We start from the raw sequence: 57,648 nt of genomic DNA on the forward strand, positions 1-57,648 counted from the left end.
GCGCAGCGGCGCCAGACGCGCGGTCTGCGGAATCGGCACGTACAGTTCGCGGTTCTTGGTGATGATCATCGCGTCCGGCCCCCACAGACGATCGTCTTCGGCCAGCGTGCGCAGCGCGCCGTCGGGCGACAGCACGGTGATGCGCGGCTTGCCCAGCTCGGCCATGTAGAGGTTGCCGGCGCTGTCCATCGCGGTGCCGACCAGCGGCGGCGTGTCGTAGACGAATTGCACATGCTTGGACAGCTCGGCCTCCGACATCTTCTCGTCGCGCAGCAGCTTCGTTTCGACGCGATACATCGGGCCGGTCAGCGCCTGGTAGTACAACCATTTGCCGTCCGGGCTGATCTCGATCGGGTCCGAGTTGACGCCGAGCACGGTGCCGTCGGCTTTCATCAGCGGCTTGCCGCTTTCGGTGATCGGCGGCCGCGCCGGATCGGCCTTGACCGAAACGTCGCCGGCCAGGCGGCGGATCGCCTTGCCCGTCTTGAGGTTGACGATGACGATCGCGCCGGCGCCGGAGTCGGTGAAATAGGCGTAGTTGGCGTCGATGCGAATGTCGTTCAGCGCCGCACCCGGCGGCAGGACGTCGGGCGACAGCGTGATCTTGCGCAGCAGCTTGCCGGTGTGCGAATCGAACTGCAGGATCTTGTGCGCGTCGCGATCGACGATGCCGCCGAAGAACGGCGCGCCCTGGTCGACCACCCAGATCGTGTCGTCATCGAAAATGTGAATGGTGTTGACGTCGACCAACGCGTTGGCGGTCGGCTTGCCGGGCGCCCAGTCGTTCCAGGTGCCGCCCGGGAACGGCTTGAGCGTGCCGTCCGGCATCAGCTGCGCGAGCGACGGCGTCTTCTCGTAACCGGGCCAGCGCGGCAGGCCGACGAAAACACGACCGTCGCTGGTGATCGCCAAGGCGTTGCAGAGCCACGGCAGTGTCGCGAATTGCTGGATCGGCTGGCCGGCCGCCAAGTCGTAGTGGGTCGCAGCACTGGCCGGGCCATCGGCCAGAAGGCTCGCGGCGCCCATCAGCAGCGCCGCGCAAAATTGACGTCGGTGCATCATCGTTCTCCTCATCGAAATCGTTCTGTGCTTTAAAAGGCGCGATGGTCTCTGGTGGCCACCGCGCGCGGACATCAGTAGCGCGGCTTGACGGTCTCCCAATCGGGCCGATACCGCTGCATCTGGCGGACATCGTTGCGGGCGCGAATGCCGCAGCTCAGGAATTGCTCGTGGAGCTTGCCGAGCTGCTCGTGATCCAGCTCGACACCGAGGCCCGGCGCTTCGGTAATGCGCACGCAGCCATCGACGATCGGCAGCTTGCCGCCCTTGATGACTTCCTCGTCCTCCTCCTGCCACGGATAGTGGGTATCGCAGGCATAGGAGAGATTCGGCACCGACGCCGCCACATGCGTCATCGCCATCAGGCTGATGCCGAGATGCGAATTGGAGTGCATGGACACGCCGAGACCGAAGGTCGCGCACATCGCCGCCAGGGTCTGCGTATCGCGCAAGCCACCCCAGTAGTGATGGTCGGCCAGCACGATCTGCACGCTGTTGAGCGCAACGCTGCGGCGGAATTCGTCGAAGTCCGTGACCACCATATTGGTCGCCAGCGGCAGGCCGGTCTGTCGATGCAGCTCGGACATGCCTTCGAGGCCCGGCGTCGGGTCTTCGTAATACTCCAGGCAACCGTCGAGCAGCTTGGCCATGCGCAGCGAGGTCGCCAGCGACCAGTTGCCGTTGGGGTCGATGCGCAACTGGTGCTGCGGGAATGCGCGCTTCAGCGCCTTGACGCAGCTGACTTCGTGCTCCGGCTCCAGCGCACCGGCCTTGAGCTTGATGCTCTTGAAGCCGTAGCGGTCGATCATCGACTTCGCCTGCGCGACGATCTGTTCCTCGCTGATCGCCTCGCCCCAGGCATCGGGCGGGTACGGCGAGTCGATGTGCTCGGCGTACTTGAAGAACAGGTAGGCGCTGAACGGAACCTCGGTGCGCAGCGCGCCGCCGAGCATGTCGACCAGCGGTCGGTTCAGCGAGCGCGCCTGCAGATCGAGGAACGCGACCTCGAACGCCGAATAGGCATTCGACAGCGCCTTGCTTGCATGCGAACCGGGCGCCAGCTCGGCGCCGGCAGCCGAAGCCGGCGTGACGCGGGCGACGACACGCGCGACGGTCTCGCGCAGGATGTTGAGCTTGAACGGATCGAGGCCGATCAGCTCCTGCTGCAACTGCTGCTGGATCGCCAGCGCCGGCGCATCGCCATAGCTTTCGCCGAGGCCGACGTAGCCGTTGTCGCTCTCGACCTCGATGATCGAACGCAGCGCGTACGGCTCATGAATGCCGCTGGCATTGAGCAGCGGCGGATCGCGAAACGCGATCGGGGTGACGGTGACACGAACAACTTTCAATTCACTCTCCTGCCTGTGACCGATCCACTCAGCGAGATGCGCACGGCGAAGCCGTGCAATTCAGTTTGTTGACGCCGCCGCCACCGCGTCCGTGACGGCGCGTCAGCAGCACGGCGAAGCCGGCGATCAGCGAGACCGCACCGAGCACGATCAGGCCGCCCTCGATCGATCCGGTCTTCTGTTCGAGGACACCGAGCACGGTCGGCGCGACGAAGCCGCCGAGCCCGCCGACCGAATTGATCAGGGCGATGGCCGGCGCCGCCACGCGACTGTCCAGATAGCTCTGCGGAATGGGCCAGAACAGCGACGATGCGGCCTTGAAGCCGACGGCGGCGAAGCAGACCGCGATGAATGCGAAGACCGGGCCGCCGCTGGTCGACGCGAACAGGCCGATCGACGCGATGACGAACGCGCTGCACGCCCAGGCCTGCTGGTTGGGCCAGCGCGCCGCGCAACTGGCGAAGATGTACATCGCCACGACCGAAATGATCCACGGCACGCTGTTGAGCAGACCGACATGAAAGCTGCCGATGTTGCCCATCTTCATGATGATGCTCGGCATCCAGAACGTCGCGCCGTAGATCGTCAGCGAGATCGAGAAGTACAGGAAGCAGAACAGCGCGATCATCGGGTCACGCAGCAGGCGCAGGCCGCTGCGATGTCCGGGCGCGCCACGCTCGCGCGCCGACTGCTCGCCGTCCAGCGAGGTCTTGAGCACCTGCTTTTCGTCGTCGGACAGCCACTGCGCGTCCTCGGGGCGCGAATCGAGGCGGCGCCAGACGACGAAGGCCAGCAGCACCGAGAACAGTCCTTCGATCAGAAACATCCACTGCCAGCCGCTCAGGCCCAGACCGCTGAGCTGCATCAGCGAGCCGGACACCGGCCCCGACAGGATCGAGGCGATCGCCGAGCCGCTGAGGAAGATCGCCATCGCCTTGCCGCGCGCGGACGCCGGAAACCATTGCGTGAAATACAGCACTGCGCCAGGGAAGAAGCCGGCCTCGGCGACGCCGAGCAGGAAACGCAGCACGTAGAACTGCGTCTCGGTGTGAACGAAGACCATCGCCGACGCGACCAGCCCCCAGGTCAGCATGATGCGCGTCAACCAGACGCGCGCACCGAAGCGCTGCATGAGGATGTTCGACGGCACTTCGCACAGTGCATAGCCGATGAAGAACAGGCCGGCACCGAGACCATAGGCGGCGGCGCCGAAGCCGAGATCGGACTCCAGCTGCTGCCGCGCGAAGCCGATGTTGACGCGGTCGATGTAGTTGACGATGAACATCACCACGAACAACGGCATCACGCGCCGCTGCACCTTCAGCACCACCGATGCCAGCGTTACCGCGGAGCTGGCACCGGACGTCTGCGCGGCCGGCATCAGACGGCTCCGCCGATGGCGGAACACACGGACGCGCACGCGCGCTTCAGAGCTGCACACATACACCATCTCCTTCCAGTCACGTCGCACGGCGGCCGTTCGGCCGGTCGTGTCGGAGCGAAGCAGCGCCGCGTTCGCGTGCGCTGCGTCTTTTTAAGTTTTGGTACCGCGAACTACTGCTGCAGCACGCCGTCCACGCGGCGCCAGATGTTCAAGGGGTTACCATCAGCCAGTGCCGTCGGCAGCAAGGCGGCCGGCAGATCCTGGTAGCAGACCGGCCGCAGAAAGCGCCGAATCGCCAGCGTGCCGACCGAGGTCGTACGGCCGTCGGACGTCGAAGGATACGGCCCGCCGTGCACCATCGCATGGCAAACCTCGACACCGGTCGGCCAACCGTTGGCGAGAATGCGGCCAACCTTGCGCTCCAAGGTCGGCAGCAGCTCGCGCGCCAGCGCGAGATCGCCGTCGTCGAGTTGCAGCGTCGCCGTCAACTGACCGTCGAGCGCCTCGCTGAGCGCGCGCAACTGCGCCGCGTCGCGGCAGCGGATCAGCACCGACGACGCGCCGAACACTTCCTCACGCAGATGTTCGTCGGCGATGAAGGCCTCGGCATCGGTTTCGAACCACGCGGCCCGACCGCAATACGCCGAACCCACCTGCCCCTGCGCCAACGTCTGCACCCGATCATGCGCCGCCAGGCGCTCGGTGCCGTTGACGAACGCTTCGTAAATGCCCGGCGTCAGCATGGTTTGCGCGCTCGCGGCGGCCAGCGCCTCGGCGGCCGCGGCGACGAAGGCGTCGAGGCCCGGGCCGTCGATGGCCAGCACCAGGCCGGGATTGGTGCAGAACTGGCCGGCGCCCATCGTCAGCGACGCGACGAAGGCCTTGCCGAGCGCCGCGCCGCGTGCCGCCAGCGCCGCCGGCAGCAGATAAACCGGGTTGATCGCACTCATTTCCGCGTAGACCGGAATCGGCTCCGGACGCGCGGCGGCCGCCTTCATCAAGGCCGTGCCGCCACCACGCGAGCCGGTGAAGCCGACCGCCTTGATGCGCGGATCGCTGACCAGCGCGGTGCCGATCGCATTGCCGGCGCCGAACAGCAGCGAGAACACGCCTTCCGGCAGGCCACATTTGGCAACGGCGCGCTGCACGGCGGCACCAACCAGCTCGGAAACGCCGGGATGTGCGTTATGCGCCTTGACCACGACCGGGCAGCCGGCGGCCAATGCCGAAGCCGTATCGCCGCCGGCGACCGAAAACGCGAACGGAAAATTGCTGGCGCCGAATACGGCGACCGGACCCAGCGCGATATGCCGCTGACGCAGATCGGCACGCGGCAGCGGCTGGCGCTCCGGCAACGCCGGGTCGAGACGCGCCTCGATCCAACTGCCCTCGCGCACGACACTGGCGAACAGGCGCAACTGACCGGTGGTGCGGCCACGCTCGCCTTCGAGGCGGCCGCGCGGCAGGCCGGTTTCAGCCATCGCACGTTCGATCAGCACGTCGCCGAGCGCCATGATCTCGTCGGCAATCGTTTCGAGGAATGCCGCGCGCGCGTCGAGCGAGGTCTCGCGATAGGCGTCGAACGCCGCCGCCGCCAGCGCACACGCGCGATCGACATCGGCCGTCGAGCCCATGCCGAACACCGGCTCCAACATCGCGCCGGTGGACGGGTCGATCGCACGCAATTCACCTTCGGCGCCGAGTATGGCCTCGGCACCGATGCGCATGCGCCCCGTCAGCAGGTCGGCGCCCATTACTCGCGCCCCTTGATCAAGGCCGCCAGGCTTTCGGTTTCCTCCGCCGTGAGATCCGACAGCGGGCTGCGCACGCGACCGGCCGGACGACCGATGACGTTCATGCCGGCCTTGACGATCGACACGGCATAGCCGCGGCGCCGATTGCGGATGGCGATGTACGGCAAGACGAACTCGTTGAGCTCACGGTAGACCGCGGCATGATCGCGCGCGCGCACCGCGGCGTAGAACGACAGCGCCCACTTCGGCAGGAAGTTGAAGATGGCCGACGAATACGTCGTCACGCCCATTTCCAGATACGGCAGCGCAAAGGTCTCGGCCGTCGGCAAGCCGCCGACATAAGTGAGGCGGTCACCGAGGCGTGCGTAGATGCGCGTCATCATTTCGATGTCGCCGACGCCGTCCTTGAAACCGACCAGGTTCGGGCACTTTTCCGCCAGGCGCGCGACCGAAATGTCGTCGAGCTTGCCATTGGCACGGCTATAGAAGATCACGCCGAGCTTGGTCGACGCGCAGACCTTCTCGACGTGCGCGGCAATACCGGCGGCATCACATTCGGTCAGATACGGCGGCAGCAACAGAATGCCGTCGGCACCGTTGCGCTCGGCCGCCTGCGCCAGTTCGCACGCCAGCGCCGTGCCGTAGCCGGCCGGCGCGATGACCGGAATGCGGCTCTTGGTTTCTTCGACGGCCGCACGCACGACCTTCGAGACTTCATCCAGGGTCAGCGAAAAGAACTCGCCGGTGCCGCCGGCGGCGAACAGGCCCGCGGCATCGTGGCTGAACAGCCAGCCGAGATTGTTCCGGTACGCCGCTTCGTCAAAGGCCATGGCCTCATCGAAGTGCGTCACGGGGAAGGACAGCAGGCCGGCGCCCAGCGCCTCGGCCATCTCCTTGGGGGTGTAGCGGCTCATATCGTTCGTTCAGTCGGGCGATGAAGATGAGTGCATCGTAGGCAGCGTGTATATTCACGTCCAAGCCAATTTAGGCATGCATTGATACACGGATTGAATACATGCTCGATCTGAACCAATTGCGCTGCTTCGTCACCGTCGCCGAGGAATTGCACTTCAGCCGCGCCGCCGAACGCCTGCACATGACACAGCCACCGCTGAGCCGGCAAATCCAGTTGCTGGAGCACGCGATCGGCGCGGCGCTGTTCGTCCGCAACAATCGCGTCGTACGGCTGACGCCGGCCGGCCGCACTCTGTTACCGGAAGCACGCACCATCCTGCGCTTGGCGGAAAACGCCAGCCTGTCGGCACGGCGTGTCAGTCGCGGCGAGGCCGGCGTCGTCTCGGTCGGCTTCACCGCTGCCGCCGGCTACGAATTCCTGCCCGGCGCCATCGCCCGCTGGCGCGAGGAGGCGCCAGACATCGAGCTGCGACTCAAGGAAATGGTGAGTGGCCAGCAGCTCGAAGCACTGGACGCCGGTCGTCTCGATTTCGGCCTGCTGCGGCCTCCGGTCACGCGCGACGGCATGCGCTCGAAACGCGTCGTGCGTGAAACCCTGGTCGCGGCGTTTCCGGCCAATCATCCCTTGGCCAGCAGCGAGTCGCTGACGCTGAAAAGCTTCGATCGCCAGCCGTTCGTGATGTACGCGCCCGACGAGGCGCGCTACTTCTACGATCTGGTGGCGCGCATCTTCAGCCGCGTCGATGTCAATCCGCTGTATGGCCAGCACGTCAGCCAGGTGCATTCGGTGCTGGCCCTGGTCCGTGCGGGTCTTGGCGTCGCGCTGGTGCCACATGCAGCCACCAGCCTGCGTTATGAAGGCATCATTTTTCGCGACGTCGCCGGCCTGTCGCCGGCACGCCCAGTCGAGTTGTATCTAGTGTGGAAGGAAGACAATGACAACCCTGCCCTGCCGCACTTTCTGGCCGGCATCGGCGGCGACTGAATCCGCTTATTTCGCCCGTTTGGGCGGCGGCACCGGCTTACCTGCCTGCAAGTCGTGAATCATCGCCGCGCAATCATTGTCCGGGCCCAGGCCGAGCTGGATGGTCGGCAGCAAGGCCGCCAGCGGCGTCAGCAGTACGCCCAGTGCAACCGCCGCGCCGCCGCGCACGGCCAGCGCACCGGGGTTGGGCATGATGTGTGGCGCGCGCAGCGAGCCGGTGATGTCGATCGGCGCGGCCAGCGAGCCAATGTTCATGCGCTTGGGTTGTGTGCGCAGCGTGTAGTCGAGCTTTTCCTTGCCGAGGTCGATAGTGCCATCGCCGAGGATATTGGCTTCCGTGGTGTCGAACAGCAGGGTCTTGGTGTCGACCACGCCGCCCTGCATGCCTAGATCGGCAACCATGCAACGCATCTGCGCGCGACGCGGCAGCCCCAGCGCCGAGATCAGCGAGTTGCCGAGATCGAGCCCGGCCAGATTGACGAGTAGCGCGCTGACGTCGCCGCCGGTCATGAACAGCTTGAGACTGCCGTCGCCATCGCCGAGCAGCGCCGCCAGGGAATTGCCGTGCGCGTCGAAAGTCATCGAGCCACCGATCTTGCCCGTGCCCCGAAATACCGACAGCTTGTTCATGACCTTGCTGAAATCGAGCTCGCGAAAATCGACGTCGGCCTGTGCATGCAGCGGGTCATGTCGCCCGTCGAGTTCGATGTTGGCAAGCGCACTGCCCTTGCCGACACCTAGGCGCAGCGGCTTGACGGTGATGTCGCCGTCGGTGATCACCAGATGGCCGTCGAGCGAGTCGAGCGGCATGGTGTCACTGACGACTTTTGCCACCTTGTAGCGCACGTCGAGATCGGCGGCACGGATACGCGGCAGCGCGATCGGCGTGTCCGGCAGCAGCTTGCCGGTCTTGGCCTGCGCCTTGCGCTGCGACTTCTGCGCAGCACTGTCGTTCGGTGCATCGGCAGCGCCGGGCGTGGCGCCAATGAAGCCACCCAGATCGCTCCAGACGACTTGCTTCGAGTGCGCGTCTATCGTCACCCGGCGCCGCACGTCGCCATGCGCCGGCATCACGCTGACATCTCCGGCGATGTCGCTCTGCCCGTAGTGACCGTCGACGTTGCGAAAGCGGATCGCGCCGCTGCCACGGTCGTAGTCCAGATCGCCGGCGATTTCGTAGGGCGGTGACGGCGGCAACGGCACGCCGGTCAGCGGATACAGGTCGGCAATATTCTGCCCGCGAAAGTCGAGCTTGAGCTTGGCGCCGCCGAAGCGCAGCGGATCGAGTAGCGTGCCTTTCAACGTCACCTGTGTGGCGCCGTTCTTGACCAGCAGATCGACTGGATACGGATGCGCGGCGTCGCGCAGCGTCAGCACCGAACCGCCGATGAAGCGGCCACTGATCGGTGCGTCGGCATAGCGGCCGTCTATGTCGACATGAATCGTCGGCTCGGTACTGCCCGCACGGCCTTGGGCGTTGTCTTCGGTGTGAATTTTCAGACGAAAGTCCGATTTGAAGTTCGGCTCGACGATGTGCACGTCGCCGTCATGGACCACCAGCCGGCCGATGTCGATCGCCAGCGGCTTGCCGGTCGGCTTTTGGTCCTTGGACTGCAACGCATCGAACTGATAGTTCGGCTTGCCCGACGGGCCAGGCCCGAGATCACCCATCGGCTTGTCGATCTCGATGTCGAGTAGCGACACACGTCCGTGAAACCATGCCCAGGGGTCGACATGAATGGCCAGTCGCTGCACGGTGGCAAGCTCGCTACCTTTCGGGAATTCAGGCGGATTGGCGATGGCAATGCCGTCGGCGATGATCCACGGATGCCAGCGCAGCTTGATGTCGAAATGCTGCAGCGTGATCGGCCGACCGAGCGCCGCCGACGCCTGACGCTCGACCAGCGGCCGAAACCAGTTCCAGTCCCAGAAAACGACCAGCAGGATCACCGCCAGCACGAGCACGGCAACGCCGTAGCGACCGAGATGCCGCGTGGCTGGCCGGGTCATCGTCTTCGCCTCCTGATCTGACGTTTCGGGATTCGGACTCGATCGTTCTACGCGGAGGCTGACCGCACGCTGACGACATGACGATGGATGGCTTGGGCGCGCATGATGGTGCACGCCATGGCCTGCTTATTGCGTCGCCGCGCACGATGAGCCACAACCCTGTCTCCACGCGTCCAGCCGAGCAATTCCTGCTCGCCGCCAAGCGCGCCGAAATCCAGGCGCTGAAGTCGCTTGCGGCCAATTGCGAGGTGGTTGCGCTCACTGGCGAACTGATACACAGCCTGCAGCGCGAGCGCGGCATCAGCAATGTCTTTCTTGCCTCTGGCGGCACCCGTTTTGCCGGCCAGCGACTGGTGCAGGCCAGCAACAGCCAGGCCAGCGCCGCGGCCCTGATCGCGCGTTTCGACGTGCACGCGCTGGAAGACAGCCGAGGCATCGCCGGCATGCGCCTGCTCAACGGCATCGCCTTCGTGCTGCAAGGGCTCGATGAACTCGACGGACTGCGTCAGCGCATCGCGCTGTTGCAGGTCTCGCCGCTCGACACCATGCATGCGATCAGCCGCCTGATCGCCGGCCTGCTGGCGATCATCTTCTCCGCCGCCGACATTTCGAACAATCCGGCGGTCACCGCGCTGCTGGTGGCGCTGTTCAATCTGCTGCAGGGCAAGGAATACGCCGGACAGGAGCGCGGACTCGGCAGCATGGGCTTTGCCGCCGGTCACTTCGACGAGACTCTGTGCGAACGGCTGCTGCATCTACAGCAAGGCCAGACGCGCAGCTTCGTCGAATTCCAGAAGTTCGCCGACGCAGAAATGCAACAGGACTGGCTACGACTCGAAAACAGCGCGCAGTTCGCCGAACTGAGCAAGCTGCGCGGCGTCATCGCGCGCCTTGCCGATGGCGCGCCGGTCACGCCGGAAATCAGCGAGGTCTGGTACGAACTGACCACCTGGCGCATCGATCGCATGCACGATCTGGAGCAGGCGCTGACCGATGCGCTGCTGGCCACCAGCCGCCAGCAGCTCGAAACCGCCAAGGCCAGCCAGCAGATCTACCAGACACATGTCAGCACGCTGAGCGGGAGCGTCGCCGACGACCGTTCGAGCAGCCTGTTCGACCCGCTGCCGATCCCGGGCGACGACGAGACGCAGACCGCGCCGACGGTGACACCGGAGCTGGCGCGTTCGGTGCACGAACTGGTGCGCGCGCAGGCCGACCACATCCGCCAACTCAGCGAGGAGCTGGCGTCGAGCCGCCGCGCCCTCGCCGACCGCAAGTGCATCGAGCGCGCCAAGGGCATCCTGATGAAGTCGCTGGGCATCAGCGAGGAACAGGCCCACGCGCGCCTGCAACGCCAGGCGATGACCCGCAACATGCGCCTCGTCGACCTCGCCAACGCCGTCATCGAAACCCACGAGGCGACACGCGGCGCCCTGCCCTGAGCGGCGGCTCGCACCGGCAGCAGATCCGGGCCATGCGCGTGCCTCGATACACCGCGCTACGCGCGGCACTCGGCATGAACGGTTCGGGGAATTCTCAAAGCGCCTGAGGAGCGTTGTAGCAGCGGCGCAAGCCGCGACCTGGGAGCGATCCCCAGCCTAGCGTCGCCGCTCGCGCCGCTCCTGCAGGACACGCGGTTGACGAACGCTCACGCCGTGACACCGCCCGCCGGCATCGCCGTCATGTCCATCCACATCGCGCCCCAGATATGCCCGTCGGGGTCGGCCATGTCACGGCCGTACATAAAGCCGTGCTCCTGGACCGGGTTGATGTCGGCAGTGCCGCCGTTCGCGGCGGCCGCGGCGTTCATCGCATCAACCGCCTCGCGGCTGTCGCAGGACACATTGAGGGCCACCTCGCTCGACGTCGACGGCGGAATCGGACGATCCGTGAACGTGCGCCACTTGTCGTGCGTCACCAGCATGACCTTGATTGCCTCGCTCCAGACCATGCAGGCCGCCGTGTCGTCGGTGAAGCGCGCATCGTTGGTAAAGCCGAGCGCCTGGTAGAAGCGCATCGAGACGCCGAGATCAGCGACCGGCAGGCTGATGAAAATCATCTTGGACATGGTGACTCCGATGAATTCGAGAATGGCGACAATAGCGCCGCCTCTGGTCCGACGAATGAGACGCCGCCATTTCGACATAGCTGGGCCGGCTCTCGCGGCCGCACCGCGCCTGCGGGACTATGCGGATCATCGAGATGAAGTCGCGATCACCGCCGGAGAATCGGCTCGGACGCCACATCGAACGTGGCGGCCGAAAACCATACGCGCCTTCCCGCGAACCATGCCCTCGGAGGAGTGGCGCAAGCCGCGACTCGCCGACGACCACCGCCGCGTGCCCACGCTCGTCGGCCCGCGCTCGTGCGGGCGACGGTATTCGACGATAATGGTCGGCCGCCGACGTATCGCTGCCGATGTCCACGAACTCCGTCATTCCCGAGCCGTCCAGCCCCTGGCGCTTCTGCGTGGCGCCGATGATCGACTGGACGGACCGTCACTGCCGCTATTTCATGCGGCAGCTGTCGGCGCATGTGCGGCTCTATACCGAAATGATCACGACCGGCGCGATCCTGCACGGCGACCGCGACCGGCATTTGCGCTTCGACGCCGCCGAGCACCCGGTGGCACTGCAGCTCGGCGGCAGCGATCCGGCGGCGCTGGCGGCCTGCGCCGAGATCGGCCAGCAATACGGCTATGACGAAATCAATCTGAACTGCGGCTGCCCGTCGGATCGCGTTCAGGGCGGCGGCTTCGGCGCCTGCCTGATGCGTGAGCCGGCGCTGGTAGCCGACGCGGTGCGGGCCATGCGCGGCGCCACGTCGCTGCCAGTCACGGTCAAGCACCGCATCGGCATCGACGATTCCGACGAGTACGACTTCATGCGCCGCTTCGTCGACACCGTCGCCAATGCCGGCTGCGAGGTCTTCATCGTCCATGCACGCAAGGCCTGGTTGCAGGGCCTGTCGCCGAAGGAAAACCGCGAGATCCCGCCGCTGCGCTATGAAGCGGTGCAGCGCCTCAAGCAGGAATTTCCGCAGCTGAGCATCGTCATCAACGGCGGCCTGCGCTCGCACGAAGTCTGCGCCGAACAGCTGCAGCACCTCGACGGCGTCATGGTCGGCCGCGAGGCCTACGAGAACCCCTACTTTCTCGCCGAGGTCGACGCACGTCTGTTCGGCACCACGACGCCGGCGATGACCCGCGATGCCGTGCTTGAACGAATGACGCAGTATGCGGCGCACCAGCTGGAACACGGCGTCGCGGTCAAGCACATCACCCGTCACATCCTCGGCCTGTATCGCGGCCAGCCCGGCGGGCGCGCGTTCCGCCGCCTGCTGTCGGAGCGCGCCAGCCGCCCCGACAGTGACGCCGACCTGCTGCGCGCGGCACGCGAAGCGATGGACGCGCTACCATCGGCGGCCGCGGCCTGAGGCTCGGCCGCCTCTCACCAACGAAAACAACGGAAAAAACCGATGACCACCGAAACCACTCGCGTCCGCATCGATACCACGCTCGGCCCGATCGAGCTCGAGCTCGACGCCGCCAAGGCGCCGAAGACGGTCGCCAACTTCGTGCAGTACGCCAACGACGGCCACTACGACGGCCTCGTTTTCCACCGCGTGATCAAGGGCTTCATGATCCAGGGCGGCGGCTACGACGGCGAGTACGACCAGCGCCGCACCCGTGCGCCGATCGCGATCGAATCGGCCAACGGCCTGAAGAACGACCGCGGCACGATCGCGATGGCGCGCACGTCCGATCCGAACTCGGCGACGTCGCAGTTCTTCATCAATCATGGCGACAACGATTTCCTCAACCATCCGGGCCAGGACGGCTACGGCTACGCGGTGTTCGGCAAGGTGACGGAAGGCCTCGACGTGGTCGACAAGATCGCCGATACGCCGACCGGCAACACCCGCCCGTTCGGCCGCGACGTGCCGGTCACGCAGGTCGTGATCGAAAAGGTGACGGTGCTCTAAAAGCCGATCCCGTGATATTGCTGTTATCGGATTTGCATCTGCCGAACGAGCCCTCGCCGCTGCGCGAGGGCTTTTTGCATTTCCTGGCAGGACCGGCGCGCAAGGCCGAGGCGGTCTACATTCTCGGCGACCTGTTCGAATACTGGGTCGGCGACGATGTCGGGCTGGTCGACTACGCGCCCGAGATCAAGGCGCTGCGCGACCTCACCGACCGCGGCGTACGCGTCCATTTCATGGCCGGCAATCGCGACTTCCTGGTCGGCCAGCGCTTTGCCGCGGCCACCGGCGTGACGCTGCTCGAAGATCCGCTGGTGGTCACGCTCGGCGGCGTGCCGACGCTGCTGTCGCACGGCGATCGTTACTGCACGGACGACCGTGGCTATCAGCGCTGGCGCCGCTTCTCGCGTAATCGCGTCGCACAGTGGCTGTTCCGACGCCTGCCACAGACGCGTCGGCATGCGATCGCCGGCGGGCTACGCCACCAGAGCGGGGCCGAGAAGCGCAACAAGCCGTCGGCGATCATGGACGTCAACGACGTGGCGATTCGTACGGCGCTGACCCGTCAGGTCGTGACGCGCATGATCCACGGCCACACGCACCGCCCCGCCGATCACCTGCTGCAGCTACGCGGCGGCATCCGCGCAACGCGCATCGTGCTCGCCGATTGGCGCGAGGCCGGCCCGAGCGGCGCACCGTTGATGGAGTATCTGAAGGTCGACGACGGCGGCGTCATGCGCGTACAGCTCGACCGGCCGATCCCGGACGCAGCGACCGCCGCGAACGCCTGAAGACTGCTAGGCGGCGCAGCCCTGCACCGGCGTCGCGCAGGGGCAATCCTCGATCTGGATGGTGCTGTGCTCGACACCGAAACGCTGGTGCAGCAACTCGTGGATCGCCACCAGCGTCGCATCGCGTTCAACGTCGCTGCGCAGCGTCGCATGCAAGGTGACGATCGGCTTGTCGTCGCTCAGCGACCAGGCATGCACATGATGGACGCTGTCGACCGCACCGATGTTGTCTTCGATGGCACTGACGATGGCCTGCTCGTCCAGCCCCGGCGGCGTGCCTTCGAGCAGAACATGCGCTGACTGTCGCGCGATCGCCCAGCCGGTGCGCAACATCAGCAGCGCGACGAACGCCGACAGCAGCGGATCGGCGATCATCCAGCCGCGCCACCAGATCAGCGCGCCGGCGACCAGTGCCGCGACGCTGCCGAGCAGATCGCCAAGCACGTGCGCCAGCGCGCCGCGGACATTGAGGTTCTGTTCGCCACCGGAGAGGATCGCGAATGCGGCGATGTTGACGATCAGGCCGATCGTGGCGATCAGCATCACCATGCCGCCGGCCACCGCTTCCGGCTGCCAGAGACGCAGCACCGCCTCGACGACGATCCACGCCGACAGCACCAGCAAGGCCAGGCCGTTGACGAAGGCGGCCAGCACCTGCCAGCGGTGGTGGCCATAGCTCATCGCCGGCGTCGCCGGACGGCGCGCGGCACGCACCGCGAAGAACGCCATCGCCAGCGACGCGGCATCGGTCAGCATGTGCGCGGCGTCGGCCAGCAGCGCCAGTGAATCGGCGAGCAGACCGCCGGTCACCTCGGCGATCATGAAGCCGCCCGTCAGCAGCAACGCCCAGAACAACGCGCTTTCGGACGCGTGCGCGCCGTGCGAATGGACATGGCCGGGGCCGTGATGATGGCCGTGCCCGTGGTCGCCGTGCGCATGGGCGTGGCCATGATCGTGCGCGTGATCGTGGCGATGGTCATGCGAGGGCGAATGGTCGTGCGGCATCGGTCAAAACAGTCGTCGGCTAACGCTCACAGTATGACGGGTTCCGGTCCCGCCGGTGACGACTTCAGCGGCGCTCGGCACTCGCCAGCGCCAGTTCCGATTCGGCAAACCCGGCGGCGCGGCGCGCCTCCAGGTTCAGCGGCGCGCGCAGGCGTACACCGTGCTCGGCGAGCAGCGTCGCAAACGTCGCATCCGGCGCCAGGCCGCGCTGCGCGCACAGGTGGCGGAACCAGCGCGTGCCGATTTCCACGTGGCCGACTTCCTCGCGCAGGATCACGTCGAGGATCGCCACCGTTTCGGTATCGCCGGCCTCGCGCAGGCGCTGCATCATGCCGGGCGTGACGTCGAGACCGCGCGCCTCCAGCACACGCGGCACCAGCGCCATACGCAACAGCGGATCGTGCGCGGTTTTCTCGGCCGCCTCCCACAAGCCGTTGTGCGCGGTGAAATCGCCGTAGTCGTAGCCGACCGACTGCAGGCGCGCGCGCAGCATCGCGAAGTGCCGAGCCTCGTCCTGCGCGACGCTGAGCCAGTCCGCGTAGTAGCGCGCCGGCATGCCAGTGAAGCGCCAGCCGGCGTCCAGCGCCAGGTTGATCGCGTTGAATTCGATATGCGCGATCGCATGCATCAGCGCCGCGCGGCCGTCGACCGTGCCGAGACCGCGATGCGGCACGTCGCGCGGATGCACCAGGGTCGGCCGCGCCGGCCGCCCCGGCAGCGGGCGCGGGTCGTCGGCATCGAGCGGCGCAGGATCGGCAAGGCTCAGCACGGCGACGCGCCGGCACTTCTCGCCGGGATCGGTTTCGACGAGCGCGGCGTGCCAGCGCCGGCGGTCGATGCCGTCGTTCACGACGCGACCGTCAGCACGACCTTGCCGGTATTGCGCCGCGCCTCGATATAGGCCTGCGCCTCGCCGACCTGTTCGAAGCCGAACGCACGGTCGACGTGGGGCCGCACCCAGCCGTCGTCGATACCGGCCAGCACGTCCTGCATCCACGCGCGAATCTTGTCGACCTCGTGCCACAGATGGCCGAGATTGACGCCGAACACGGCGCGGTTGTCGTTCATCAGGCTGATCGGATTGAACAGCGGCAGGCCGGCAACGACGTCGAGCAGACGCAGCGGCCCGATCAACCAGCTTTCGGTGACGCGGGAGATGCCGAACATGCCGAGCCGGCCGGTATGACGCAACGCGCGATAGCTGCGCTTCCAGTGCCGGCCGCCAAGCGGGTCGATGATCAGCTCGACACCGCGGTCGCCGCTGAGCCGCATCAGCTCGGGTCGCCAGTCCTTGCCGCGATAGTCGATGGCCGCATGCAGGCCGCGCTCGCGCAGGAATGCATGCTTGCCGGCGCTGGCGGTGCCGTAGATCGTCGCGCCGACATGGCGCGCCACGTCGATCGCCGCCAGGCCGACGCCGCCACCGGCGTTGTGGATCAGCACCGTCTCGCCGGCGCGCAGCGCGCCGACCACGACCAGCAACTGCCAGGCGGTCAGATAGTTCACCGGCACTGCTGCGGCCTGCTCGAAGCTCAGCGCTGCCGGCTTGGCGAAGACCTGCGCCGCCGGCACGACGACGCAGTCGGCATAGCCGCCGAAGCGCGTCAGCGCGAAGACCTCGCGGCCGATCCAGTGCGCGTCCTGATCGGCGCCGACCGCGTCGACCACGCCGGCGACCTCATAGCCGACCACGCACGGCAGCTTCGGCGCGTCCGGATACAGGCCCTGGCGCGCGAGGATGTCGGCGAAGTTGATGCCGATCGCCCGCACGCGAATGCGCAGTTCGCCGGCGGCCGACGACGGGTCGGCCGCCTCGCGTATCTGCAGTTTCTCCGGGCCGCCGCGCCCGGTGATGTAGATCTGCCGCATGCGCCGCGCTCCTTGGCCTGGCTACAGAGTCAGGCCCCGCGCCAGATCCGCCGTCAGGTCCTTGAGGTCTTCGAGGCCGACCGCAACACGCAGCAGGCCCTCGCCGATGCCGGCCTGCGCGCGCGCCTCGGCACTGATGCGGCCGTGCGTGGTCGTTGCCGGATGCGTGATCGTCGTGCGCGTATCGCCGAGGTTGGCGGTGATCGAAATCAGCCGCGTGCTGTCGACGACGCGCCACGCCGCGTCGCGGCCGCCTTCGACCTCGAACGCGACGACCGCGCCGAAGCCCGACTGCTGATGCCGCGCCAGCTCGTGCTGCGGATGCGTGACCAGCCCCGGGTAATGCACGCGGGCGACGGTCGGCTGCTCGCTGAGCCACTCGGCCAGGCCGTGCGCGTTCTCGCAGTGCGCCTTCATGCGCACCGCCAGCGTTTCCAGGCCCTTGAGGAACACCCAGGCATTGAACGGGCTCATGCACGGCCCGGCGGTGCGCATGAAGCCGAAGACGTTCTTACCGACGCGCTGTGCGTCGCCGACGATGGCGCCGCCGACGCAGCGGCCCTGGCCGTCGATGTACTTGGTCGCCGAATGAATCACCAGATCGGCACCGAGCTTCAGCGGCTGCTGCAAGACCGGCGTCAAAAAGCAGTTGTCGACCGCCAGCAAGGCACCGTGGCGATGTGCGATGTCGGCCAGCGCGGCGATGTCGACCAGCTCGACCAGCGGATTGGTCGGCGTCTCCGCGAACAGCAGCTTGGTGTTCGGCTGAACCGCCGCTTCCCACGCCGCAACGTCGGTCTGATCGACGAAGCTGATGGTGATGCCGAACTTGGTCAGGATGTTGCCGAACAGATTGATCGTCGAGCCGAACAGGCCGCGCGAGCTGACGATGTGATCGCCCTGTTTGAGCAGCGCCAGACACATCGTCATCACCGCCGCCATGCCGCTGGCGGTGGCCACGCAGCTCTCGCCGCCTTCCATCGCCGCCAGGCGCTTTTCGAAGGCTTCCGTGGTCGGGTTGGTAAAGCGCGAGTAGATGAAACCGGGTTCGTTGCCGGAAAACACCGCCGCCGCCTGCGCGGCGCTGCCGAACACATAGCTCGACGTCAGCGACACCGACGCCGAGTGTTCGCGGTTGCCGGTACGCGGTTCGGCAGCGCGCACGCCGAGCGTCGCGCTGCCCCACTCCGGATCGAAGAATTCGTTCACTGCCACCTTCCTGCGGGCAATGAAAAAGCCCGCCAGCATCCTTTGAAAATGCCAAACGGGCTCACGCCCCGTTTAGCGACATTTGTTGGTGTCCGAAGACACCGCGCCTGCAAGCTGGGAGCAAATCGGCGCCGCGTAAAGGTAAGTGCAATCGCAGCCTTGAGCAAGCCCTCGATCACCCCACCGAACCGTCCTCAGCGCGGAGCGGCGTCGCGCGCCGCGCTGCATCAAGCATTGGGCAGTTCGATGACGGTCTGCGCCTTACGCCGCGCGGCCTTCGCCGCATCCGAGCGGAACAGCTCCAGCTGGTTGAGGTATTCGGTCGTCACGTCCTGCGTGATGTATTCGCCGTTGAATACCGAGCAGTCGAAGCGCGTGATGTTCGGGTTGCCGAACTGCACCGCGTCGATCAGGTCCTCGAGATCCTGATAGATCAGGCGGTCGGCGCCCAGCATGGCCTCGAGTTCGGCGAGCGAGCGGCCGTGCGCGACCAGCTCGCTCGACGTCGGCATGTCGATGCCGTAGACGTTCGGGTAACGCACCGGCGGCGAGGCCGACGCGAAATAGACCTTCTTGGCGCCGGCGTCGCGCGCCATCTCGATGATCTCCTTCGACGTCGTGCCTCGGACGATGGAGTCGTCGACCAGCAGCACGTTCTTGCCGCGAAATTCGATGTCGACCGGATTGAGCTTCTGGCGCACCGACTTCTTGCGCTGCGCCTGCCCCGGCATGATGAACGTGCGGCCGATGTAGCGGTTCTTGATGAAGCCTTCGCGGTAGAGCACGCCGAGCCGCGCAGCGAGTTCGGCGCCGGCGACGCGCGAGGTATCCGGAATCGGGATGACCACGTCGATGTCATGGTCGGCCCAATCGCGCAGGATCTTTTCGGCCAGCTTCACGCCCATGCGCAGGCGCGCCTTGTAGACGTAGATGTCGTCCATCACCGAGTCCGGGCGCGCCAGATAAACGTGCTCGAAGATGCACGGCGAGTAGATCGGGTTGGCCGCGCACTGACGCTTGTGCAGCTTGCCGTCGAGCGTGATCAGCACCGCTTCGCCGGGCGCGATGTCGTCGACGAGCTCATAACCGAGCGCATCGAGCGCCACCGACTCCGACGCGATCAGGTAGTCGTAGCCGCCCTTGGCCGCTTCGCGGCGGCCGTAGACGATCGGGCGGATGCCGTAGGGATCGCGGAAGCCGACCACGCCGTAGCCGGTGATCATCGCCACGCAGGCGTAGGCGCCGCGGCAGCGCAGATGCACGCCGGACACGGCGGCGAAGATGTCTTCCGGCGTCAGGCGCAGCACGCCGCGCTGCAGCAGCTCGTGCGCGAAGACGTTGAGCAGCACCTCCGAATCGGATTCGGTGTTGAGGTGACGGCGGTCTTCGAGGAACAGCTCCTGCTTGAGCTCTTCGGCATTGGTCAGGTTGCCGTTGTGCGACAGCGAAATGCCGAACGGCGTGTTCGTGTAGAACGGCTGCGCTTCGGCCGAGGTCGAGGTGCCGGCGGTCGGATAGCGCACGTGCGCCACGCCCATGTTGCCGCGCAGCTTGGCCATCTGATCGTCGGCGTGGAAGACGTCGCGAACCAGCCCGTTTTCCTTGCGCAGATAAAGACGGTGACCTTCATTGGTGATGATGCCCGCGGCGTCCTGGCCGCGGTGCTGGAGCATGGTCAGCGCATCGAACAGGTCGGAGTTGACGGTTGCTTGTTGCGAGACGATGCCGGCGATTCCACACATGACTAATGATCCGGTGATGAGAGCGATTTGTCGGCCACGGCAGGCGCCGCCGACAGGAAGTTGAGCCAGCGCTGCGGGATCAGCGCTTCGACGCCGTGCGCAATGCCGACGAAATGAGGAACGATGCGGGACTTCTGCCACCAGCCGTCCTGCGCGGCGCCGAGACGGCTCGCGACGATGACGAACAGGACCAGGACGATGACCGCGCGCAGCACACCGACGCCGGCGCCGAGCGTGCGGTCGGACGCCGAGAAACGGCTGTCGCGAACGGCCTGGACAACGAAATGCGTGACGATGGTGCCGACCAGCAAGGCCAGGAAAAAGACGATGCCGCAGGACACGGCTTCGCGCAGCGCCGGATCGGCGATGTGACCTTCGAGCAGATACGCCGCACGGCCGCCGAACAACGCCGCCATCAGGAATGCGAACACCCAGGTGCAGAGACTGAGAATCTCGCGGGTGAACCCGCGCACCACGCCGACAAGTACGGAGATCAGCGCTAGGGCGACGATGCAGTAGTCAATCCAGGTCATGCGACGCGCGACGTGAAGTACGCGCAATTCTACCATCGCACCGTGGCGCGCATCAGGGCGCGCGCGATGCGCGGCGTGTCGGCCAACGATCGTGCAGCCTGCCTGAAGGAACATCGCCACGCCGCCTCGATGGCGGCGACTCCCGTCCTTTCAAGGGGCTTGGCAGACGCGGCCGGCGGCCGCCCGATGGGCGGCACACTCGGCTCCTTGAGGCACTCAGGGCGAGATCAGCTGCGCGCCGGGGTATGCGCCCTTGATCTTCGCCAATGCAGCCTGCGCCTGCGACTCGCTGGCGTACGGGCCGCCGCGCACGCGGTAGATCGTGCCCTTGCTCGTCCCGACCGGGGCGATGATGTTGGGCTGACCGAGGGCCTTGAGCTTGGCCTGCACGCGGCGCGCATTGTCGATATCGGCAAAGCCGCCAACCTGCACATACCAGGGTGCCGACGTGCTCGACGCTGCCGTACTCGGGGCCGGCGGCGGCGTCGACTTCGGCGGAGCTTTGACGTCAGGTTTCGGCGCGGGCTTCGGCTTGGGCTCCGGCGCTGGCTTGGGCGGCGGAGCCGGCTTGACGGCCAGCTCGGGCTGCGGCTCCGGTTTGCTGACCGGTTTGGGCGCAGGCGGTGCGGGCTCCGCCTTCGGTGCTGGCGCCTGCTTGAGCGGCTGCGGGGTGGGAGTCGAAGCCGCCGGCGACTCGTCGCCGGGACCGTCGTCGTCCCCACCGCTGCCGACGCTCTGCAAGCCCGGATCGGTACCGTCATCGGCATCGGCGGCCGGCTCGCCGGGCGCGGCCAGCGTTTGCGGCGCACCCTGCTCCGCCGCCGACGCGACAACCGGCGGCGCATCGGACTGCACTGCGTTGAGCGGAATCGTCACCACATCGCCGCCCTTTTGACGGGTGTCGTTCGGCGTCGGCAGCAGCGACACGACGATGAAGACCAGGGCCAGCAATACCGCGGCGCCGGCGAGGCGCCGCTTCATCTTGTCATTCATGTGCATCCAGTTCATTGATCGCGGCGGCCACCGTCAGGAACGAGCCGGTCACCGCCACGCATCCGGCGGACCCGACCGCCTGCCGGGCCTCGCGCAGGGCTGATTCCATATTGTCGCAGGCTTGCGCGGCAACGCCGGTGGCGGCGAGCCGTTCCTGCAGTGCTTCGGCCGTGAGACCACGCGGGCCGGACAGACCGACCGTGTAGAGCTGATCGACGACCGGCGCCAGCGTCGTCGCCACGGTTTCGGCCGGCTTGTCGGCCAGCATGCCGAGCACCAGCGCGCGTGGCGACGGCTGATCGGCGAGAAACGACGCGAACGCCTGCGCGGCCTCGGCATTGTGTGCGACATCGAGCAACACGCCGCGGTAGGACTCACAGCGGCCGCGAAGACGCATGCCCTGCAAGGCCCGCTCGAACGCGTCGCGGCGTACCGGCCGTTGCGCCTGGCCGGCATGAATCAAAGCAAAGACACCGGCGGCATTGCGATACTGCAGCGGCCCGGCCAGCGCCGGCGGCGGCAGCTGCGTCCACCACTCGTTGCCGCCGCGCCAACTCCAGCTGCGGCCCGGGCCGATGCGGTATTCAAAGTCGCGGCCCAGGCGCAGCGTCGGCGTTTCGAGCCGCTCGGCCACGTCGAGCACCGACGCCGGCGGCTCGGGGTCGACGATCACCGCCGGCCGCCGAGCGCGAAAGATGCCGGCCTTCTCGCGACCGATTTCGTCGCGCGTGTCGCCCAGCCAGTCCTGATGATCGAGGCCGACATTGGTCAGCAGCGCCAGATCGGCATTGACGATATTGACCGCATCGAGGCGCCCGCCGAGCCCGACTTCAAGCACCTGCACCTCGACGTGCGCAGCACGGAACAGCCACAGCGCGGCCAGCGTGCCGAACTCGAAATAGGTCAGCGTGTCGTCGCCGCGGGCCGCGTCGATCGCCTCGAAGGCCGCGCACAGCGCGCCGTCGGCGACCGCCTGCCCGTCGATCTGCACGCGCTCGTTGTAGCGCAGCACATGCGGCGAGGTGTAGAGCCCGACCCGGTAGCCGGCGGCGCGGTAGATGTCGGCGGTCAGTGTGGCGCTGGAACCCTTGCCGTTGGTGCCGGCGATGGTCACCGTGAACGGCACCGCGCGCAGCAGATCGAGGCGCGCCGCAACGCGACGAACCCGGTCCAGGCCGAGTTCGATCGATTTGGGGTGAATCGACTCCTGCAGCCGCAGCCAGTCGTCGAGGCTACGATCCGTTTGCAGCGTCACACAGATCCAGGGGCTGGGTTCAGTCGGCCTGGGCTTTGGCGTCGCCCGGCTTGGCTTCTGCCGGCGCGAAATGCGTCAGCATCGCCAACAGGCGGAACAGGCGCTCGCGCATGTCGCGGCGGTCAACGATCATGTCGATCGCGCCCTTTTCGAGCAGGAACTCGGCACGTTGGAAGCCTTCCGGCAACTTCTGCCGCACGGTCTGCTCGATGACGCGCGGACCGGCGAAGCCAATCAAGGCCTTCGGTTCGGCGATCTGGATGTCGCCGAGCTGCGCAAAGCTGGCGGACACGCCGCCCATGGTCGGATGCGTCAGCACCGACACGAACGGCAGGCCACGCTCGGCGAGCTTGGCCAGCGCCGCGGAGGTCTTGGCCATCTGCAGCAGCGAGAACAGCGACTCCTGCATGCGCGCGCCACCCGAGGCGCTGAAGCACACGTAGGGCACACCGTATTCGAGGCAGGCGTTGACGCCACGGACGAATTTCTCGCCGACGACGCTGCCCATTGAGCCGCCCATGAAGCTGAATTCAAAGGCCGACGCGACCAGCGGCATGCCCATCAGGCGGCCACGCATGACGATCAGGGCGTCCTTTTCGTCGGTGTCCGACTGCGCTTCCTTGATGCGATCGACGTACTTGCGGCTGTCCTTGAACTTCAGCGGGTCCTTGGGGCCGATGTTGGCGCCGATTTCCTCGCAATGGTCGGCATCGAGGAAGTGCTTGAGACGCGCCCGCGCCGAGATCGGCCGGTGGTCACCACACTTCGGACAGACCTCCAGGGTCCGCTCCAGCTCGGCGCGATACAGCACCGACTGGCAGCTCGCACATTTGGTCCAGAGTCCCTCCGGCACGTTGCGCTTGCGCGCACCGGCGGTCAGCAGCTTCGATCCCGCAACCTTGTCCAACCAGCTCATCGATTCGGTCATGCTTTCGGCGAAACGCTGATGTTAGCCTGAATGCCATTAGCGTGTGTTGGCGGCAAACTGTCAAGCGCTTCGCGTAAGTTGGCGAGTTTTTCCTGCAAAACACCGGGCAAGCTTTCCGCCCGGTCCTGGCCGCGCTCGATCTCCGCGACCAGCGCGCTGCCGACGATGACGCCATCGGCCACCTGCCCGACCGCCTTGGCCGACGCCGCGTCGCGAATACCGAAGCCCACCGCCAACGGCAGCGCCGTATGCCGACGGATCATGTCGAGCTGGCGCGCGACGCTGGCAATGTCGAGCGTTGCCGCGCCGGTCACGCCCTTGAGCGAGACGTAGTACAGATAGCCGCTGGCCTGGCGTGCAACGGCGGCGACCCGCGCCTCGGGGCTGGTCGGTGCCAGCAGGAAGATGCTGTCGAGACCGTAGCGGCGCAGCACCGGCAGATAACCGTCGGCCTCCTCGACCGTCAGGTCGACGATCAGCACGCCGTCGACGCCGGACTGCTCGGCGCGCACGGCGAAAGCCTCGACGCCGAGCATTTCGATCGGATTGAGATAGCCCATCAGCACCACCGGCGTGTCGGCGTCGGTGCGCCGGAACTCGGCGACCATGTCGAGGATCTGCCACAGGCCGGTGCCATGCTGGAGCGCGCGTTCACAGGCCAGCTGGATGGTCGGGCCGTCGGCCATCGGGTCGGAGAACGGTACGCCGAGTTCGATGATGTCGGCGCCACCGCGCACCAGCGCATGCATCAGCGCCACGGTGTGGTCCGGATGCGGGTCGCCAGCGGTGATGTACGGGATCAGCGCCTTGCGCCCGGCGGCCTTCAGATCGGCGAAGGTCTTTTCGATTCTGCTCATGACACTCCGTGCAGACTGCGGCACTGGTCGGCCGCAGGACGGCTCGCCCCTTGGGGCGAACGGGGGTTGTGGGAGACGACGCTGTTCACGATTGCCCGCCGCGCGGTACTCAGCTCAGGGTAATCCCTTCCATGCGGGCAATCGTGAAAATATCCTTGTCGCCACGGCCGGAAAGATTGACGACCATGCGCTTGCCGGCGCCGAGCTGCGGTGCGAGCTTTTTCGCATAGGCCAGTGCATGCGCCGATTCGAGCGCCGGAATGATGCCTTCCATGCGCGTCAACTCGTGAAACGATGCCAGTGCCTCGTCGTCGTTGGCGGCAACATACTGCACGCGGCCACTGTCCTTGAGCCATGAGTGCTCCGGACCAACGCCCGGATAGTCGAGGCCAGCGGAAATCGAATGCGTGCCGAGGATCTGGCCGTTGTCGTCGGCCATGATGTAGGTGCGGTTGCCGTGCAGCACGCCGGGCCGGCCGGCCGACAGCGGCGCGGCGTGCTCGGACGTCTCGACGCCCTTGCCGCCCGCTTCGACGCCGTACATGGCGACCTGCGGGTGGCCGATGAACGGATGGAACAGACCAATCGCGTTCGAACCACCGCCGACACAGGCAACCAGCGCGTCCGGCAGCACGCCGAACTTGGTCTGGCTCTGGGCGATGACCTCGCGGCCGATCACCGACTGGAAGTCGCGCACCAGCAGCGGATACGGATGCGGTCCGGCGACGGTGCCGATCACGTAGAACGTGTCGTCGACATTGGTCACCCAGTCACGCAGCGCCTCGTTCATCGCGTCCTTGAGCGTCTTCGTGCCGCTATGCACGGGCCGCACCTCGGCGCCGAGCAGCTTCATGCGGTAGACGTTCGGCGACTGCCGCTCGACGTCCTCGGCGCCCATGTAGACCACGCACTTGAGACCCAGGCGCGCGGCGATCGTGGCGCTGGCGACGCCGTGCTGGCCGGCGCCGGTCTCGGCGATGATGCGCGTCTTGCCGAGGTGCTTGGCCAGCAAGGCCTGGCCGACCGTGTTGTTGACCTTGTGCGCGCCGGTGTGATTGAGGTCTTCGCGCTTGAGCCAGACTTCGGCGCCGCCCCAGCTCTTCGTCAGGCGCTCGGCGTGATACAGCGGCGACGGGCGGCCGACGTAGTCCGCCAGGTCACGGTCGAATTCGGCGAGAAACGCCGGGTCGTCCTTGAGGCGGAAATACGCGTCGGCCAGCTCGCGCAGCGGCTCCATCAGCGTTTCGGCGACGAACTGGCCGCCATAGGGGCCGAAATGGCCCAAGTGATCGGGAAAGTCGTAACTCATCGGGGCTCTCGGTTGAGCTTGGCATCCGCGCGACGCACCGCCGCGACGAAGGCCCGCATCTTGTCGGCGTCCTTGACGCCCGGTATTTGCTCGATGCCGCTGGAGACATCGACGGCGAACGGCCGTACCGCGGTAATACCGCGTGCGACGTTGCCCGGATTCAGGCCGCCGGCCAGCACCAGCGGCCGCGATACCTTCGGCAGATTGTCCCACACGAAGACCTGTCCGCGTCCGCCCATGCCGCCCGGCGCGTGACTGTCGAGCAGCAGGCCGCTGGCCGCAGCGTAGCGGCGCGCCTCGGCGCGCAAGCCCGTCGTCGATCGGCGCTCGCCGCCCATCGCCACCGCCTTGAGAAACGGCACGCCGAAGCTGGCGCAGAAATCCGGCGCTTCGCTACCGTGAAACTGCAGCAGGTCCGGCCGGATCGCATCGATCGCGTCCTGCACGAACGCTGCATCCGGGTCCCTGAACAGCGCGACGCTGCTGACGAAGGGCGGCAGGCCGGCACGCAGCTTGGCGGCCTGCTCGACGCTCACGTGACGGGGACTGGCCGGGACCAGGATCAGGCCGACGGCGTCGACGCCGAGTTCAACGGCTGCGGCCACGTCGCGGGGGCGGCGTAGTCCACAGAACTTGATGCGGGTACGGGACACGGAAACCTTTATCAATGACGGGGCCGTCACAGGCCCTCTCCTCACCACGCGCGGCGCGACACAGACCCTGGGGTCGGCGTCGCCTCGCGGCGGTCAAATTCCCGGAAACCAGGGCTGCGGCGGTTTCGGGAGGCCGAATTCTGCCGGATATTCCGGCCCCACGAAATAGAGGCCGGCGGCCGACGCGGTCGGCCCGGCGCGGGTGCGGTCGCGCGCGGCCAGCACCTCGGCCACCCATTCGACCGGCCGACGGCCGATGCCAACCTCGCCCAGCGTGCCGACGATGTTGCGCACCATGTGATGCAAAAAGGCATTGCCGGCGATGTCGAGCACCACGAACTCGCCGTGGCGACGCAGCGTCAGGCGGCGCAGCTCGCGCACCGGCGTCGGCGCCTGACACTCGGAATCGCGGAACGATGAAAAATCGTGCTCACCGAGCAAGACCTGCGCGGCCTCGCGCATGGCGTCGGCATCGAGCGGCCGCGGCCACCAGGTCGCTCGATCCACGAGCAACGCATGCCGCGCGCGACGGTTATGGATCACGTAGCGATAGCTGCGCTCGATGGCGCGGTGGCGGGCATGGAATTCGAGCGGCACCGGTCGCACCCAGCTCAGGCTGAGCTGCCGGTCGACATTGGAATTGGTGCCGAGCACCCAGGCGTACTCGTCGCGCTGCGCGTCACTGTCGAAGTGAATGACCTGCTGCAAGGCGTGCACGCCGGCGTCGGTGCGGCCGGCGGCGGTGACGACCAGCTTGTGGTCGGCGACACGCGACATCGCCCGCTCCAGCTCGGCCTGCAGCGTCTTCTGCTTGCCGAGCGCCTGCCAGCCGCAATAGCCGGTACCGACGTATTCGACGCCGGCGGCAAACCGTGCCACGCGCCGCTATCCGAGCTGGCCGAGCAGTGTCTGCGCTTCCTGCTTCTGCTGCTCGCTGCCCTGCGTCAGCACTTCGCCGAGCAGGCTGCGCGCCATTTCGTTGTCACCCATGCCGACGTAGGCGCGGGCCAGATCGAGCTTGGTGCCGACTTCGTCGCCACTGATGTCGGTCGACTCGGCCGAGACGGCATCGAAATCGAATTCCTCGACCGGGCCATCCGCCGCCGGCGTCTCGCCGTCAGCGGGCGGCGCATCGAAGTCGCCGAGGTCGAAGTCGACGGCGTGCATCGGGTCGTCGGTCGGCGGAGACTGCGGCGACTCGGGCTGCGGCGACACGTCGAAGCCACTCAAATCGAAATCGACGGCCTGCTCGCTCGACGGCGGCGTTGCGGCCGGTGCCGGTTCGGCGTGCAGCGGCGGCAGATCCAGATCGTCGAGCTGGAAGTCGAGCCCCGAATCCCCCTTGCTGAGCGGCGGCACCGGATCGAGCTCGGCGGGCTCCAGGCCCGAGGTGTCGAAATTGAAGTCGAGATGATGGTCGCCGGCCTTCGGCGCTTCCGGCTCCGGTGCCGGACTCAGCGGCGCATCGGTGGCCGGCGTATCGAGGAACGCGGTATCGAGCTCAAGCGGCTCGTGGCCGAAATCGGCTGGCGGCGGCGGTGCGGCCGACGATACCGACACGCGGTCGGCATCGCCGAACAGCGGCGAATCCGGATCGAGCTGCTGGCCCATGATCGCCAGTTTCTGCCACTCGGCGCTCGACAGCTGCGGCTTCAGCGCCGCCGCGGTTTCTTCGAATTCGGAGGTCTTGCCGGCCGCGAAATAGGTCTCGGCCAGCTTGAGCTGAATGTCGGTGCGTTCCGGATGCGCCACCGCCGCTTGCTTCAGCATCGTCGCCGCTTCGTCATAAAGACCGTAGGCGAGATGGAAATCAGCTTCGGCGACCGGATCGTTGGCGTCGAGATCAAGCGACGCGTTCTGTGCAGCGAACTGGCCGGTCAGATCGAAATCGACCGGCGGCAGCGTCTTCTGCGGCTCAAACGATGCGGCATCGGATTCGGTGGGCACGGACCCGGTCGGCGCCTCGCCGCCGTCGAGCGTGCGGGTGCCATCCAGCGTCGTCGCCTGGAACTCGCGGGTCTGCACGCGCTGCGTCGCCGTCGCGTCTTCTCCAGTCGGCCGCTCGACGGTGGTCTGCGCGAAGGCTTCCTCCCGCTCCATCGTCGCCGCTGCGGCCGCAACCGCCGCGGTGCTGGCCACGGCGGACTGATCTGACGAGCTTGAAGCGGGCGCCGTCGACGGTGCCTGGCGCGGCAGCGTCACCACCGGTGGGACCGGCGACTTGTTGCGCCGCGCACGCCAGCGCGAGAACAGGAAGCCGATGATCAGCAGCACCAGCAGCGCGATCAGCAGGGGCATCAACAAGGCCTGCAGCAAGCCGCTGCGCGGCGCCGTCTTCTTCGCTGGCGGCGCCGCTTTTTTCACCGGCTTCGGCGGTGGCGGGGTCTTGGCCTCGGCAGCTGCCGCATCCGCGGTCGCCGACGCCGTAGCATCGTTGGGCCCGGTCGCCGCCTCCGGCGTCGTGCCTTCGGTCGCGGCCGGCGCAGCCTCAGTTTTCGCCGCATCTGGCGTACTGTCGGAAGCAGGCGCCGTCGCGGCCGGGCTGGTGTTGTCACCTGCAGCCGTCGACGTCGGCGCTTCCGGCTCCGGCTCCGGCTCCGGCTCCGGCTCCGGCTCCGGCTCCGGCTCGGTGGCAGCCGGAGCGGTGGCCGTTGCCGGCTTGCTGGGCGCCACTGCGGCGCTACTGGCCGGCGGCGGCGGCTTGATCTGCATGGTGTCGATCACCGGGCGCCGCGGCACAGCCGCCGCCGTGCCGCCGTGGCGCAGCTGCGCCACGCGCGCATGCGCCGCGTCGGCACCGACCGACTGCATGTCGCTAACGCTGGGCACGCGCAACATCACGCCCTTCATCAGGCCGTTGATGCCATCACTGAATGCGCGCGGATTGCTGTTGTAGATCGCCAACAACACCTGATCCATCGTCACGTTGGCATCGCCCCGCATGCGCGTCGCGATGCTCCACAGCGTCTCGCCCGGCTTGACCGGACCGTAGAGCGCACCGGCACCCGGCATGCTGCCGTCATCCACTGCACCGGCGGACGGCGTTACGGCGGACTTGGACGTGCCCGGGGATTTCGGGCTAGCCGGCTGCGAGACCGGCGCGCGACGCTCGTCCTTCGGCGCCGACGGATGATCGACTTCAACAAAGGTGTACTTGGTCGGCGGGGTTGCCGCGGAAGCGGCCGGCAGCGAAGCCTGCGGCGTGCTGCGCGGCTGCGACGCGACCGGCGCGGGGGCGGTCGGCACCGGCGTCGATGCCCGCGCGCTGTAAGCCGGCGGATCGAGCAGTACCGTGTACTGCCGAATGATGCGCGTGCCGCCGGTATGCACTTCGAGCAGCAGCTGCAGATACGGCTCGTGGGCGATCTTGTCGCTGCTGATGTCGATGTGCGGGTTGCTGCCGCCCTTCATCGCAAAACGCAGCGACGACAAATAGTCCGGGCGCTCGATGCCGGCGCGCGTGAATTCGTCGGCAGACGCCAGCGACACTCGGATGTTGCTGGCGTCACCATCGTCAAGCGAGGTGACCGGAATCACCGCGTCGAAGCGTTCATTCAAATGGGAACGAACCTGGATATCGCCCAGGCCCAGTGCCGAAGCCGCCGTCAGCCACAGGCAGCCGGCCGCGGCCAAGACCGTCGTCACGATGCGCTTCATAGCCCTCCAAGCCCCCTTGGCGCTGCGTCGCTGATGATGCCCATTGATCTCATGCGACGGCTTAATTTGAGCGTATAAGCCCTTTTATACACGATCATTTATCCCAGCGGCCACTATTCGCGAACCGTTCGCCCGCCGTCTGCCACCGGCCACCGCGTCAGGTCAGGTGATCGCGGACCAGCAGCTCGGCGTTGGACAGTGCCGCCGACGCCGCGCAACGACGGATATTGTCGGCCGTCAGCCACAGCGCCAGCGCCAGCGGATCGCCGTCGACGCGGCGCAGACGACCGGCCTGCACGCGCGAACTGAGCGCCGCATCGGTCACCGGGCTGATACCGTCCGCGGCAAGCTGTGAAGCTTCCAGCGCAAAGTCCGGCAGCGCCTGCAGCGCAGCGGCCGCGGCTTCGACGTCGACATTGCGCTCGAAGCGCAGCGTGATGCTGGCCGAATGCCCGTAGAACACCGGCACCTGAACCAGCGTCGCCTGCACCGCCAACGTCGGCAGGCCCAGCAGCATGCGCAACTCGTCGCCGATGCGGCGCTCGCGCTCGGTAGCGCCGTCGACGCCGGCATCACCATCCTGGCCGAGCACGTTGAAGGCGATCTGCCGCGCGAAGTACTGGCGCTCGTAGGCGCGCGCGTTGAGCAGGGCCGCGGTCTCGCGCGCCAGGTCCTCCAGCGCCGGACGGCCGCCGTCGGACGCCGCCAGCAAGCCGGTCAAGGTCACCGCCTGAAGGCCGAACAAACCGTGCAGCGCACGCAGTATCGGCGCCAACGCCACATTGAGCCGGTCCGGCAGCGCGACGATGCCGCGCTCGTTGAAGCCTGCGATGGCGGCCGGATTGACGTCCGCCGCGACGACCGGAATCGCCGAGTCGCGCCAGTTCTGGCTGCTGGCATCGACGACCACGACACCGGCATCGGCGGCGCGCTCGGCCTGCGCCGTCAGCTCCGGATCGGCATCGGTGAGGAACGCCAACTGCACCTGGGTGAAGTCGAAAGTGCGCGCGTCGTCGAGCAGCAAGGGCCGGTCGGCGAAGCGGACGTCCGCCTCCGACTCCGGATCGAGCACCAGCGCCGAGGTCTCGGCCACCGGAAAGCGGCGCTCGGCCATCAAATCGAACAAAGCCTCGGCCACCGGGCTGTCCGCGCCAATGACCGCTATCTCCAACCGCTTCGACATGCATGCTCCAGAAACAAAGAACCCGTCCGCGAGGACGGGTTGCGGGTCGACATTCTAGGCGAATCGCTCGGCGCCGAACGAGCGGCACACCGAGATCGGCGGAGATGAGGACCGGCGCTGCCGCGCTTCGGTTCAGCCCAGCAGGATGCGCAGCATGCGGCGCAGCGGCTCGGCCGCGCCCCACAGCAGTTGGTCGCCGATCACGAACGCCGACAGGTAACCGGCGCCGAGTTCGAGCTTGCGCACGCGGCCGACACCGATCTGCAGGCTGCCGGTGATCACCGCCGGCGTCAGTTCCTGCACCGTCAGCGCGCGTTCGTTGGGCACCCACTTCACCCAGTCGTTGCCGGAGCGGATGATCGCCTCGATCTCGTCCAGCGGCAGATCGCGGGTCAGCTTGATGGTCAGCGCCAGGCTGTGGCAGCGCATCGCGCCGACACGCACGCACAGACCGTCGACCGGAATCATCGCGTCGCCGCGCTTGCCGAGGATCTTGTTGACCTCCGCGCGGCCCTTCCATTCTTCCTTGGACTGGCCGTTCGGCAACTGCGCATCGATCCACGGAATCAGGCCACCGGCCAACGGCGCACCGAAGTATTCGGTCGGCACGTCATCGCGGATGGCCGCGGCGACCTTGCGGTCGATGTCGAGGATCGCCGAGGCCGGCGTCGCCAGCTCGTCGGCCACCGCGGCGTTGACGACACCCATGCCGCGCAGCAGCTCGCGCATGTGATTGGCACCGCCGCCGGACGCGGCTTGATAGGTCATCGAGCTGACCCATTCGACCAGTCCTTCGCGGAACAAACCGCCAACGCCCATCAGCAGAATGGAATTCGTGCAGTTGCCGCCGATGTAGTTCTTGACGCCCTTGGCCAGCGCCGCGTCGATGACGTCGCGGTTGACCGGGTCAAGCACGATGACGGCATCGTCTTCCATGCGCAGCGCGCTGGCGGCATCGATCCAATAGCCGTCCCAACCGCTCGAGCGCAGCTGTGGATAGATCGCCTTCGTGTAGTCGCCGCCCTGGCAGGTGACGATCACGTCCATCGCGCGCAGCGCGTCGATGCTGGTCGCATCCTTGAGCGCCGGCGTGGCCTGGCCCTCGATCACCGGACCCGGACCACCGGCGCTGGACGTGCTGTAGAAATGCGCTTCGATCTGCGCGAAGTCGCGCTCTTGCTGCATGCGCTGCATCAGCACCGAACCGACCATGCCGCGCCAGCCAACGAATCCGACCTTCTTCATCTCACACTCTCGATATTCAGCTTCGCAGGAGCGGCGCGAGCCACGACCGGGAAAAGGCAGAAAAGCTTCCTGACCGCAGATTACGCAGATTGACGCAGATGAAAGGCCAAAGCCTTCACATTTTTAATCTGTGAAATCTGCGTAATCTGCGGTTCGCGCTTTTCGCGGTCGCGGCTTGCGCCGCGCCTACAGGGTTGTTTACTTGCGGCGCAGCGCTTCGACGATGGCGTCGCCCATGGCCTGGGTGCCGAGCACCGTTTCGCCCGGCGCGGCGATGTCGCCGGTGCGCTTGCCGTCCTTGAGCACTTGCTTGACGGCATCGTCGATGCGCGTGGCGATGTCGCCGCGGTCAAAGCTGTACTTGAACATCATGCCGACCGACAGAATCGTCGCGATCGGGTTGGCCTTGCCCTGCCCGGCGATGTCCGGCGCACTGCCGTGAATCGGCTCGTACATGCCCTTGTTGTTGACGTCGAGCGACGCCGACGGCAGCAGACCGATCGACCCGCAGAGCATCGACGCCTCGTCGGACAGGATGTCGCCGAAGATATTGCCGGTGACGATCACGTCGAACTGCTTCGGACGACGCACCAGCTGCATCGCCGCGTTGTCGACGTACATGTGGCTCAGCTCGACGTCCGGATAATCCTTGGCGACTCCGATCATGACTTCACGCCACAGGCGCGAGGTCTCCAGCACGTTTTCCTTGTCGACCGAGCAGACGCGCTTGTTGCGCTTGCGCGCGGCCTCGAACGCGACACGGCCGATGCGCTCGATCTCCGGCGCGCTGTAATGCATGGTGTCGAAACCTTCTGCATGGCCGTCGGCGGTCGTGCGACGACCGCGCGGCTGGCCGAAGTAGATGTCGCCGGTCAGCTCGCGCAGGATCAGGATGTCCAGGCCTTCGATCACCTCGCGCTTCAGCGACGAGGCATCGGCGAGTTCGTCGAAAGCCAGCGCCGGGCGCAGGTTGGCGAACAGACCGAGATCCTTGCGGATGCCGAGCAGGCCGCGCTCCGGGCGCACGTCGCGCGGCAACTCGTCGTACTTCGGGCCGCCGACGGCGCCGAGCAGGATGGCGTCAGCCTCGCGCGCCGCCTTCTGCGTCGAGGCCGGATACGGATGGCCTTCGGCGTCATAGGCCGCGCCGCCGAGGTGGCCGAAGCTCCATTCGAGCGCCTCGCCTTCGCTGCGCAGCAGTTCGAGCACCTTGACCGCCTCGGCCATGATCTCCGGCCCGATGTAGTCGCCCGGCAGGATCAGAATTTTCTTGTTGCTCATATCGGAACTCATGGTTCTGTTCGGCGCGCCGCGACCAGCGTCGCGGCACCCAATGGTGTTGTGGCGCCGCGCTTACTGGCGCGGCGTTTTGATCGCGATGAAGCGCAGACGCACGTAGTCGGCGGTCCACTGCCCGGCCTGGTTGGCCAGGCGCGCGTGCAACGCGTTCTGCACGTCGGCGACCACGGCGTCGCGCTCGGCAGCCGGCACGATCTCGAGAAAGGCCTGCGCGAAGGTGCGCAGCCAGCCGCTGATGTCGCCCGGCAGCAGCGTCGGCCGCGCGAAGCTTTCGATCGCCGTAACCGTGAAGCCGGCCGCTTCGAGACGGCGGCGATAGTCGGCCACCGTCGGGAAGAACCACGGATCAGCCGACGCCGCGTCGTAACCGCGCGCCGCGAGCACGTCGTGCACCGCGCCGCGGATGGCGGCGATGTTGCCGGCACCGCCCATTTCGGCGACAAAGCGGCCGCCGTCCTTGAGCGCGCGCGCGACGCCGGTCAGCACCGCGTCGGGATCGCGCTTCATCCAGTGCAACGCGGCGTTCGAGAACACCGCGTCGAACGCGTCCTCAAAGGCCAGCGCCTGACCGTCGACGACCTGCGCGTCGAGGCCGCGTTCGCGAGCGGCGGCGACCAACTCCGGGCTGGCGTCGGCACCGGTGACGACGGCACCGGCGTCGACCAGCTTCTGCGTCAGCGCGCCGTCGCCGCAACCCAGATCGAGCATGCGCTCGCCGGCCTGTGGCGCCAGCCAATCGACCAGGCTCGCCGCCAGATCGGCGACGAAACGGCCGTTGCGCGCGTACGCGTCGGCGTTCCAGGTCTGTCCGGCCGCGGCGCTCATGACGCGAACAGCCACGGCGCCTGCTGCGCGCGGCGCGCCTCGTAGGCGCGGATCGCATCGGCCTTCTGCAGGGTCGTACCGATCTCGTCGAGACCCTCGACCATGTTGTGCTTGCGGCCGGCGTCGATCTCGAACGAGAACGTATTGCCGCACGGCAGCTTGATCTGCTGCGCCGGCAGGTCGATCGTGAACTGCGCGTCCGGATTCTTCGCCACGCCTTCGAACAGCGCCTGCACTTCCTCGGGCTTGAGCACGACCGGCAGCACGCCGTTCTTGAAGCAGTTGGAGAAGAAGATGTCGGCGAAGCTCGGCGCGATGACGGCACGGAACCCGTAGTCGTCGAGCGCCCACACCGCGTGCTCGCGCGACGAGCCGCAGCCGAAGTTGTCACGCGCGATCAGGATCTGCGCTCCCTGATGCGCGGGCTGATTCAGCACGAAGTCCGGGTTGATGCGGCGCGTCGCCGGATCGATCTGCAGATCGCCCGGATCCTGGTAGCGCCAGTCGTCGAACAGGAACGGACCGAAACCGGTGCGGCGGATCGACTTCAGGTACTGCTTCGGAATGATCGCGTCGGTATCGACGTTGGGACGGTCCAGCGGCGCGATCTTGCTGGTGACGACGGTAAAAGCTTTCATGTTCGGTTCTCCTCGTGCCGCTTACAGCGCGCGCACGTCGACGAAGTGGCCGGCGATGCCCGCGGCGGCCGCCATTGCGGGGTGAGCCGGGGCTTTCAAGGACTGCCAGTGGCAGTCCTTGCCCGGCGAACGCCCGATCGCCGGCGATCGGGCCGGGGCAATACTCCGGCGATGCATGACGGCGCTCGCCATCACGACAGCGTCCTGACGTCGACGAAATGCCCTGCCACCCCAGCCGCGGCCGCCATCGCCGGAGAAACCAGATGCGTGCGGCCGCCGGCGCCCTGCCGGCCTTCGAAATTGCGGTTGGACGTGGACGCGCAGCGCTCACCCGGCTCCAGGCGGTCGGCGTTCATCGCCAGACACATCGAGCAGCCCGGCTCGCGCCATTCGAAGCCGGCGTCGAGAAAGACTTTGTCCAGACCTTCCGCTTCGGCCTGCTCTTTCACCAGACCGGACCCCGGCACGACCATCGCCAGCTTGACGCTGTCGGCCTTCTTCTTGCCCTTGACGACCGCGGCGGCGGCGCGAATGTCCTCGATGCGCGAGTTCGTGCACGAGCCGATGAAGACCTTGTCGATCGCGATCTGCGCGATCGGCGTGCCGGCCTCCAGGCCCATGTACTTCAGCGCCTTCTCCATGCCGCTGCGCTTGACCGGGTCGGCCTCGGCGGCCGGGTTCGGCACCGCGGCGCTGACCGGCAGCACCATTTCCGGCGATGTGCCCCAGCTAACCTGCGGCTGGATGCTCGTCGCGTCGATCTCGACGACCTTGTCGAAGCTCGCGCCCGGGTCGGACTTCAGCGTGCTCCAGTACGCGACAGCGGCGTCCCAGTGCTCCGGCTTCGGCGCGAACGGACGGCCCTTCACATAGGCCATGGTCTTGTCGTCGACCGCCACCAGACCGGCGCGCGCGCCGCCCTCGATCGCCATGTTGCACAGCGTCATGCGGCCTTCCATCGACAGGTCTTCGATCGCCTCACCGGCATATTCGATGACGTGGCCGGTGCCGCCGGCGGTGCCGATGCGGCCGATGATCGCCAGCGTGATGTCCTTGGCGGTAACACCGGGGCCAACAGGGCCGTTGACGCGAATCAGCATGGTCTTGGCCTTGGCCATCACCAGCGTCTGTGTCGCCAGCGCATGCTCGACCTCGGACGTGCCGATGCCGAACGCCAGCGCGCCGAACGCGCCGTGCGTCGCCGTATGCGAATCGCCGCAGACCACCGTCATGCCCGGCAGCGTCGCGCCCTGCTCGGGGCCGATGACGTGAACGATGCCCTGACGGCGGTCCATCAACTCGAACTTGGTGATGCCGAACTCGGCACAGTTGGCGTCCAGCGCCTCGAGCTGCGCGCGCGAGATCGGATCCTTGATGCCCAGCGCGCGATCGACGGTCGGCACGTTGTGATCGGGCACCGCCAGATTCGCGGCCAGACGCCACGGCTGACGATGATTCAGACGCAGGCCGTCGAAGGCCTGCGGGCTGGTCACTTCATGGACCAGATGGCGGTCGATGTAGAGCAGCGACAGACCGCCGCCGAGATCCTCGACCAGATGGTCGTCCCAGATTTTCTCGTACAGGGTTTTCGGCGGGTCGTTGCGGCTCATCGCGGCCTCTCCTTGGAATGCATAGGGTGCGAAAGTGCGCGCATTCTAGGAGCGGCGAACCCATAACTCCAATGAATCGTTTTTATGAGTCGCATTCCTGATTAGAATGCGACGCCATGGAAACGCAATTTCTTGCCGCCTTTGTCGAAATTGCCGACTGCGGCTCGTTCACGCAGGCCGCCGAGGCTTTGCACCTGTCGCAGCCGGCGATCAGCAAGCGCATCACTGCGCTCGAGACGCAGATCGGCCACCCGCTGTTCGACCGCGTCGGCCGCCGCGTGAGCTTGACCGACGCCGGTCGCACGCTGCTGCCGTACGCGCGCAAGACCCTGCAGGACATCGAGGACGGTCGCCGCGCACTGTCCAACCTGCACGACGATGTCGGCGGACGGCTGTCGATCGGCACCAGCCACCACATCGGCCTGCATCGCCTGCCGCCGGTATTGCGCGCCTACACGCTGCAATATCCGAATGTCGACCTCGACATTCACTTCATGGATTCGGAAGTCGCCTGTGAATTCGTCGTCGCCGGCAAGCTCGAACTCGGCATCGTCACCCTGCCAACCACGCCGCTGCCGCACCTGCAGCGGCAACTGGTCTGGCCGGACCCGATGACCGTCGTCGTCGCCCCGCAGCATCCGCTGGCAGGACGCAGCGGCGTGCCGCTGCGCGAACTCGCCGAACACCCGGCAGTGCTGCCGGACGAAGCCACCTACACGCATCGCATCGTCACCGCCGAACTGCAGCGCCAGGGCATCACCCCGCGCGTGCGGCTGGCAACCAATTATCTGGAGACGCTGAAGATGCTCGCCGGCATCGGCCTGGGCTGGAGCATGCTGCCCGAGTCCATGCTCGATGACAGCCTGGCGCGCGTCGGCGTCGTCGGCCTGCACCTGCAGCGCGAACTGGGCCTGGTCTGGCACGAACGCCGCACCCTGTCCGGCGCCGCGCGCGCACTGATCGCACAGATGCCGGCGCCGGCATAGACCGACGCCGCCTGTGTCGCTTTCGTCATCGTCCGGAGTTAAGCCGCGAAATCTACAGTTGTGGGCCGTCCTCAGAAGCTGGCACCGACGCTCAGGCGCACCGCCCGCGGCTCGACCGGGTGGAAGTGGTAGTCATCGACGCCCTCGGCCGGTTCGCCGGGCAGGCGCGAGGTGTAGTAGTACGTGATGTCATGGTCCTTGCTGTCGAGCACGTTGAGCACCTGCAGCTCGGCGCTGTAGCGCTCCAGGAAGTGGTAGCCGACCTGCGCGTTGACGACGGTGGTCGGCTTCGAGCGGGCACTGTTGTCCTCGATCAGCGGTCCGGCACCGAGGTGACGCAGGCGCAGGCCACCGCTCCAGCCGTTGGTCTCCGGCACGGTGATGCCGAAGCCGTAGATCGTGCCGATCGAGTTCGGAATGCGATCGCCATCGTCGGAATCGAGCCGCGCATGTGCATACGCGTAGTCGGCATCGAGCACCAGCCACGGCAGGATCGAGTAGTAGACGGACAGTTCGACGCCATGGCGGCGGCTCGCGCCGCTGGGCTCATTGGCGCCAGCATCGCCGACGTAGACGAGTTCGGAATCGAAGTTGAGCCACCACAGCGATGCGGCGATCGTCATCTTCGGCACGATGCCACTGGAAATACCGAACTCGCCGCCGCGCGCCTTGACCAGCGCGTCGACTTTGTCCTGCGGCGTCACACCGTCGGATGGATCGACGGTGGTCGTCACGCCGCGTGCGTCGTTGCTGTGAAAGCCCTGCCCGTAGTTCAGAAAGAACTGCGTGCGCTGCCACGGCCCGAAGATCAGCGCCGCCTTCGGGCTGACGATCGCGTCGTGGTCGTTGCCGGAGTTGGCGGCGAGGTCGCTGTCGACGTCGAAGCTGTAGCCGTCGGCGCGCGCACCAAGCGTCGACCGGAACCAAGACGTCCATTTCTGCGTGCTGCTCAGATAAAGGCCAGCGCTGCCTTCACGGACGCGATCCTGACGCACGGTCGAAAGACGCTGGCGCGCCTCGGTCTTGTACAGTCCGACCGGATCGATGTCGTCGTAGCGGCTCTGCAAACCGAGCGTGATGTCGACCGGAATCGTCGTCGGCAACAGCCAGTAGCGCCGTGCGTTGACGCCGTACACCCAGCGATCGTCAAACTGGTTGAACTGGTCGCCGTGCACTGGATCTTCGAGAAAGTACGTGAAGTTCGAATACAGCTGCATCCGGTACTTCAGCGCATAGCCCTGCACGCGCCAGTTGCCGTCGGCGGTCTTGCCGCGCCATTCGAGGTTGGCGCTGTAGCGGCCGACATTGCCGCCGTCGGTCGGGTCGATGTAGCCGAGGCGGCCGATGTCGCCGTCGTCGACGGCGCGCTGCGGGATCTGGTCCGGCGCGTTGTAGTCGATGTGATAGGCCATCAGCGACGCCGTGAAACCCTGCTGCGCATCGCCGCGGTGGTAGCGGGCGATGCCGGCGTACTTGCGCACGTCCTCGTCGAGATCGAACGGCCCCTCATACGCGGTTGCCTGCGCGCCGAGCAGCAGCTTGCCGCCGAACACGGTCGGCGACGCCGCCAGCAGCCCGCTGTAGTCGCCGTACTCGCCGACCGTCACCTTGGCGATGCTGTGCGGCAGTTCGTCGACGTAGCGCAGGTTCGCCGAGCCGGCCGCCGCGAAATCACCGACGTCGGCGTAGTACGGACCCTTGCGATAGGTCATCGAGCCGATCAGCTCGGGAATGATGAAGTTGACGTCGGCGTAGCCTTGACCGTGCGCGTGCGTGCGCATGTTGACTGGAAGGCCATCGACCTCGGTGTAGAAATCGGTGCCGTGGTCGAGATTGAAGCCGCGCAGGAAATACTGATTGGCCTTGCCCTCGCCGCTGTGCTGCGTGACCATCAGTCCGGGCACGAACTCGAGCAGCTCACCGGCCCGCGAGATCGGCCGCTCGGCAAGCTGCTCGGCCGTCACATAGCCTTCCGTCGACGAACGTGATTCCTTTTGCAGTGGCAGATTGCCGAGCACCGTCACCGTCTGCATCGGATCGAGTTCGGTTGGCACACCGCCGGCATCGGCATTGGACATGCAGAAAGCCAGCGCGCCACTCAGCGCGATCATCGACTTTGCGTTCATCGTTTTTTGTACCCTTGGCCCCAGACAGATCATCGATCGCCGCGCCCTTGCAGGTATAACCGTGCGGCATGGCTTCATAAATCGCCGTTATGACGATTTATTATTTCTTCATACTACATTCGTTTCGCGCAGCATTGCCATCCCATAAACGGCGATTTGCGCGTAATGGATTCACGCGGAGACGCACGTGCGCCGTTACACGATTTCGATAGAAGACGAGCTGGGCGAGCAGTTCGAAGCCTGGGCGCAGCGCCACGGCTACGAAAACCGTTCCGAGGCGATCCGTGACCTGTTGCGCGACCGGCTCGGTGCCGAGCAGCTCGGCGACGACCCGCAGGCACCGTGCGTCGCCGCCACGTCCTACGTCTACGATCACGAAGAACTCGACCTGAGCCGGCGCCTGATCGGCCACCAGCACGCACATCACGACCTGAACATCTCGACCCTGCACGTGCACCTCGACTCGCACCTGTGCATGGAAGTCACGGTGCTGCAGGGACCGCATCGCGCGGTGCTGCAGCACGCCCGCGCGCTGACTGCCGAGCGCGGCGTTCGTCACGGGCAGATTCACGTCGTGCCGCTCGGCAGCGACGGCGCGCCGGAATCGCCAGCGATGCCAGCACCGCGGCCGACACGAGGGCGGCGACGGCGGCACGGCCACCATGATCATTGACACCGGTCAATGAACAAGCTGTCAGATGGACATTTTGTCACTGTGATGAACCCGGCGGCCTCGCTAGACTCCGGCTTTGTCACCACATCCGCGCGCTTGCGCCGGCATCACCGACCTTGATCGCTCGCTTCCGCCACTCCGCTATCGCCATCTGGCTCGCGCTTGCTGCGATGCTGGCGCACGGTCTGGTGCCAAACGGCTACATGCTCGGCCGCAGCGGCAGCACGCACGATTTCGGCTTTATGCTCTGCAGCGGCGGGCTCATGCACGCAGCGATGCAGATGAAGCACGGCGACGGCGACGACGGCGCCGCCACCGACGCCGGCAAGGCTTGCGCATTCGCCGCCGCGGCGATGCATGGCGTGGCCCGCTACGGGCTGACGTTCGCACTGACGCACGACACGCCGTTCTTCCTGTTGGTCGCGGCGTTGCCGTCGCGCGTCGACAAGCAGGGCGACCGGCGCCCACCGGCCACCGGGCCACCCTTCCCGTCACGCTGAACCGGACCGCAGCCGCCGCCCCCGGCGAACCGGCTGCCGTATCGCAGGAAGCGTCGTGTGCAGGCCGGCAATGCGTCGGTCGCGCTCGCGAGCGCGGCATGGGCGACGCCGCCGAGCGTTGCGCCAAGCCCGCACCGTGAACCCGCCACTTCCTGCCCTTCGCGTCCAGCGTTCGCCACCGAACGCCCGCAAGCCATGCAGACAGGGAACCGAACATGTCCATTTCATTGAACGCGCGCCGCTGCGCCCCCCGGGCGCTGCCGCGTCGCCACCTCATCGCCGCCGCCGTCGCGGCATTCACTACGCTGCCTGCACATGCACAGAACAGCACCGAACTGCCCGACGTGGCGATCGACTCGCAGCGCCCGGCGACACCGCTCGACGGCACGCTGTCCAGCGACACGAAATCCGCCGACGCGCTGCGTCGCGACAGCGTCGGCAGCAGCGACACCGCCGGCCTGCTCGACGACTTGCCTGGCGTCGCCAGCTTTGGCGCCGGCGGCGTTTCCAGCCTGCCGACGCTGCGCGGCCTGAGCGACGACCGTGTGAAGATCGCCGTCGACGGTGTACAGATCGCCGACGGTTGCCCCAACCACATGAACCCGCCGCTGTCGTACACCGACCCGCAGACGATCAAGCAGATCACGGTGATGGCCGGCATCACGCCGGTCAGCGCCGGCGGCGACAGCATCGGCGGCACGATTGCCGTCGAGACCGCCGATCCGCGCTTCGCCGTGTCAGGGCAGACGCTATTTGGCGGCTCGGCCGACGCTTTCTATCGCAGCAACGGCGATGGGGTCGGCGGCGCGATCACGGCGGTGCTGGCCAACGACCGATGGCATGCCGACTACGCCGGCTCGGCGGTGCGCTCGCGCAACTACGAAGCCGGCGACGGTAGCACCGTGCATTCGACCGAGTACGAGAAGTTCGACCAAACCCTGAATCTGGCGACGCAGAACGACTACGGCCTGTTCGAGCTGCAGGGCGGCGTGCAGCACGCGCCGTACGAGGGCTTCCCAAACCAATACATGGACATGACGTTCAACCGCTCGGTCCACACCAATGGCCGCTGGCGCGACATCTTCGGCTGGGGCAGCGTCGACGCTAGCGCGTACTACCGCAACATCCAGCACAAGATGAACTTCCTCAAGGACAAGGGCGGCACCGACGACGGCGGCATGCCGATGAACACCAATGTGCGCACCGCCGGTTACGTCGTCAAAGCCGACATCTTGCTGTCGGCGCGCAATACCCTGCGTGTCGGCAACGAGTTGCAGCGTATTTCGATGAACGACTATTGGCCGCCCGTCGACGGCAGCATGATGATGGGCCCGGACACATTCGTGAACGTCAACGGCGGTCATCGCACCCGCCTCGGCACCTATGCGGAATTGCAGTCGAAGTGGAACCCGCAGTGGACGACGCTGTTCGGCGTGCGCAACGACACCGTGTGGATGAACACTGGCGACGTACAGCCGTACTCGACGACCAGCACGATGAGCGCGGCCGACGCGGCCGCCGCCGAGACCTTCAACGCGCAGTCGCACAAGAAGCACGACATCAACGTCGATGCCACCGCATTGCTGCGCTACCAAGCCAGCGAGATGGCGACGATCGAGTTCGGCTACGCGCACAAGACCCGCTCGCCGAACCTCTACGAGCGCTATGCCTGGGGCCGTGGTTCGATGTCCAGCCGCATGATCGGCTGGTTCGGTGATGGTAATGGCTATGTCGGCAATCTCGATCTCGATCCGGAACAAGCCGACACCGTCAGCGCCACGCTGCAACTCGACGGTCACGGCAAGATGCCGTGGTCGCTGCGCATGACGCCGTACTACACCTATGTCCACGACTACATCGACGTGCAGAAACTCGCCGATCTATCGAATGGCTTCTCGCAGTTGCAATTCACGAACGTCGACGCCGAGTTGTACGGACTCGACATGAAGGGCGCGCTGCGCCTCACGGATTCAAGCAGCCTCGGCCGTACCGAACTGCAGGCCACCGCCTCGTGGACGCGCGGCAAGAATCGCGACGACGGCGGCTCGCTCTACCACCAGATGCCGCTCAACGCGACATTGGCGCTGCATCATGAACTCGGCGGCTGGCACAGTCAGGTCGAATTGCAAATGGTCGATGCCAAACACGACGCGGATGCCACGCGCGTCGAACCGAAGACCGGCGGCTATACGCTGCTGAATCTGGCGACACGCTACGCTTGGCAGCACTACCACGTCGACGTCGGCGTCGATAACGCATTCGACAAGCAGTACGCACTGCCGCTCGGCGGACAGTCGATCGGCGACTTCGACGCCACCGGCGTGCTGCGCCCGGTGCCCGGCCGCGGCCGTTCGTTCAACGTCGGGCTGGGCCTGACGTTCTGAGCGGCGACGTGCGCTGTGTCGGCGACCGCGCCGTGCCCCCTGCCAGCCGCGCTGCGCCGCGGTTGGCAGGGGGCGGCCGCGGGCCGCTCATCGGCGTCGCGCTGACGTTGTTGTTGCATGTCGGCGCCGTTGCAGTGCTGGTGTTCGGCAGCAAGGTCGGACGGCACATCCACCACAATACCGCCGACGCGCTGCAGGTCCACATCATCGCCGCGCCCAAGTCCGCCGTCCTGACACCGGCGCCGATATCACAGCCGCAGCTGGCTCCGGTGCCGAAGCCGCTCGCGCCATCGCTGCCGGCGTTGGCGATCGCCCCACCGATCGCCCGGGCGGCGCCAACGACAGCACCTGCAACGCCGCCAGCACCGGCCGCCGCGGCACCGTCACTCCCGCCGCCGGCTGCCGAGGGCATCGCCCGCACCAGCGATGCGTATCGGATGGCGCTATGGACGCGCATCGCCGCCGCGCGTCCGCCCGGCATCCACCTCACCGGCGAAGCACTGCTGCAGTTCTCGCTGGACCGTTCCGGTGCCCTGCTCTCGGCCTCGCTGGCGCGCTCGAGCGGCAACCGCCTGCTCGACGAGCTGGCGCTGCGCTGCGTGCGCCAGGCCGCCCCGTTTCCGCCGCCGCCGCGAAATCTGCCGGCCGATGCGCTGAACTTCACGATTTCCTTTCATTTCAACTAAAGCGCGACGCCCGCAGCTTCGCCGCGAGTACACTGCGCGCAATTTCCATTGACGACCGCCATGACCGCCGAAACGACCAAGCTGATCGAGCATTACTACGCCGCCTTCAACGCAGGCGACTGGCAGGGCTTCTTCTCGCTGCTGACCGATGACGTCGCGCACGACATCAATCAGGGCATCCGCGAATCCGGCAAGGCGGCGTTTCGCGCGTTCATCGAGCGCATGAACCGCTGCTATCGCGAGCAGATCGTCGACATCACGGTCATGGCCAATGCCGACGGCACGCGCGCCGCGGCGGAGTACACGGTGCTCGGCACCTACCTGGAAACCGACGACGGGCTGCCGGACGCCAAAGGCCAGACCTACAAACTGCCAGGCGGCGCGTTCTTCGACATCGTCGACGGCAAGGTCGCGCGCATCACCAACTACTACAACCTCGAAGACTGGCTCAAGCAGGTCGGCGCGTAGCGCGATCGCCACATCGAACCGTCGCGCCGCTCGCCCTTCCCTGCAGGAGCGGCGTGAACTGCGACCTCGGTGCGTACCAAAGCCGTGCGGGTCGCGGCTTGCGCCGCTCCTACGAAAGCCCCCAAGGCGTCTTGCGGTTCTCCCGAACCGCTCACGCCGCGCGCCGCGCGGTGCATCGAAACACGCCGCAAGCGCGGATCAGTCTCCAACGACGACGCCAGCAACAGCCCCTCGATCCCCTTGCAGATGCGGCACCAGCCGCGACCTCGGTGCGTGCCGAAGCCGTGCGGGTCGCGGCTTACGCCGCTCCCATGGGCAACTGCCGCCATCACGCTCATGCCGAGTGCGAGCCGCAGGCTCGTGTATCGAGGCACGCACGAACCCGCCCGCCAGCGGCATCTGGCGGCGATCGGCACGCTTTGTGCGGGGTTCTGACGCGAAAATGAACTTTCGCTGAAAAACGCACTCTGAGCGCGAATGTTTTCGCTCCATGCTCCCGCCGGGCGGCGCGCGCTGCTGCCGGCCTTGCTGTTATCGCTCCTCGCTTTCGCCGCCTGCGGCCGGCACGATGACGCGTCGCTGCCGCAGGCCGCACCGGCGATCAAGGTCGGCACGCAGCCCGCGCCAGACGCCGAACAGGTGCTGAGCCGGCAGATCCTGGGCTCGCCGCGCACGCTGGACCCGTCGCTGTCGACCGGCATTCCGGCGCAGCATGTGCTCGACGATCTGTTCGAGGGCCTGGTCACGATCGACGAGGCCGGCCATATCGCGCCGGGTGTCGCGACCTCGTGGGAGATCAGCGCCGACGGCCTGACCTGGACCTTCCATCTGCGCGACGACGCGCAGTGGTCGAACGGCCAACCGGTCACCGCGCAGGACTTCATCTACGGCTGGCGGCGCACGGTGGCGCCAGCCACCGCCTCGGAATACGCGCAGGCGCTGGCGCCCATCGTCAATGCCTACGACATCAGCACCGGCAAGAAGCCGGTCGACCAGCTCGGCGCCGAAGCGCCGGACCCGCACACCCTGGTCGTGCACCTGGTGGCGCCGACGCCGTACTTTCTTGAACTGTTGACGATGGCCTACCTGGCGCCACTGTACAAACCGGCGATCGACCAGTGGGGCGATGCCTGGATCCAGGCCGGCCACATGATTTCGAACGGGCCGTTCCTGCTGAGCGAGTCGGTCATCAACGGCCACATCACCCTACTCAAAAACCCGCACTACTGGGACGCCGCAAACGTGCGGATCCAGAAGGTCGTCTACTACCCGATCAACGATCCTTCAGCTGCGACCTCGCGCTATCTGGCCGGTGAGCTGGACTGGACCAATCGCTTCGTCGCCTCGGACACCGAGCGGCTGACCAAGGCACTGGGCGATCAGGTCGTGCACGGTCCTTACTTCGGCACGGTCATGCTCGGCTTCAACAACGCCGTGCCGCCGTTCAAGGACAACCCGAAGCTGCGCCGCGCGATGAGCATGGCGATCGACCGCAAGATCATCACGCGCTACATCGAGCACGGCATCGCCACGCCGGCCTACAACATGATCCCACCGCTGGCCGGCTATACCCCGGCGATTCCGGACTGGGCAAAGCTGTCCGACGACGACCGCCACGCGCTGGCGCGCAAGCTCTATCACGAAGCCGGCTACTCCGACAAACACCCACTCAACGTGGTGCTGACCTACCCGACCAGCGGTCCGTCGGTGCGTCGCTTCATGGACGCGATCGCCGCGATGTGGCGCATCAATCTCGGCGCCAACGTCCAGCTCTACGACGTGCAGTGGAAGGTGCTGCTGCAACGCCTGCAGATGAAGCAGCCCATCTTTTTCTGGAATGCCTGGATCGGCGACTACCCCGACCCGTTCACCTTCATGCAGCTATTCCAGAAGGGCTTCGCACAGAACTACGGTGATTACTACGACCCCAAGTTCGAGGCGCTGCTGGCACGCGCGCAGGCCTCGCCCGACAACGCCGAACGCTATCGCCTGTTCCATCAGGCCGAGCAGATTCTCAACGACGACGGCGCTTACATTCCGTTTTACTACTACCCGACCACCCACCTGGTGAAGCCGTATCTGAAAGGCTGGAAGGACAACGTGCTCGACCGCAACCTGTCGCGCTACATGGTCGTGCTGCAGCACGAGGGCCACTGAGGTGCTGCGCTATACGCTGCGCCGCCTGCTCGGCGCGATCCCGACGATGCTGGTGATCATCTCGCTCGCCTTCGTGCTGCTGCACGCGGCGCCCGGCGGCCCCTTCGATGCGCAAAAGGCGCTGCCGCCGGAAATCAAAAAGAGCATCGAGCACACCTACCACCTCGACGAACCGCTTTACGAGCAATACGGCCGCTACCTCGTGCAGATCCTGCACGGCGACTTCGGGCCGTCGTATCAGTATCGCGGCACGCGGGTGAACGACCTGATCGCCGAGGGCTTTCCGGTCGACGTCGGTATCGGCAGCATCGCGCTCGCACTGGCGCTGATCTTCGGCACCGCGATCGGCATCCTCGCCGCACTGCGACAAAACAGCGTCTGGGATTACCTGCCGATGGGCATCGCGATGCTCGGCATCTCGATTCCGTCGTTCGTCATCGCACCGGTGCTGATCCTGATTTTCGCAGTGACGCTGCATTGGCTGCCGGCCGGCGCCTGGTCGGGCGGCGACCCCAGCCACCTGGTACTGCCGGCCCTGGCATTGGCTGCGCCGTATACCGCCTACGTGGCGCGACTAATGCGCGGCAGCATGGTCGAGGTGCTCGGGAGTCCATTCATCCGCACCGCGCATGCCAAGGGCCTGCCGCTGCGCACCATCGTCCTGCGCCACGCGATCAAGCCGGCGCTGATGCCGCTGGTCTCGTTCCTCGGCCCGGCGGTGGTCGGCATCATCACCGGCTCCATCGTCATCGAAACCATTTTCGGCCTGCCCGGCATCGGCCGCTATTTCGTCGACGGCGCACTGAACCGCGACTACACGGTCGTCCTCGGCGTGACCATTCTCTACGGTGCGCTGATCCTGCTGTTCAACCTGCTGGCCGATCTGGCCTACGCCCTGCTCGACCCGCGGATCCGCTTGTAATGGAAAACCAAGACGAGTCCAAACCGCTGGACGCAATGCGCAAGCTGCATGCACACAGCGCCGTCGCCCGCGCCGCGGCTACCACCGGCGAGGCCGTCGAGCAAGTCGTGCAGAGCACGGTCGAAGGCCGCAGTCTCTGGCAGGAAGCCTGGCGCCGCCTGCGCCGCAACCGCGCGGCGATGGTCAGTCTGTTCGTGTTCGCCGCCATCGTGCTGTTCGCGGTGCTGATGCCGCTGCTGTCGCCGTGGGACTACTACACCCCGCAGTGGACGGCACTGAATCTGCCGCCGGGCTTGGCCAGCGGGCACTGGCTCGGCACCGACGGCCTCGGTCGCGATCTGCTGGTACGCGTCGCCTGGGGCTGCCGCATCTCACTGATGGTCGGCGTCGTCGCCAGTCTTGTCAGCCTGGTGATCGGCGTGCTCTGGGGCACCGTCGCCGGCTACGCCGGCGGGCTGATCGACACGGTGATGATGCGCATCGTCGACATCCTTTATTCGGTGCCGTTCATCCCGTTCGTCATCGTGCTGTTGGTGGTGTTCGGCCGTGAGCTGATCCTGATCTTCGTCGCCATCGGCGCCGTGTCGTGGCTGGACATCGCGCGCATCGTTCGCGGTCAGACGCTGGCGCTGAAACACCGCGAATTCATCGACGCGGCACGCGCGTCCGGCGTCCGCACGCCCGGCATCCTGTTCCGACACCTGATTCCCAATCTGCTCGGCATCGTCGTCATCTACGTGACGCTGACGATTCCGACGCTGATCCTGTTCGAGGCCTTCCTGAGCTTTCTCGGCCTCGGCGTGCAGCCGCCGATGACCTCGCTCGGTGCGCTGGTCTCCGACGGCGCCAGCGACCTGCAGGCCTATCCGTATCTGCTGATCGTGCCGTCGCTGTTCCTCGCCGCGATCATCTACAGCATGAATTACATCGGCGACGGGCTGCGCGACGCGCTCGACCCGAAGGACCGCTGACATGACGTCCGAAGCGCTGATCGAAGTTCGCAGCCTCGACATCGAATTCACGACGCCCGATGGTCTGGTCCGCGCCGGCACCGGCCTCGATCTCGACATCCATGCTGGCGAGTTCGTCGGCATCGTCGGCGAATCCGGCTCCGGCAAGTCGCAGCTTCTGCTCGCGCTGCTCGGCCTCAACGCCAAGAACGGCCGGCTGCGCGGCAGCATCCGCTATCGCGGCACCGAGCTGGTCGGCGCCGGCAAGAACGAGCTGGGACGCATCCGCGGCGACCGCATCTCGATGATCTTCCAGGACCCGATGACGGCGCTGAACCCGCATCTGCGCATCGGCCGCCAGCTCACCGAAGGCCTGCAACGCCACCGCAAGACCACAGCGGCAGCGGCACGCGCGCGCGCCGTCGAGATGCTGCGCGCCGTGCACCTGACCGAGCCCGAGCGCCGCCTCGACCAATACCCGCACGAACTGTCCGGCGGCATGCGCCAGCGCGTGATGATCGCGATGGCGCTGATCTGCGAACCGGAGCTGATCCTCGCCGACGAGCCGACCACGGCGCTGGACGTCACCGTGCAGGCGCAGATTCTCGAACTGCTGCAGGAGCTGCGGCAGCGTTTCGGCACCGCCGTCGTCATGGTCACGCACGACCTCGGCGTGGTCGCGCAGATCGCCGATCGCGTCGCCGTCATGTACGGCGGCCGCATCGTCGAGCGCGGCGATGTCGACGACATCTTCTACCGCAGCCGCCATCCATATACCGAGGGTCTGCGCCGCGCGATCCCGCGTCTCGGTGAAGACCGCGCCGCACGCCTCGCAACCATCCCCGGCAACCCGCCCAATCTCGCGCAACTACCCCGAGGCTGTCCGTTCGCGCCACGCTGCGCCTACCACATGCCACGTTGCGACGCCGAAATGCCGACGCTTGAAACCGTCGCCGGCACACACCGCAAAGCCTGCTTCTACGACGGCCCGCTGGCCGACGCCCCGGAGGTCTTGGCATGAGCATGCGACACGGTGTTTTGCGCGTAGCGCAAACGGGTGCGGGAGCAGGCTCTCTCATGCGCACTGCGACACTTGAAGTCAGTGCGAAGGTGGAAGCATGAGCATGCGACACGGTGTTTTGCGCGCAGCGCAAATGGGTGCGGGAGCAGGCTCTCTCATGCGCACTGCGACACTTGAAGTCAGCGCGAGGGTGGTCGCATGAGCAATGCATTGCTGTCGGTCCGCGACCTGCGCGTGCAATTCGATCTGGGCCGCGACGGCTGGTTCGGCGCGCGGCGCGTCCTGCACGCCGTCGGCGGCGTCAGCTTCGAGCTGGCGCGCGGCGAAACCCTGGGCATCGTCGGCGAATCCGGCTGTGGCAAGTCGTCGCTGGCGCGCGCCATCCTGCGCCTGACGCCGGCCAGCGGCGGACAGATCAGCTTTCAGGGCGAAGACCTGTTGCGCCTCGATGCCGAAGCGATGCGTCAGCGCCGCCGCGCGCTGCAGCCGATCTTCCAGGACCCGCTGGCGTCGCTGAATCCGCGCATGACCGTCGGCGAGATCATCGGCGAGCCGCTGCGCGCCTTCTTCAGCTCGACCATGCCGCGTGACGAGCGCCGCCAGCGCGTACTGGCGATGATGCAGCGCGTCGGCCTGCTCCCCAATCAGATCAACCGCTACGCGCACGAATTCTCCGGCGGCCAGGCGCAGCGCATCGGCATCGCCCGCGCGCTGGTGCTCGAGCCGGAACTGGTGGTCTGCGACGAGCCGGTCTCCGCGCTCGATGTGTCGATCAAGTCGCAGATCATCAATCTGCTGCAGGACCTGCAGGAAGAAATGGGCCTGTCGCTACTGTTCGTCGCGCACGATCTCGCCGCCGTGCGCCACATCAGCCATCGCGTGATGGTGCTCTACCTCGGCCGCGTCATGGAACTGGCCGACCGCGACGCCTTGTATCGCGCGCCGCAACACCCGTACACACGCGCGCTGATCGCGGCGATCCCGGACCCCGACCCGCGCCGCGCGCGCGCCCATCCGGCCAAGCCGCTGGGCGGCGAACCGCCGTCGCCGGTCACGCCGCCATCCGGCTGCGTGTTCCGCACGCGCTGCCCACATGCGCGGGCGCGTTGCACCGAGGAAGTGCCGGCTCTGCGTTCGGTCGGCGGAAGTCAGGTGGCGTGCCACTTCGCCGAAGAACTGACGGCGGACTGAGGCGACTTCACGCACAGAGCCCCTCGATACGATCGCTGCGCGATCACTCGGGGGGAACGGCAAAAGCAAAAGAACCTGAGCATATCCCAACCCGTTCATGCCGAGTGCCGCCGAAGGCGGTGTATCGAGGCACGCGCAGCGCATGATGCGAGGCCTGATGCGCTCTGTACGTGCATCCGCTCGATCCGGTCGCTGCGCAATCATTTCGGAGGAACGGCAAAGGCAAAAAGCCCGGGCGTATCCCCACCCGTTCATGCCGAGTGCCGCCGAAGGCGGTGTATCGAGGCACGCGCAGCGCATGATGCGAGCCCCCGATGCTCTCTGTACGTGCAAAGCCTCGATCCGATCGCTGCGCAATCACTCGGGGAACCGCAAAGGCAAAAAACCCGGACGTATCCCCGCCCGTTCATGCCGAGTGCCGCCGAAGGCGGTGTATCGAGGCACGTCAACAGGGGCAACGCAAACGCCGCGCGTGGCGATAAGCTATCGCGCATGAGCCTCCGCATCGAATCGCTGCACGGACCCGACATCGCCCGCCACCTCGACGCCCTTGCCGAGATGCGCTGCACGGTCTTTCATGACTGGCCGTATCTGTACGAAGGTACGCGCGAGTACGAGGCGAAATACTTGCAGGTTTACGTGAACTGCCCACGCGCGCTGGCGGTGCTGGTCTGGGACGGCGAGCGCTGCGTCGGCGCCTCGACCGTGCTGCCGCTGGTGGATGCCCCGCGCGACATGCAGCAGCCGTTCCTCGACGCCGGGCTCGATCTGGCGCCGATCGACTACTTCGGCGAGTCGGTCCTGATGCGCGAGTATCGGGGTCGCGGCATCGGCGTGAAGTTCTTCGAACTGCGCGAGGCGCACGCGCGCGAGCACGGCCTGACGAGCTGCGCGTTCTGCGCCGTCGAACGCGGCGAGGACGACCCACGCAAACCGGCGGACTACGTGCCCAACGATGCGTTCTGGCACAAGCGCGGCTATCGCAAGGCGCCGGCGCTGCAAACCACACTGTCGTGGCCCGATGTCGGGCAGACCGAGTCGACGCCGAAGCCGATGACCTTCTGGATGCGCTTGCTGGAATCCGCCGCGTGAAGCTCGCGCTCGCCCAATATCCGGTTTCCGAACCGAGCGACTGGCTGCAGGCCGCGACGCAGATCGAACAGTGGACGGCCGATGCCGCCGCACAGGGTGCCGAGTTGCTGGTCTTCCCCGAATACGCCGCCATGAGTCTGGCCGCCGTGTTCGACGATGCCACGCGCAATGACCTGATCGCCCAGGTCGACGCGCTACAGACGCTACGCGACGACTACCTTGCCCTGCACCTGCGGCTGGCGCGCCAACTGGGCGTGCACATCGTCGCCGGCAGCTTCCCGTGGCGGCTGAGTGATGATGTGGTCGTCAATCGCGCCTGGTTTTGCACGCCGCATGGCGTGGATTTCCAGGACAAACAGATCATGACGCGCTTCGAGCGCGAGAGCTGGAACATCGACGCGGCGACGACACCGCTCAAGGTGTTCCGCACGCCGCTCGGCATGGTGGCGATCAACATCTGCTACGACGTGGAATTTCCGTTGCTGGCCCGCGCGCAATGCGAAACTGGTGCCGAGCTGATTGTCGCGCCGAGTTGCACCGACACGCTGGCCGGTTACTACCGTGTGCGCGTCGGCTGCCAGGCGCGCGCACTGGAAAACCAGTGTTACGTCGCGCAAAGCCCGCTGGTCGGCAACGCGCCATGGTCAGCGGCGATCGACGTCAACACCGGCCGCGCCGGCGTGTTCGGCCCACCGGATCGCGGTTTCCCCGACTCCGGCGTGATCGTCGAAGGACGCCTCGATCAGCCGGCGTGGATTTATGCCGACGTCGATCTCGCGGCCGTGATGAAGGTGCGCAACGAAGGCCAGGTCTTCAATCATCGGCATTGGGCCGATCAAGGCGACACCGCACTCCCCGCCGTCGAAGTCGTGTCGCTACTGCCGTAAGCCCTGACGTCAACGAAACAAGCCCGCTGCACACCCGGTCACCCGAGGCGCGCAGCGGGCACTTCGCACCATGCGACTTACTGGCGTATCGCCACGATCACGTCACGCGTGCTCTTGCCGCTGGTGGCACCTTTGGCCACGAGCACCATCACATTGCCGTCCGCCGTCACGGCGCCGGTGATCTGGTCGGAGCCCTGAGTCGCCGTTACTGTGCAATCCGACGCCACCGACACGCTCAGGCTGGTTCTGGTGCTGTGATTCGCCGCTTCCGTCCAGAAATGCGTTTCCTCACCCGTCGCCGACGTTGAAATACCCAGGTCGACATCGCGCGTGGTATCAGCGTAAGTCGCCGTCCCGCCGTTTTGAATCTGCAGCTTACCGCGCGCGCTGGACACGTTGAGCAGCTGCTGGGTGCTGTCGAACGCAGGTCCATAGCCGATGGTGCGATACGTGCCGGCGATGGCACCGATGCTGCAGCCGCTGCCCTGCCGGACCGCAAGATACAGCTGCGACAACACCAGATTGCCCTCATCGCTGAGTTCGTTGAGCGCGATCAGATCGCCGTCGGCGCTCGCTTGCCCGGTGATGCTGTCGCTACCTGCAGTCAACACCACGCTGCCATCGGCGGCGGCCGAGATCGGCGCCGAGAAGCTCGATGTGCTGGTGTCGTCGACGAGTGTATCGGTCGTGCTCAAGGGCACGTCGGTCTCCGACTCCGTGACATTGAACGTCGCCGTGCCGTTGCTGATCGCCATCGAGCCGACATCGGACAGCAACAGGCCTTCCAGGTAGTCATTGTCCGCGCCATTCGACCAGTAAAAGCCGCTGCCGAGGCCGATCAGCGTGTAGCTTCCGGATAACGTCGGCGCACCCGACGACGGCTGCCGAAAGCCAAACAGCAGATTGCGATCACGAACCATCGTCACCTCGCCGCTACTCAGCGTGGTCTGCTCAGTCGAACCGGTCTCGGCAACCACCACTTCGCCGTCCAGCGAAACCTGACCGGACGCGCCGCCCATGTAGATCGTATTGCCGCTGAGCGTATACGGCGCGCTGCCACTCTCGTCATTGGTCCAGGTTTCCTTGGACACCCGCAGGCCGCCGGTCGCCACCGTCAGCCCCAGCTCGCGGAACTCCGACGAGCCGGACGGCGTCAGCCTGTCGTCACCGACATCGAGCGTCAGCCCGTAGGTGCCCACCGACACCGAGCCGTTGTCACTCTTGTCCGCACGGCCGCTCAGCGCGAACATTTCCGTCGCCACACCAAGCATGCCGTAGGTGCCACTGAAGCCACTGTTCGGCGTGACGGTCGCATCGTCGACCACCGCATCGACGTCGGCCACCGCGTCCTCGTAGGCGGCGACGGCATCGTCGACCGTTGTCGCGTCGCTGAGGTCGACGTCCTGATCCGACAGATAGCTGACGCTGGCCGTCAGCTGCGCCGGCGCGTAGTCGGCATAAGTGTGCGAACCGGCAGCCACGGCATCGGCCATGCTCCGCACCACCGCCTCCGTTACCGGATTGATGTCGACGGCCGCCGCCGACGCCGGTGCACGCATGGTGCTGCTGCCCTGTACGCGCAGCACCAGATTGCCCGCCGGTTCCGCCGTGCCGCTCAGCTCATAAGCGCCGCTGCTGTCGGTGACCGCCGAGCCGTACACTTCATCCGTCTGCAGATCGACCAGTTCGACCGTCGCCTGCGAAACCGGCTGCAGGCCGTTCACCGCCGCCGCAGCGCTCGGCACCATCAGCGACAACGCCCGATCCAACATCGACGGCGACTGCAGCATCGCCACATCGCTCGATGGTGCCGTCACCGTCCCGCTGTAAACATACGTCGTACCCGAACCGCCACCCGAACCCCCATCACCGGAACCACCGCCACCGGTATCACTTCCCGAAGACCCGCCACCGCCACCGCAGGCCGACATTCCCGCCGCCACCATGATCGCCGGTAGCCAGACACATGCTCGCTTCATGATTCTGATCCCCTGAACCCACTCGAATGACAGACATCGATGCACCGCCAGCGCATCGACTCCACTCGAACTGAGCATGGGAAAGAATGGCCACTCGGCGCAGCCCCCAAATTGGGGTTGGCCTACGCATTAGCCGCGTCAGCGACGATGTGGACGGCATCAATGGCCGTCACGAGATGCGCGGCATCGGCACAGCGTCAGCAGCTGCAACAGCCCCGGAATCAGTCGCTTGAAAGTCCATGTAGGCGGCACGAAATCCGTGCCTAAAGGACCTGAAGCCCGCCCAGACTTCAGTCACCCAGAACGATGACGCCCCAGCCAGCGTCCAAAGTCACGCGATGACGCGCCTCAACAGAAAGCCGATCATCGCGCCGATGACCTGTCCCGCGGACGTTTGAGAGGCGTTGTCTGCTAAACGGCTTTCAAGTGGCTATGAAAGTCTGGTCGGTCCAGTTACCCATGTCTCCGGACCTTTTTATTACCTATCTGTCCGGCAGTTCACACTCTCATTGCTCTGGTATGGTTCCTGAGCGCCACTCTTTGCATTGCTCAATCCCCGCAGGCAAAAAAAGAGATTTTTCTTTTGGAATATCAATGAAGCAGAAGCCTAGCATGTGGGCCTTATCGGTCGTGACCGAGGCAGTCCACGAGTCATCCGATTTAACCGTCTGTAGGAAGCCAAGGACGCGAAGATTATCGCCTACCTCCAAGACACCGTTTGAGTCCGAAAACAAGCTAGCCACCCAGATTGTCGTGGAGACTGGGGGAGGTAGCGAGACTTGGTACATGGGCTTGTCTTTGGGACCTTTGGCGATGCGGAGAATGACACCCTCTATTGCAGCGAGTTTGCCCAGGCGACTTTCAATGACGGAACCGTTTTCGAAGTAGCTCTGATTTTCTGCCGGGTACGCGCCCTGTGCATTCGCGTCGGTCAGCGCAAAACAAGTAACAGCAAACAGGAAAATACGGAATCGATTAATCATGGCTCTAACGCCAGGCTAACGCGCGGACCCGCCGGAGGCGGGTTCGTCGCGTTGAGCACCTAGTTGGACTGCTTCGCCCCACGCGACGCCTGTGTACCAAACTGGCCGCCTTCCCGGTGGACCGAACCAACCCCAGTCATCTAAGGTTTCTTGGAGCAGTTGCCGATTGTTGCCTAAATAACTGCTGGGATTTACAAGACTCACATACATAGGTTCTGGCGATGCGTAGTGAGCATTGACGGAACCAACGACCATCCCGTGAGGCCCACCAAAGTGAGGCAGATATGCGGGCCAGCGGTCACGACCACGGCCTGCAACCTCTAAGGCATGACATTCCACGCCAAGAGCAGCACATTCAATGCTGAGCCACGCTCCGAGCGCTTCCTCTTCTTTTGTAAAAGGTTTCATGCGGTCCAACGCCCCGGTTCACGCGCGGCCCGGCCGAAGCGGCGAAGCCGCGGAGGCTGGGACATCGCGTGGAACCGATGGTTGGACCGCGTTACACACATATGAGCACCTAGAGCTTTGTAGAAAGCCAAATAGCGAAGGAGGTTACGCCCCGCACTATGCCATGCAGTATGCGATATAACCCACCACTTGCACCGCCGTTGTTTACAGCGTGTTCTTCATGTGCCTGCTCATCAAAGCGGATGGACTCTACTGCGGCCAATGCCTCAGGGTCTGCGCTGGCCAGAAAAGCCACCTGATGCTCCAGATGCTCATTAACTGTATTTTCGATTGCTGACGTGCAGACCCAGATAGCCCTCTCCCCCAAAAGCGCCGTAATAGTGCCCAACACGAATCCGCCGAGCGCCCACAAGGTGATGGCGTAGCAGTGCCCGACGCCCCGGGCCTTTAGCAGCGACTCAAAAGCCTGATGATGGCGATACTCATGCTCCAGCATTTCTTGAAGGGCGGGAACGCATCTTCGATTCAAGGCTTTCGATACAAGCAGCTGCGCTCTGTAAATGCTGATGGCACCACGCTCCCCGGCGTGGTCTACGCGGAGGATCTGATTTACGGACCCAACCTGTGTCATGCCCTTTCTTCAGCGGTCCAACGCCCATGCTCAGGCGCGAATTTGCCATAGCGAAGCGAAGGCAAATACGTCGTCTGGAGTGCCTGGTTGGACGGCATCATTGCCAACCGAAATGCAGAGATAGAAGAACGCCGCCCACGAAAACGGCGGCCCCGATAACGACCCCAAAAAGTATGCGAAAGCCCGATGATGGATGGGCGGCTAATGCTCTCGCCGGTCGTGTGGACCATAGCCACTCAGAGAATGCTTCACCGAGCATGTATAGCGGCGGGCCGAATGCAATGAAAGCGACCCAGCCTTTCGCTGTGTGAGGCACCGATGGCCAGAACTGCAACGCAAGAATGCCGGCTATGACAAGCCAAAAGACTGCTACTGCCAGAGCAGTGCGACTGAATTTAGCGATGGCGCTCATACCCGCTTTGCCGTCCAACGCCTAAAACTCACGCGCGGCGAAGCCGTCGCGTGGAGTGCCTTGTTGGACCTCTCGCTGGTACGGTCGGGACACATAGGTAACAGGATAGTCGCCAGACATGGGTAACAGTCTGACGATAACGGAGCGCTTTGAC

50 protein-coding genes (1 of these 50 only partly in view) are annotated in these 57,648 nt (G+C 66.0%); 18 read left to right on the forward strand and 32 right to left on the reverse strand.

What is annotated here, in order from left to right:
* From G7Y82_RS18315 to kdgD, 5 genes are all read right to left on the reverse strand, one after another.
* Positions 1 to 1,059, reverse strand: partial view of an L-dopachrome tautomerase-related protein gene (locus G7Y82_RS18315; protein ID WP_206370843.1) — the 5' portion only. The gene continues 105 nt to the left of window position 1, outside the view; 1,059 of the gene's 1,164 nt are visible here — the first part of the coding sequence; the start codon lies at positions 1,057 to 1,059; the stop codon falls past the left edge of the window.
* Positions 1,060 to 1,133: 74 nt separating this feature from the next.
* Complete coding sequence (locus tag G7Y82_RS18320; protein WP_168149599.1) at positions 1,134 to 2,408, reverse strand: glucarate dehydratase family protein; 1,275 nt, start codon at positions 2,406 to 2,408, stop codon at positions 1,134 to 1,136.
* Positions 2,409 to 2,436: 28 nt separating this feature from the next.
* Positions 2,437 to 3,789, reverse strand: coding sequence for an MFS transporter (locus G7Y82_RS18325; RefSeq protein ID WP_168149600.1), 1,353 nt, complete (start codon positions 3,787 to 3,789; stop codon positions 2,437 to 2,439).
* Between the two features lie 173 nt (positions 3,790 to 3,962).
* Complete coding sequence (locus G7Y82_RS18330) at positions 3,963 to 5,519, reverse strand: aldehyde dehydrogenase (NADP(+)) (protein ID WP_436286682.1); 1,557 nt, start codon at positions 5,517 to 5,519, stop codon at positions 3,963 to 3,965.
* 26 nt (positions 5,520 to 5,545) lie between these two features.
* Entirely contained in the window at positions 5,546 to 6,460 is a 915-nt protein-coding gene (gene kdgD / locus G7Y82_RS18335; protein ID WP_168149602.1) for a 5-dehydro-4-deoxyglucarate dehydratase, read from the reverse strand.
* Positions 6,461 to 6,561: 101 nt separating this feature from the next.
* Between kdgD and G7Y82_RS18340 the strand changes: the two genes are divergently transcribed.
* A complete protein-coding gene (locus tag G7Y82_RS18340; protein WP_168149603.1) occupies positions 6,562 to 7,446 on the forward strand; it encodes a LysR family transcriptional regulator in 885 nt (294 codons plus the stop codon).
* Between the two features lie 6 nt (positions 7,447 to 7,452).
* Here G7Y82_RS18340 and G7Y82_RS18345 read toward each other — a convergent pair whose 3' ends face one another.
* The gene (locus G7Y82_RS18345; RefSeq protein WP_168149604.1) at positions 7,453 to 9,456 is read right to left on the reverse strand and encodes an AsmA family protein; all 2,004 of its coding nucleotides are present in this window, start codon (positions 9,454 to 9,456) and stop codon (positions 7,453 to 7,455) included.
* Positions 9,457 to 9,602: 146 nt separating this feature from the next.
* Here G7Y82_RS18345 and G7Y82_RS18350 point away from each other — a divergent pair, with 146 nt between their 5' ends.
* A complete protein-coding gene (locus G7Y82_RS18350; RefSeq protein ID WP_168149605.1) occupies positions 9,603 to 10,898 on the forward strand; it encodes a nitrate regulatory protein in 1,296 nt (431 codons plus the stop codon).
* A gap of 206 nt (positions 10,899 to 11,104) precedes the next feature.
* Here G7Y82_RS18350 and G7Y82_RS18355 read toward each other — a convergent pair whose 3' ends face one another.
* On the reverse strand, positions 11,105 to 11,524 hold the full coding sequence (locus tag G7Y82_RS18355) for a VOC family protein (protein WP_168149606.1): 420 nt from the start codon (positions 11,522 to 11,524) through the stop codon (positions 11,105 to 11,107).
* A gap of 350 nt (positions 11,525 to 11,874) precedes the next feature.
* Here G7Y82_RS18355 and dusA point away from each other — a divergent pair, with 350 nt between their 5' ends.
* From dusA to G7Y82_RS18370, 3 genes are read left to right on the forward strand one after another with little or no spacing between them, the layout of a single operon-like run.
* A complete protein-coding gene (gene dusA, locus G7Y82_RS18360) occupies positions 11,875 to 12,891 on the forward strand; it encodes a tRNA dihydrouridine(20/20a) synthase DusA (RefSeq protein ID WP_168149607.1) in 1,017 nt (338 codons plus the stop codon).
* Between the two features lie 42 nt (positions 12,892 to 12,933).
* Positions 12,934 to 13,440 (forward strand): peptidylprolyl isomerase, encoded by a 507-nt coding sequence (locus G7Y82_RS18365; protein WP_168149608.1) that lies wholly within the window; start codon positions 12,934 to 12,936, stop codon positions 13,438 to 13,440.
* Positions 13,441 to 13,451: 11 nt separating this feature from the next.
* A complete protein-coding gene (locus G7Y82_RS18370; protein WP_168149609.1) occupies positions 13,452 to 14,228 on the forward strand; it encodes a UDP-2,3-diacylglucosamine diphosphatase in 777 nt (258 codons plus the stop codon).
* Positions 14,229 to 14,234: 6 nt separating this feature from the next.
* Here G7Y82_RS18370 and G7Y82_RS18375 read toward each other — a convergent pair whose 3' ends face one another.
* The 21 genes from G7Y82_RS18375 to leuC form a co-directional block, all read right to left on the reverse strand.
* Positions 14,235 to 15,233, reverse strand: coding sequence for a cation diffusion facilitator family transporter (locus G7Y82_RS18375; RefSeq protein WP_168149610.1), 999 nt, complete (start codon positions 15,231 to 15,233; stop codon positions 14,235 to 14,237).
* A gap of 64 nt (positions 15,234 to 15,297) precedes the next feature.
* Positions 15,298 to 16,083, reverse strand: coding sequence for a ferritin-like domain-containing protein (locus G7Y82_RS18380; RefSeq protein WP_168149611.1), 786 nt, complete (start codon positions 16,081 to 16,083; stop codon positions 15,298 to 15,300).
* Positions 16,080 to 17,102 (reverse strand): synaptic vesicle VAT-1 family membrane protein, encoded by a 1,023-nt coding sequence (locus G7Y82_RS18385; RefSeq protein ID WP_168149612.1) that lies wholly within the window; start codon positions 17,100 to 17,102, stop codon positions 16,080 to 16,082. Before G7Y82_RS18385 ends, G7Y82_RS18380 begins: the two co-directional genes overlap by 4 nt.
* A gap of 21 nt (positions 17,103 to 17,123) precedes the next feature.
* The gene (locus tag G7Y82_RS18390; protein ID WP_168149613.1) at positions 17,124 to 18,311 is read right to left on the reverse strand and encodes an O-succinylhomoserine sulfhydrylase; all 1,188 of its coding nucleotides are present in this window, start codon (positions 18,309 to 18,311) and stop codon (positions 17,124 to 17,126) included.
* Between the two features lie 227 nt (positions 18,312 to 18,538).
* Positions 18,539 to 20,053 (reverse strand): amidophosphoribosyltransferase, encoded by a 1,515-nt coding sequence (gene purF, locus G7Y82_RS18395; protein WP_168149614.1) that lies wholly within the window; start codon positions 20,051 to 20,053, stop codon positions 18,539 to 18,541.
* 2 nt (positions 20,054 to 20,055) lie between these two features.
* On the reverse strand, positions 20,056 to 20,586 hold the full coding sequence (locus G7Y82_RS18400; RefSeq protein ID WP_168149615.1) for a CvpA family protein: 531 nt from the start codon (positions 20,584 to 20,586) through the stop codon (positions 20,056 to 20,058).
* Between the two features lie 216 nt (positions 20,587 to 20,802).
* Positions 20,803 to 21,579, reverse strand: a complete 777-nt coding sequence (locus tag G7Y82_RS18405) for an SPOR domain-containing protein (protein WP_168149616.1) — start codon at positions 21,577 to 21,579, stop codon at positions 20,803 to 20,805.
* Positions 21,572 to 22,834 carry a bifunctional tetrahydrofolate synthase/dihydrofolate synthase gene (gene folC / locus G7Y82_RS18410; protein ID WP_366515698.1) on the reverse strand — a complete coding sequence of 421 codons (1,263 nt, stop codon included), beginning with the start codon at positions 22,832 to 22,834 and terminating at the stop codon, positions 21,572 to 21,574. The genes G7Y82_RS18405 and folC overlap by 8 nt, the downstream gene beginning before the upstream one ends.
* Positions 22,835 to 22,853: 19 nt before the next feature.
* On the reverse strand, positions 22,854 to 23,750 hold the full coding sequence (gene accD, locus G7Y82_RS18415) for an acetyl-CoA carboxylase, carboxyltransferase subunit beta (RefSeq protein WP_168149617.1): 897 nt from the start codon (positions 23,748 to 23,750) through the stop codon (positions 22,854 to 22,856).
* Between the two features lie 8 nt (positions 23,751 to 23,758).
* Positions 23,759 to 24,619, reverse strand: a complete 861-nt coding sequence (gene trpA / locus G7Y82_RS18420; RefSeq protein WP_168149618.1) for a tryptophan synthase subunit alpha — start codon at positions 24,617 to 24,619, stop codon at positions 23,759 to 23,761.
* Positions 24,620 to 24,728: 109 nt separating this feature from the next.
* The gene (gene trpB / locus G7Y82_RS18425) at positions 24,729 to 25,928 is read right to left on the reverse strand and encodes a tryptophan synthase subunit beta (protein ID WP_168149619.1); all 1,200 of its coding nucleotides are present in this window, start codon (positions 25,926 to 25,928) and stop codon (positions 24,729 to 24,731) included.
* Positions 25,925 to 26,581: a phosphoribosylanthranilate isomerase gene (locus G7Y82_RS18430; protein ID WP_168149620.1), complete on the reverse strand. Its 657-nt coding sequence runs from the start codon at positions 26,579 to 26,581 to the stop codon at positions 25,925 to 25,927. Before G7Y82_RS18430 ends, trpB begins: the two co-directional genes overlap by 4 nt.
* A gap of 93 nt (positions 26,582 to 26,674) precedes the next feature.
* Positions 26,675 to 27,460: a tRNA pseudouridine(38-40) synthase TruA gene (gene truA, locus G7Y82_RS18435; RefSeq protein ID WP_168149621.1), complete on the reverse strand. Its 786-nt coding sequence runs from the start codon at positions 27,458 to 27,460 to the stop codon at positions 26,675 to 26,677.
* 6 nt (positions 27,461 to 27,466) lie between these two features.
* On the reverse strand, positions 27,467 to 30,238 hold the full coding sequence (locus G7Y82_RS18440) for a FimV/HubP family polar landmark protein (protein ID WP_168149622.1): 2,772 nt from the start codon (positions 30,236 to 30,238) through the stop codon (positions 27,467 to 27,469).
* 157 nt (positions 30,239 to 30,395) lie between these two features.
* Positions 30,396 to 31,421, reverse strand: a complete 1,026-nt coding sequence (locus tag G7Y82_RS18445; RefSeq protein WP_168149623.1) for an aspartate-semialdehyde dehydrogenase — start codon at positions 31,419 to 31,421, stop codon at positions 30,396 to 30,398.
* A gap of 132 nt (positions 31,422 to 31,553) precedes the next feature.
* Positions 31,554 to 32,666, reverse strand: a complete 1,113-nt coding sequence (asd, locus tag G7Y82_RS18450; protein ID WP_168149624.1) for an aspartate-semialdehyde dehydrogenase — start codon at positions 32,664 to 32,666, stop codon at positions 31,554 to 31,556.
* A gap of 198 nt (positions 32,667 to 32,864) precedes the next feature.
* The gene (leuB, locus tag G7Y82_RS18455) at positions 32,865 to 33,947 is read right to left on the reverse strand and encodes a 3-isopropylmalate dehydrogenase (protein ID WP_168149625.1); all 1,083 of its coding nucleotides are present in this window, start codon (positions 33,945 to 33,947) and stop codon (positions 32,865 to 32,867) included.
* Positions 33,948 to 34,019: 72 nt separating this feature from the next.
* Complete coding sequence (locus G7Y82_RS18460; RefSeq protein WP_168149648.1) at positions 34,020 to 34,790, reverse strand: class I SAM-dependent methyltransferase; 771 nt, start codon at positions 34,788 to 34,790, stop codon at positions 34,020 to 34,022.
* Entirely contained in the window at positions 34,787 to 35,428 is a 642-nt protein-coding gene (leuD, locus tag G7Y82_RS18465; RefSeq protein WP_168149626.1) for a 3-isopropylmalate dehydratase small subunit, read from the reverse strand. The genes G7Y82_RS18460 and leuD overlap by 4 nt, the downstream gene beginning before the upstream one ends.
* 21 nt (positions 35,429 to 35,449) lie before the next feature.
* Positions 35,450 to 35,620, reverse strand: a complete 171-nt coding sequence (locus G7Y82_RS18470; protein ID WP_168149627.1) for a hypothetical protein — start codon at positions 35,618 to 35,620, stop codon at positions 35,450 to 35,452.
* Positions 35,620 to 37,038 (reverse strand): 3-isopropylmalate dehydratase large subunit, encoded by a 1,419-nt coding sequence (gene leuC, locus G7Y82_RS18475; protein ID WP_168149628.1) that lies wholly within the window; start codon positions 37,036 to 37,038, stop codon positions 35,620 to 35,622. Before leuC ends, G7Y82_RS18470 begins: the two co-directional genes overlap by 1 nt.
* 116 nt (positions 37,039 to 37,154) lie before the next feature.
* On the opposite strand from leuC, the gene G7Y82_RS18480 reads away from it, so the two are divergent.
* Complete coding sequence (locus tag G7Y82_RS18480) at positions 37,155 to 38,024, forward strand: LysR family transcriptional regulator (protein WP_168149629.1); 870 nt, start codon at positions 37,155 to 37,157, stop codon at positions 38,022 to 38,024.
* Positions 38,025 to 38,095: 71 nt separating this feature from the next.
* Here the strand turns inward: G7Y82_RS18480 and G7Y82_RS18485 are convergent, their stop codons facing one another.
* Positions 38,096 to 40,150, reverse strand: coding sequence for a TonB-dependent receptor (locus tag G7Y82_RS18485; RefSeq protein WP_168149630.1), 2,055 nt, complete (start codon positions 40,148 to 40,150; stop codon positions 38,096 to 38,098).
* Between the two features lie 187 nt (positions 40,151 to 40,337).
* On the opposite strand from G7Y82_RS18485, the gene nikR reads away from it, so the two are divergent.
* The 12 genes from nikR (at position 40,338) to G7Y82_RS18545 (ending at position 53,081) form a co-directional block, all read left to right on the forward strand.
* Positions 40,338 to 40,823 carry a nickel-responsive transcriptional regulator NikR gene (gene nikR, locus G7Y82_RS18490; protein WP_168149631.1) on the forward strand — a complete coding sequence of 162 codons (486 nt, stop codon included), beginning with the start codon at positions 40,338 to 40,340 and terminating at the stop codon, positions 40,821 to 40,823.
* 116 nt (positions 40,824 to 40,939) lie between these two features.
* On the forward strand, positions 40,940 to 41,323 hold the full coding sequence (locus tag G7Y82_RS18495) for a DUF2946 family protein (RefSeq protein WP_168149632.1): 384 nt from the start codon (positions 40,940 to 40,942) through the stop codon (positions 41,321 to 41,323).
* Between the two features lie 215 nt (positions 41,324 to 41,538).
* Positions 41,539 to 43,707: a TonB-dependent receptor gene (locus G7Y82_RS18500; protein ID WP_168149633.1), complete on the forward strand. Its 2,169-nt coding sequence runs from the start codon at positions 41,539 to 41,541 to the stop codon at positions 43,705 to 43,707.
* Between the two features lie 32 nt (positions 43,708 to 43,739).
* Positions 43,740 to 44,393 carry an energy transducer TonB family protein gene (locus tag G7Y82_RS21955; protein ID WP_206370847.1) on the forward strand — a complete coding sequence of 218 codons (654 nt, stop codon included), beginning with the start codon at positions 43,740 to 43,742 and terminating at the stop codon, positions 44,391 to 44,393.
* A gap of 60 nt (positions 44,394 to 44,453) precedes the next feature.
* Positions 44,454 to 44,861: a ketosteroid isomerase-related protein gene (locus G7Y82_RS18510; protein ID WP_168149634.1), complete on the forward strand. Its 408-nt coding sequence runs from the start codon at positions 44,454 to 44,456 to the stop codon at positions 44,859 to 44,861.
* A gap of 477 nt (positions 44,862 to 45,338) precedes the next feature.
* Positions 45,339 to 47,018 (forward strand): peptide ABC transporter substrate-binding protein, encoded by a 1,680-nt coding sequence (locus G7Y82_RS18515; RefSeq protein ID WP_168149635.1) that lies wholly within the window; start codon positions 45,339 to 45,341, stop codon positions 47,016 to 47,018.
* A 1-nt stretch (position 47,019) separates the two neighbouring features.
* A complete protein-coding gene (gene oppB / locus G7Y82_RS18520) occupies positions 47,020 to 47,940 on the forward strand; it encodes an oligopeptide ABC transporter permease OppB (protein WP_168149636.1) in 921 nt (306 codons plus the stop codon).
* A 35-nt stretch (positions 47,941 to 47,975) separates the two neighbouring features.
* Positions 47,976 to 48,911, forward strand: coding sequence for an ABC transporter permease subunit (locus tag G7Y82_RS18525; RefSeq protein ID WP_168149650.1), 936 nt, complete (start codon positions 47,976 to 47,978; stop codon positions 48,909 to 48,911).
* A 1-nt stretch (position 48,912) separates the two neighbouring features.
* Positions 48,913 to 49,911: an ABC transporter ATP-binding protein gene (locus tag G7Y82_RS18530; RefSeq protein WP_168149637.1), complete on the forward strand. Its 999-nt coding sequence runs from the start codon at positions 48,913 to 48,915 to the stop codon at positions 49,909 to 49,911.
* A gap of 198 nt (positions 49,912 to 50,109) precedes the next feature.
* On the forward strand, positions 50,110 to 51,102 hold the full coding sequence (locus G7Y82_RS18535) for an ABC transporter ATP-binding protein (protein ID WP_168149638.1): 993 nt from the start codon (positions 50,110 to 50,112) through the stop codon (positions 51,100 to 51,102).
* 492 nt (positions 51,103 to 51,594) lie between these two features.
* Complete coding sequence (locus G7Y82_RS18540; RefSeq protein WP_168149639.1) at positions 51,595 to 52,194, forward strand: GNAT family N-acetyltransferase; 600 nt, start codon at positions 51,595 to 51,597, stop codon at positions 52,192 to 52,194.
* Positions 52,191 to 53,081: a carbon-nitrogen hydrolase family protein gene (locus G7Y82_RS18545; protein WP_168149640.1), complete on the forward strand. Its 891-nt coding sequence runs from the start codon at positions 52,191 to 52,193 to the stop codon at positions 53,079 to 53,081. Before G7Y82_RS18540 ends, G7Y82_RS18545 begins: the two co-directional genes overlap by 4 nt.
* A 77-nt stretch (positions 53,082 to 53,158) precedes the next feature.
* Here G7Y82_RS18545 and G7Y82_RS18550 read toward each other — a convergent pair whose 3' ends face one another.
* The 3 genes from G7Y82_RS18550 to G7Y82_RS18560 all read right to left on the reverse strand — a co-directional run bounded on the left by G7Y82_RS18550 (position 53,159) and on the right by G7Y82_RS18560 (position 57,082).
* Complete coding sequence (locus G7Y82_RS18550) at positions 53,159 to 55,060, reverse strand: hypothetical protein (protein ID WP_168149641.1); 1,902 nt, start codon at positions 55,058 to 55,060, stop codon at positions 53,159 to 53,161.
* A gap of 506 nt (positions 55,061 to 55,566) precedes the next feature.
* Positions 55,567 to 56,043, reverse strand: a complete 477-nt coding sequence (locus tag G7Y82_RS18555; RefSeq protein WP_168149642.1) for a hypothetical protein — start codon at positions 56,041 to 56,043, stop codon at positions 55,567 to 55,569.
* Between the two features lie 517 nt (positions 56,044 to 56,560).
* Entirely contained in the window at positions 56,561 to 57,082 is a 522-nt protein-coding gene (locus tag G7Y82_RS18560) for a demethoxyubiquinone hydroxylase family protein (protein ID WP_168149643.1), read from the reverse strand.
* Between the last annotated feature and the right edge of the window lie 566 nt (positions 57,083 to 57,648).

Origin of the sequence: Solimonas marina, from assembly GCF_012241385.1 — a bacterium.
Lineage (GTDB): Bacteria > Pseudomonadota > Gammaproteobacteria > Nevskiales > Nevskiaceae > Solimonas > Solimonas marina.

What these genes read in the sequence shown, in the direction of transcription:
- G7Y82_RS18400 (WP_168149615.1), bottom strand. Translation starts at nt 20,586, where the DNA reads ATGACCTGGATTGACTACTGCATCGTCGCCCTAGCGCTGATCTCCGTA.
- G7Y82_RS18405 (WP_168149616.1), bottom strand. Translation starts at nt 21,579, where the DNA reads ATGAATGACAAGATGAAGCGGCGCCTCGCCGGCGCCGCGGTATTGCTG.
- purF (WP_168149614.1), bottom strand. Translation starts at nt 20,053, where the DNA reads ATGTGTGGAATCGCCGGCATCGTCTCGCAACAAGCAACCGTCAACTCC.
- accD (WP_168149617.1), bottom strand. Translation starts at nt 23,750, where the DNA reads ATGAGCTGGTTGGACAAGGTTGCGGGATCGAAGCTGCTGACCGCCGGT.
- G7Y82_RS18355 (WP_168149606.1), bottom strand. Translation starts at nt 11,524, where the DNA reads ATGTCCAAGATGATTTTCATCAGCCTGCCGGTCGCTGATCTCGGCGTC.
- G7Y82_RS18550 (WP_168149641.1), bottom strand. Translation starts at nt 55,060, where the DNA reads ATGAAGCGAGCATGTGTCTGGCTACCGGCGATCATGGTGGCGGCGGGA.
- G7Y82_RS18500 (WP_168149633.1), top strand. Translation starts at nt 41,539, where the DNA reads ATGTCCATTTCATTGAACGCGCGCCGCTGCGCCCCCCGGGCGCTGCCG.
- G7Y82_RS18485 (WP_168149630.1), bottom strand. Translation starts at nt 40,150, where the DNA reads ATGAACGCAAAGTCGATGATCGCGCTGAGTGGCGCGCTGGCTTTCTGC.
- G7Y82_RS18365 (WP_168149608.1), top strand. Translation starts at nt 12,934, where the DNA reads ATGACCACCGAAACCACTCGCGTCCGCATCGATACCACGCTCGGCCCG.
- kdgD (WP_168149602.1), bottom strand. Translation starts at nt 6,460, where the DNA reads ATGAGCCGCTACACCCCCAAGGAGATGGCCGAGGCGCTGGGCGCCGGC.
- leuB (WP_168149625.1), bottom strand. Translation starts at nt 33,947, where the DNA reads ATGAGCAACAAGAAAATTCTGATCCTGCCGGGCGACTACATCGGGCCG.
- trpB (WP_168149619.1), bottom strand. Translation starts at nt 25,928, where the DNA reads ATGAGTTACGACTTTCCCGATCACTTGGGCCATTTCGGCCCCTATGGC.
- asd (WP_168149624.1), bottom strand. Translation starts at nt 32,666, where the DNA reads ATGAAGAAGGTCGGATTCGTTGGCTGGCGCGGCATGGTCGGTTCGGTG.
- G7Y82_RS18480 (WP_168149629.1), top strand. Translation starts at nt 37,155, where the DNA reads ATGGAAACGCAATTTCTTGCCGCCTTTGTCGAAATTGCCGACTGCGGC.
- G7Y82_RS18460 (WP_168149648.1), bottom strand. Translation starts at nt 34,790, where the DNA reads ATGAGCGCCGCGGCCGGACAGACCTGGAACGCCGACGCGTACGCGCGC.
- G7Y82_RS18375 (WP_168149610.1), bottom strand. Translation starts at nt 15,233, where the DNA reads ATGCCGCACGACCATTCGCCCTCGCATGACCATCGCCACGATCACGCG.
- G7Y82_RS18340 (WP_168149603.1), top strand. Translation starts at nt 6,562, where the DNA reads ATGCTCGATCTGAACCAATTGCGCTGCTTCGTCACCGTCGCCGAGGAA.
- G7Y82_RS18510 (WP_168149634.1), top strand. Translation starts at nt 44,454, where the DNA reads ATGACCGCCGAAACGACCAAGCTGATCGAGCATTACTACGCCGCCTTC.
- G7Y82_RS18345 (WP_168149604.1), bottom strand. Translation starts at nt 9,456, where the DNA reads ATGACCCGGCCAGCCACGCGGCATCTCGGTCGCTACGGCGTTGCCGTG.
- leuD (WP_168149626.1), bottom strand. Translation starts at nt 35,428, where the DNA reads ATGAAAGCTTTTACCGTCGTCACCAGCAAGATCGCGCCGCTGGACCGT.
- G7Y82_RS18385 (WP_168149612.1), bottom strand. Translation starts at nt 17,102, where the DNA reads ATGCGGCAGATCTACATCACCGGGCGCGGCGGCCCGGAGAAACTGCAG.
- G7Y82_RS18440 (WP_168149622.1), bottom strand. Translation starts at nt 30,238, where the DNA reads ATGAAGCGCATCGTGACGACGGTCTTGGCCGCGGCCGGCTGCCTGTGG.
- dusA (WP_168149607.1), top strand. Translation starts at nt 11,875, where the DNA reads ATGTCCACGAACTCCGTCATTCCCGAGCCGTCCAGCCCCTGGCGCTTC.
- G7Y82_RS18445 (WP_168149623.1), bottom strand. Translation starts at nt 31,421, where the DNA reads ATGTCGAAGCGGTTGGAGATAGCGGTCATTGGCGCGGACAGCCCGGTG.
- G7Y82_RS18330 (WP_436286682.1), bottom strand. Translation starts at nt 5,519, where the DNA reads ATGCGCATCGGTGCCGAGGCCATACTCGGCGCCGAAGGTGAATTGCGT.
- G7Y82_RS18555 (WP_168149642.1), bottom strand. Translation starts at nt 56,043, where the DNA reads ATGATTAATCGATTCCGTATTTTCCTGTTTGCTGTTACTTGTTTTGCG.
- G7Y82_RS18325 (WP_168149600.1), bottom strand. Translation starts at nt 3,789, where the DNA reads ATGCCGGCCGCGCAGACGTCCGGTGCCAGCTCCGCGGTAACGCTGGCA.
- trpA (WP_168149618.1), bottom strand. Translation starts at nt 24,619, where the DNA reads ATGAGCAGAATCGAAAAGACCTTCGCCGATCTGAAGGCCGCCGGGCGC.
- G7Y82_RS18525 (WP_168149650.1), top strand. Translation starts at nt 47,976, where the DNA reads ATGCGCAAGCTGCATGCACACAGCGCCGTCGCCCGCGCCGCGGCTACC.
- leuC (WP_168149628.1), bottom strand. Translation starts at nt 37,038, where the DNA reads ATGAGCCGCAACGACCCGCCGAAAACCCTGTACGAGAAAATCTGGGAC.
- G7Y82_RS18560 (WP_168149643.1), bottom strand. Translation starts at nt 57,082, where the DNA reads ATGACACAGGTTGGGTCCGTAAATCAGATCCTCCGCGTAGACCACGCC.
- G7Y82_RS18470 (WP_168149627.1), bottom strand. Translation starts at nt 35,620, where the DNA reads ATGGCGAGCGCCGTCATGCATCGCCGGAGTATTGCCCCGGCCCGATCG.
- G7Y82_RS18535 (WP_168149638.1), top strand. Translation starts at nt 50,110, where the DNA reads ATGAGCAATGCATTGCTGTCGGTCCGCGACCTGCGCGTGCAATTCGAT.
- G7Y82_RS18540 (WP_168149639.1), top strand. Translation starts at nt 51,595, where the DNA reads ATGAGCCTCCGCATCGAATCGCTGCACGGACCCGACATCGCCCGCCAC.
- G7Y82_RS18530 (WP_168149637.1), top strand. Translation starts at nt 48,913, where the DNA reads ATGACGTCCGAAGCGCTGATCGAAGTTCGCAGCCTCGACATCGAATTC.
- G7Y82_RS18350 (WP_168149605.1), top strand. Translation starts at nt 9,603, where the DNA reads ATGAGCCACAACCCTGTCTCCACGCGTCCAGCCGAGCAATTCCTGCTC.
- G7Y82_RS18515 (WP_168149635.1), top strand. Translation starts at nt 45,339, where the DNA reads ATGTTTTCGCTCCATGCTCCCGCCGGGCGGCGCGCGCTGCTGCCGGCC.